Origin of the sequence: Pseudomonas sp. ok266, from assembly GCF_900110195.1 — a bacterium.
Classification (GTDB): Bacteria; Pseudomonadota; Gammaproteobacteria; order Pseudomonadales; family Pseudomonadaceae; genus Aquipseudomonas; species Aquipseudomonas neuropathica.
In genome coordinates, this window is record NZ_FOCU01000009.1 from 113500 (window position 1) to 171170 (window position 57671).

Here is a 57671-nt window from a genome sequence, read left to right on the forward strand (position 1 = left end):
GGCCATCAACGCCTGGATCTGCATGCGGCTGTCGGCGTCCGCCATCAGCGGCGTGGTGCTGGCGCCGAGCAGTACCGAGAGTCCATTGTAGGGGATGTTCCACACCAGTTTCTGCCAGCGCGCCTGGTGCAGATTGGGCATCGCCTGGGAATCGATTCCGGCGGCGCGGAACAACCCGGCTCCCTCCTCGACGATCGCCATGCGTGCAGCGTCAGCGCTGAACGGACCACTGTGGTAACCGACGTTCACCGCGCCCAAGGCTTGGTGGGTAACTTGTCCAGGCCCCTCGCGATGCACGCAGATCAGGCACAAGCCGCCCAACAGGTGCAGGGAATCGGGAAGCAGCTCACGCAAGCCATCTTCGACGTCGAGACCGTTTTGCAGCACCAGCACTTTCGCATCCGGTTTGGCCGCTTGAATGATCGACGGAGCCAGGCCGGCGTTGCTGGTAGTCTTCGCCCCCACTAACAGCCAGTCGCACTTGGGCATGTCTTCGGCGGACGAATAGGCCTGCGCCGGATGCAACGTCAGCGGGCCATGCACCGCGCTGTTGATTTGCAAACCGCGCTCAGCCACCGCCGAAAACTCGCTGCGCAACAAAAAGTGCACATCGAAACCGGCGCGCGCCAGCATCACACCGTAAAAACCACCAATTGCGCCGGTGCCGATGATCCCTACGACCGGTTTATTCACTGCCCCCATCATGGCAACTCCTCTGCAATTCGCCCCAGTGCCTGCGCCAGCGCCGCGTTCAACGCATCGGTCGTCAGGCGCGTGTGCAATGCCCCAAAGAACTCGCCGTCGCGCACCACGAACAACGCCGGCAAATGAAAGACCTGATAGCGCTCGACCAACCCGCCGTTGTCGCCGGCATCGATCCAGCACAGACGATCAATCCCCAGCGCCATAGCCGGCAACACTTCGCGGGCATATCGGCAACTGGCGCAGCCGACGCTGGTGAAAATCACCAGCGAAACGCCGCTCATCGCCAATAGCCGTTGGTCGGCGTCGAAATCGGTCAGTTCGGATTCGACCACTATACTGGGGGAAACAATGTCAAATGGCTGACACAGGGAGTCTGTGCTCATGGGACGTTTCATTCCTCATCCGGACGAGGTGCCGGTTGAATTAACCTTGCTCAAGCCTGAGTGTATTTCCAGGCAACAGCTGCACACTATCAGCCTCGGCGGCATCGCTTGCAATTACCACCGTGCCTGGCGCCATGGCACGGCGCTGCAAGTGCGCATGCCGTCACTGCATGCCGACATTTGTTACCCGGGCTACGTGGCGTGGTGCCTGCGGCGCAAAAAAGGCTATCTGGTGGGCATCGCGTTTACCGATGAGCAGACGCTGTTCAGTGCGCGAATGGGTGAGCAAGTGTGTCAGATCGAGCGCTACTGCCGCATGCACGACACCCACGATGACCTGCAAGAAATTCAGGCGGTGGCCCTGCAATGGGTCGAGCAACACGCCGACGAGTTCTCCCACGACAGCGTGCGCAAGGCTTTTGCGCAGCCAGCGCTGGACTAAAGCACCTTTTGCCCATTGTCGAGCAGGCGCTTTACGCGCTAAGGTTCCGCTCCCCGACGCGCTTAAATCTGCTGTGCTCCGCCGCGCGGGGATCGCTGGCGGCCGGCACCCGTGACCTGACGAGTAAACGATGGCTGATTTACCGATCAACGACCTAAACGTCGCCTCTAACGAGACCCTGATCACTCCCGATCAGCTCAAGCGTGATATTCCTCTGAGCGACGCTGCCCTGCGCACCGTCACCAAGGGCCGCGAAGTCATTCGCAACATTCTTGATGGCACCGACCACCGTCTGTTCGTAGTGATCGGCCCGTGCTCGATCCACGATATCAAGGCTGCCCACGAATACGCCGATCGCCTCAAGGTGCTGGCTGCGGAAGTCTCCGACACCCTGTACCTGGTCATGCGCGTGTATTTCGAGAAGCCACGGACCACCGTGGGCTGGAAAGGCCTGATCAACGATCCGTACCTGGACGACTCGTTCAAGATTCAAGACGGTCTGCACATCGGTCGTCAGTTGCTGCTGGATCTGGCCGAAAAAGGCCTGCCGACCGCCACCGAAGCCCTCGACCCGATCTCCCCGCAGTATCTGCAGGACCTGATCAGTTGGTCGGCCATTGGCGCGCGTACCACCGAATCGCAAACCCACCGGGAAATGGCGTCCGGCCTGTCCTCGGCAGTCGGCTTCAAGAACGGCACCGACGGCGGTCTGACTGTGGCGATCAACGCCTTGCAGTCGGTGTCCAGCCCGCACCGCTTCCTCGGCATCAACCAGGAAGGTGGCGTGTCGATCGTCACCACCAAAGGCAATGCCTACGGTCACGTGGTGCTGCGCGGTGGTAACGGCAAGCCGAACTATGATTCGGTCAGCGTTGCCCTGTGCGAGCAGGCGCTGAACAAAGCGAAGATCAAGCCGAACATCATGGTCGACTGCAGCCACGCCAACTCCAACAAGGATCCGGCCCTGCAACCGCTGGTGATGGAGAACGTCGCCAACCAGATCCTCGAAGGCAACCAGTCGATCATCGGCCTGATGGTCGAAAGTCACCTGAACTGGGGCTGCCAGGCGATTCCGAAAGACCTCGCCGACCTGCAATACGGCGTGTCGATCACCGATGCCTGCATCGACTGGTCCGCTACCGAGAACACCCTGCGCAGCATGCACGCCAAGCTCAAGGATGTTCTGCCAAAACGCCAGCGCAGCTGATACGCGTTTTACAGGCATAAAAAAACGCCGGGCAATGCCCGGCGTTTTTGTGTGTGCGATTCAGATCTTGGCGGCGCGGCGCTGATGACGCTCCATGTAGCGCTCGACGTAGGAGCACGACGGGATCACCGTGTAGCCCATTTCTTCGGCGTACTGCAGCGCGCTTTCGGTCAGCGCTGCGGCAATGCCACGGCCACGCAGGGCATTGGGCACGAAGGTGCGATAGATATCCAGGGTCTGTTTCCCCAGATCCATATAGGTCAGGTAGGCACGATGACCGTCCACATTGGTCTCGAACTGATGACCAGCCTGGTCATGGTGGATGGACAACGCCTCGCTCATCACTACTCCTCGCGGGTCTTGAATTCTGACCCCTACCTTACCGATGTTTTTCCGGCGAAGGAACATCTACGCCACCCCGTGCCTGATGGACACCGAGAAGAGCCACACCGATCTCGCGCAACCTGGCACCTGATAAATAGTAGGCACCATTGGCAAAAATGCTCAAGGTACGCTCGTCATCAAGCGGGTTGACGGGGGTTGCTCCGATGGACGCAGGGTGGGCCTGGAAGAAGATCTTGCCAAACCGGTCACCTGAACATTGCCGGATGTTGAGACTTAAGACGTGCAGCCTTTTTTAAAGTCACCTCAACATGGACAAAGATAAGCGAAGCAGCACGCAAATTCGGAACAAAAGTGTCGACGTATTCATCTAGAAAGACTTTAGCCAAGACTGCAAAAACAGCACGTGGCAACGGGAACTTTTTCTCATTAACTCGCTCAGCTCGGGGCTTGTAGCTGTATATTTTTTAAACAGCGCAGTTAAAAGTTGCTCGAAAAAGAATCAACGCCTACAATTTTTTTTGCTTCTTGCCTTACGTCAGTTTACTTACTACAAGTAATGGGTAGTATGTACGCCGGCTATTTCCTCAATCGTGAGGAGACAGCCACTTAATTGAAAGTCCTTGAAGGGGAACACGATGAACAACGTTCTGAAATTCTCTGCTCTGGCTCTGGCCGCAGTTCTGGCTACCGGTTGCAGCAGCGCATCGAAAGAAACCGAAGCACGTCTGACCGCTACTGAAGACGCAGCTGCTCGCTCCCAGGCTCGTGCAGACGAAGCTTACCGTAAAGCTGATGAAGCTCTGGCTGCTGCTCAAAAAGCACAACAGACTGCTGACGAAGCTAACGAGCGTGCTCTGCGCATGCTGGACAAAGCTAGCCGCAAGTAATAATCCTTCGGGGTTGTTATCGAGCCGACCCGATTTTTCGGGTCGGCTTTTTTGTGCCCGATGCTTTTGCCCGGGCAATAAAAAACCCGCCGGCGCTGTACGCATCGGCGGGCCTTTAACCTCGACTTACTGCTGCAAGTCGATCGGTGTACTCGAAACCATCGGGGCCGAGGCACTCGGCGTGCCGATTTCCGTTGGCAGGCCATCTTCGGCCGCGACCACATCACGCACCACATCCCAGTTCACGCGCAGGTTGCTGGTGACGTCTTCACGCTTGAGCATCGCGTTGATCACCGCAGTGTGCTTGTCGACCACCGACGGGTTGCCCTTGTCGTCGATCGGCGTGTGCGCTTCCAGATAAACCTTGCCGCCACTGCTGCCGAACTTGTAGGCATCGTTGAGGATACGCACCGACGTGCCTACCGGCACCATGCCGGCCATTTCCAGCACGTTATTGTTGAACATGCGGAAGCAGCCGTGACTGGTGCGCATGCCGATACCGAATTTCTTGTTCGAACCGTGGATCAGGTAACCCGGCGTACCCAGGGTGAACTTGAAAGGGCCCAACGGGTTGTCTGGGCCGGCCGGCACTACGTTTGGCAGCGGATCACCGTCTGCGGCGTGTTCAGCCTTGATCGACGCTGGAGGCGTCCAGGTCGGGTTTGGCGTTTTGGCGATGATCGAGGTGTGTGCGATTGGTGAGCCCCAACCCTCACGACCGATACCCAGCGGGAACGTGTACACCACGTTGCGGCCTTTCGGGAAGTAGTAGAGGCGGTATTCGGCAAGGTTGATAACGATGCCTTCGCGCGGGCCCGGCGGCAGAATGAAGCGGGTCGGCAAGACGATTTCAGTGCCGGCACCCGGCAACCAGGCATCGACGCCCGGGTTGGCCGCGACCATCTCCGAGTAGCCCAGATCGTACTTCGTGCCCAGATCGGCGAAGGTATCTTCGTACTTGGCTTTGATCACCTGCACCTGACCGATGATGTCTTCACCGGGTGGTGGCAGGGGAAACTCCAATGCAGCAACGGGACCGGCCACACACAGGGCGGCAAGTGACAGGCAGCGGGTGACGGCAGGAAAGCGCGGCAACATCCGGAAAATCCTTCGCATGATCAACAAGGGTATAAGAGTGCGATTGTACACCGCACTTTGAATATTCGGGGAGATCACCCCATTGCAGGCGACAAGGTGTTCCAGGTGGGAGCGAGCTTGCTCGCGAAAGCGGTGGGTCAGTCGCCAAAAATGTTAACTGACTTGGCCTCTTCGCGAGCAAGCTCGGCTCCCACAGAATCAGAGCTCGAAACGCAGCTCCGGCCAGATCGGCGAGGTGCCGCGCTTCTGCGATTCCAGAATCGCCCGGCACAGCGAGCACAGGCGCTGATCCTGAAACACCCGGCGATCAACGCTCGACCAGCGCGGTTGCGCCGGCAGCAAGCTGCCGCACAGGGTGCGATCAGCCGAACCACCGAGTTCGAGTTGACGGGTCACCAGATGCACCCGCACTTCCTGGCAGGCGAACAGATCCAGCTGTTCGTCAGGCTCGATCAGTTGGTAGGCAAACAGGGACCAGGCAGAACGCGACATCGGGGGCTCCAGATAAGGGGGCGCCACATTAGCCGAAAGCCTGTCCTTAGAAAAGCCTCATAACAGCGGTTTTAGCGTCGGCCAGACATTTTCCAGCAACTTGCCCTGAGCCCCGGCTGCCGGGTGCAGACCATCGGCCTGCATCAGGTCCGGATGGCCACCGACGCCGTCGAGGAAAAACGGTACCAGGGGGATCTTTTTATCGTTGGCGAGTTTGCCGTAGACCTCGGCGAAGGCATCGGTGTAACGCTTGCCGTAATTGGGCGGCAGTTGCATGCCGAGCAGCAGCACCTTGGCGCCGCTCTGACGCGTGCTGTCGATCATCGAGGCAAGATTTTGTTGCAATTGAGTTGGCGGCATTCCGCGCAAGCCATCGTTGCCGCCGAGTTCGAGGATCACCAGCTCAGGCTTATGCTCTGCAAGCAGCGCCGGCAGCCGTGCCTGGCCTCCGGCGCTGGTGTCGCCGCTGATGGAAGCATTGACCACTTTGTCGTCGAAACCCTCCTGTTTGAGCCGTTGTTCGAGCAACGACACCCATCCCAAGCGGGTATCCAGTCCGAAACCGGCGCTGATACTATCGCCAACGATCAGGACAGTACCCGCCGCTGCGTTCTGGGCCATGCACATCAAGGCCAGGCCAGCACTCAAAAACCACACACGCATCGGATTCTCCATGGGCGCAAGCATTCTCACCGCGAAGAACCTCAGCAAAGTGGTTCCCAGCGCGGAAGGTGAACTGACTATCCTGCACGAACTCAGCCTGGAACTGAACAAGGGCGACAGCCTCGCCATCGTCGGCGCGTCCGGTTCGGGCAAATCCACCCTCCTCGGCCTGCTCGCCGGCCTCGACTTGCCGAGCAGCGGCGAAGTCATCCTCGCCGGCCAGGGCCTGAGCAATCTCGACGAAGACCAGCGTGCACGCATTCGTGCCGAGCATGTCGGCTTCGTCTTCCAGTCCTTTCAGTTGCTCGATAGCCTCAACGCACTGGAAAACGTCATGCTGCCGCTGGAACTCGACGGCCGCAAAGATGCGCGTGAACGGGCCACCGAATTGCTCCAGCGCGTCGGTCTCGGCCAGCGCCTGACGCACTCGCCGCGCCAGCTCTCCGGTGGCGAGCAGCAACGTGTGGCCATTGCCCGCGCCTTCGCAGCCGAGCCTGACGTGCTGTTCGCCGATGAACCGACCGGCAACCTCGACAGCCACACCGGTGAGCGCATCAGCGATTTGCTCTTCGAATTGAACAAGGAACGCGGCACCACCCTGGTGCTGGTGACACACGACGAACGCCTGGCCCATCGCTGCCGGCGCCTGATCCGTCTTGAAGCCGGGCTGTTGGTCGCCCCTCTGGAGCCTTGATGGCACGTTTGCCGCTGTTGCGTCTGTTCAGTCTCGCCATACGCCAACTCATGCGCGATGCCCGCGCCGGGGAATTGCGCGTGTTGTTCTTCGCGCTGGTGGTGGCGGTGGCGGCGAGTACCGCCATCGGTTATTTCGGCGCCCGCCTCAACGGCGCCATGATGCTGCGCGCGACCGAATTTCTCGGTGCCGATCTGGTGCTGGAGGGCAGCTCGCCAGCCCGTGAAGAACAGATCAGGAGTGGCACCGAGCTGCGTCTGAAGCATGCGCAAGTGGTGGAATTCTCCAGCGTCATCGCCACCGACAATGGCATTCAGTTGTCGAGTATCAAAGCCGTCGACCGTGCCTATCCGTTGCGCGGCGAACTGAAGAGCGCACCCGCGCCGTTCGCCACCGAAGAATCTGGCGGCGAACCGCAACCCGGCGAAGCCTGGGTCGAGGCACGCCTGCTGACTGCACTGGATCTGAAAATCGGCGACAGCATCGATGTCGGTATGAAGACGTTGAAACTGGCCCGCGTGCTGACGTATGAACCGGATCGCGCCGGCAACTTCTATAGCCTCACTCCGCGGGTCATGATCAACCTCGACGACCTCGCGGCCACCGGCGTGGTGCAGCCCGGTAGCCGCGTGAGTTACCGCGAGCTGTGGCGCGGTGAACCGCAGGCACTGGAGACTTATCGGCAACTGATCAAACCCGGGCTCGCCGCGAACCAGCGGATTCAGGACGCCCGCGATGGCAACCGGCAGATTGGCGGTGCACTCGGTAAGGCCGAGCGCTATTTGAATATGGCCAGTCTGGTCGCCGTCTTGTTGGCCGGAGTGGCGGTGGCATTGTCGGCCAACCGTTTCGCCAGTCGCCGTTTCGACGCCAGTGCCTTGCTGCGCTGCCTCGGTCTGTCGCGGCGGGAAACCATGGTGCTGTTCAGTCTGCAGTTGACTGTACTCGGGCTGTTCGCCGCACTCAGCGGTGCGCTGCTCGGCTGGCTGGCGCAACTGGGCCTGTTCGCACTGCTGCATGATTTGTTGCCAAGCGACGTTCCACCGGGCGGTGTGTTTCCCGCCATTGCCGGGATCGGCACCGGGCTGGTCGCCTTGGCCGGGTTCGCCTTGCCGCCACTGGCCGCATTGGGTCGTGTGCCGCCGCTGCGTGTATTGCGCCGCGACATGCTGCCGATTCCGTCGAGCACCTGGATGGTTTACGGCGCAGCATTAGGCGCCCTCGGCCTGATCATGTGGCGCCTGAGCCTCGATCTGCTGCTGACATTCGCCTTGCTCGGCGGTGGCGTGGTCGCCGCGTTGGTATTGGGCGGTTTGCTGTTGTTGCTGCTGCAAAGCCTGCGGCGGATGCTCGCCCGTGCTTCGCTGCCATGGCGCTTGGGCCTGGGCCAGTTGCTGCGGCATCCGTTGGCAGCGGCCGGTCAGTCGCTGGCCTTCGGCCTGATTCTGCTGTCGATGGCCTTGATCGCCCTGCTGCGCGGCGAATTGCTCGACACCTGGCAAAACCAGTTGCCGAAAAACGCGCCGAACTACTTCGCCCTGAATATTCTGCCGGCAGATAAACAGGCTTTCACCGATCACCTGATAAAAGTGTCCGCGCAAGCCGCACCTCTTTATCCGGTCGTACCCGGCCGATTGATCAGCATCAACGGCGAAGCTGTGCAGCAAATCGTCAGCAAGGATTCGGCAGGCGATCGCGCTGTGCAGCGCGACTTGAGCCTGACCTGGGCGGCGGATTTGCCGGCGGGCAACAAGCTCACTGCCGGTGAGTGGTGGAAAGATCAGCCAACCGACGGTGTTCCCGGCGTATCGGTGGAAGGCAAAGTCGCCGAAAGCCTCAAGCTCAAACTCGGCGATCACATGGTGTTCAGTGTCGGCGGGGTCAACCGTGAAGCGAAGGTCACCAGCCTGCGCGAGATCAACTGGGACAACTTCCAGCCGAACTTCTTCATGATCTTCCAGCCCGGCACCTTGAAGGATCTGCCGGCGACTTACCTGACCAGCTTCTATCTGGCCCCCGGCCATGATCAGCAGATCGTCGAACTGTCGCGCGCATTCCCGGCGGTGACCATTCTTCAGGTCGAGGCCCTGCTGGAACAACTGCGCAGCATCCTCGCCCAAGTCACTTTGGCGGTCGAATATGTGTTGTTGTTTGTGTTGGCGGCGGGTATGGCCGTGCTGTTTTCCGGTTTGCAGGCAACGCTGGATGAACGTATCCGCCAAGGTGCACTGTTGCGTGCATTGGGCGCGGAGCGGCAGTTGCTGATCAAGGCGCGGCGCATCGAATTCGGCCTGCTCGGTGCAGTCAGCGGATTACTCGCCGCGATCGGCTCGGAAGTGGTGAGTCTGGTGTTGTATCGCTACGCGTTCGATCTGCCGTGGCATCCGCATCCGTGGTTGCTGGTGCTGCCGTTGATTGGCGCGGCGTTGATTGGTGGTGCCGGTGTATTCGGTACGCGTCGGGCACTCAACGCAAGTCCACTGACAGTGTTGCGTGAGGGTTGATAGACTCAAGCGGTCTTAATCAAAAGAAGTTGCCATGAGCCGTTATCGCCCTCCCCGCACCGCCGGCACCGCGCTGATCACCCCTGAAGGTGAAGCGCGGATGCGCGCCGAATTCCATGAGTTGTGGCATGTGCGCCGCCCGCAAGTGACGCAATCGGTCAGCGAGGCCGCGGCTCAGGGCGATCGTTCGGAGAACGCCGAGTACACCTATGGCAAGAAGATGCTGCGCGAGATCGACAGTCGCGTACGCTTTCTCACCAAACGCCTGGAAGCGTTGAAAGTCGTCAGTGAAAAACCCAGCGATCCGAACAAAGTCTACTTCGGCGCCTGGGTGACCATCGAGGACGAAGACGGCAAGCAATCGCGCTACCGCATCGTCGGCCCCGATGAACTGGATCTGAAACTGGGCCTGATCAGCATCGACTCGCCACTGGCCCGCGCCTTGATCGGCAAGGCGCTGGATGCTGAAGTCCGGGTGCAGACGCCGACCGGCGAGCAGTTCGTTTACATCGTCGCCATCGACTATCCGTAAAGCGAATCAGCGGCGGGTGATCAGGCCCTGCCGCGCAACGCGCACCAGTTGCTTGATCATCTCCGGCGCATCTTCAGCGCTCGGCGTCTGAATCACCGCCAGATCAAAACTGTCACTGGCAAAACGTGACAGCGACTCGCCGTCTTCAACGAACTGGATCAGGAACGCGGCAGGACCGCCACTGCGCCGTGGCCAGCCATCGAGATAACGCAGCAGCGTTGGCTGATGTTTGCCGCCAAGGAGAATTTTCGGGTTGCGTTGAGTGATATGCGCAGTGATCGGCGCGGGACGTGCTGGAGGGCGTAGTGCATTCATCGTGTCGTGTCTCTGCCTCAAAAGTCTGCATGGCAGGTGAGAGGCAACACCGAACCAGCGCTTTAGCGGTATTTCGAAGCCCTGTTCCGGCTTCTGACGGCAACTGTTGAAGTCACCTGGCGCCCCGCAAGTAGCTGTTTAAATCGGCGCATGGGCAACATCCTAGAGAACGTGACCGATCAGTGTCAAGAATCAGCCGCAACAAAAAAGGCCCGCACAATGCGGGCCTGTTCCTTGAGCCAGAGTGCTTAACCGGCGATGGCGCGGTCCACCGAGAGCTTGCCGGCGCCTTCGATCAGGACGGCGAGGCTGCCACCGAGCAGAGCCAGGGCGAACTCGTAACCGTTGTTGGCCATAAACAGACCGTTGCTGATGTGAACGGTGAAGATCGCCACCAGCGACAGAAAGGTCAGACCCAATGCTGCCGGACGCACCAGCAGGCCAATGATCAACGCCAGGCCAGCGAAGAACTCAGTACCGCCCGCCAGCGTCGCCATCAGGTAGCCCGGGTGCAGACCGATGCTGTCCATGTACTGCGCGGTGCCCGCCAAACCGTAACCACCAAACAGACCGAAAAGTTTTTGCGAACCGTGAGCCGCAAAGATTACGCCGACAGCAATGCGCAGGATGGTCAGACCGTAGCCAGCGCGGGTGAACAGTACTTTGTTGATCAGAGAGCTCATGGGGCGTTCCTTGTTTTTGCGAGAAGTTATGTGTGTTGGTTGGCCGCTATATTAATCAATAAATTTCATGTTAAAAGCGCAAATATTCCGCCATAACAATCAGTTTATTAGATCATTTCCGTGAGACGACTTTTTGCGCCCCGGGCTCCAACGACTCCCGCTCCCGGTCGAACGCCAAGTAATACTTGTTCACGCTATTAACATAGCTGACCGGCCCCATTCCTACCTGCTCCATGGCAATGCGTTCGACCTGGAAGAACCACTGATTGGGGTTCAGTCCACGCCGCCGGGCTTCAGCGCGCATGCCCTGCACGCGCTCGGGGCCGATGTTGTAGGCCGCCAACGTGAAAGCCATGCGTTCACGTTCATTGAGCTTGGGACTGTTGAAGAACTTGCGGCGGATCATCGCCAGGTACTTGGCCCCGGCCTGCACATTCGCATCGAGATTTTGAATGTTGTTCACGCCGACTCGCTGAGCGGCAGAAGGCGTGATCTGCATCAGCCCGGTCGGACCACTGCCGCTGCGGGCATTGGGTTGCAGGCGTGACTCCTTAAACGCCAGTGCGGCCAGATTCAGCCAGTCCATGTTCTGCGCGTCGGCATGCTTTTGCAGGGTCGGGCGCAGTTTTTCCAGGCGCTGGCGATCAGCCTTGGCCAAGGGATAGTGGACTTGATAGAGACGCCGATAGATGCGCAAAAACGCCGCATCTTCATTGGATGGCTTCTTGTAACCGCCGAGAAAGCGATCGATGCTCGCGCGCAACATCGAGGCATCGCGGCGTACGAACCAGTACTCCTCGCCCGGCTCGCTGATTATCAGTTGCCGGTCAAAACGCAGCTTCGGCAGGATCTTGCCCCAGCGCTCGGCGATAGGTTGCTCGACGATGGTCAGGTGGAAAATGCCACCCTGAACCATCTCCAGCACGTCTTCGACCGCCAGGGTCGGATCAACCCATTCGATCTTGATCGGCGCCAGTTTGTGCAACGCCAGTTTCTGATTGAGCTGACTGACCGCCTCCCCCGCCGCACTGCCGGTCGGCAACGCCAGGGTTTTGCCGGAAAGCTGCTCGACCTTGGTGTAGCGCCGCTCGCCCTTGATTCCTACCAACACCAGCGGCACATTGCTGGCAATCGGTTCGCTGCTGGCTACGGCATAGCCCGGTTGCAGATCGAGCAATTCGCCCGGCGCGACCAGATCACCCTCGCCCCGCTGCAAGGCGCCGAGCAGTTGATCCTTGGCTTTGGGAATGATCTTGAGGGTGATTTCCTGACCATCGCGGGCATGGCCGTTGAGGTATTGCTCGAAGGCGCGCAGGCGATGGTATTCGACGCCGATGGCCTGACCCTGGACTTCGCCGGAGCTGTTGCGGCTCTGATTGACCAGCACCCGCAACACGCGGCTGCTGCGAATCTCGGACAAGTCGCGCACCTTGGCCGCCGGCACGGCTTGCAGCGGCCCGGGCAGGCGCGCAACCGCCGTCATCGGCAGTAGCAGCGAGCCACACAACAGGAGCAAAACCGAGGGACGAACCATCCACTCTCCGGAAAGAATACGGGGCGATTTCATCGTTAAAACGTCGAAATCACCGACGAAAACAGAGCGCCATGAGCGCTGGCAACGTGCGAGAGACTGGCACAGTAATGGCACTTCTACCAAACCGGTCTGCGTCGCGGCATCAACAGACAGCTATAACTCGTTGTAGTTCTTGGCTTTTCTTATGAATCTACAGCTCTGGTATGCTTTCCGGCCTTCGGCCCGAGGTAGCAACCATGCAACTCATCGATATCGGCGTCAACCTGACCAATCCCAGTTTCGCCGACAAACATCAGGCCGTACTTGATCGCGCCTATGCCGCGGGCGTGTGCCAACTAGTGCTGACCGGCACCAGCGTCGAGGGCAGCGAGCAAGCCCTGGAGCTGTGCCAGCAACTCGATGAAAGCGGCCAGCGCCTGTTCGCCACCGCCGGTATTCATCCGCATTCGGCCAGTGACTGGAACGTTGATAGCGCACGCCATTTGCGCAGTCTGCTGCAGGAGAAAAACGTGGTAGCCGTGGGTGAATGCGGGCTGGATTTCAACCGTGATTTCTCGCCGCGCCCACAGCAGGAAAAAGTCCTTGAGGAACACTTGGCGCTAGCCGTTGAACTGCAAATGCCAGTGTTCCTGCACGAGCGTGATGCCAGCCAGCGCCTGCTGGAAATCCTCAGAGACTTCCGCGATCAATTACCCGCCGCTGTGGTGCATTGCTTCACCGGCGAGCAAAAAGCCTTGTTCAGCTATCTCGACCTGGATCTGCACATCGGCATCACCGGCTGGATCTGTGATGAGCGCCGAGGCACGCATTTGCATCCGCTGGTGAAAGAGATCAAACGCGGGCGCTTGATGCTGGAAAGTGACGCGCCTTATTTGCTGCCGCGCACGCTGCGCCCGAAGCCGAAAAACGGTCGCAATGAGCCGGCGTATCTGACTGAAGTGCTGCGTGAAGTAGCGTTGCATCGTGGCGAAACCGAGGAAGATCTGGCGGCGCACACCACCGCGTGCGCCCGCGCGTTCTACAACCTCCCCACCCTTTCCTGACACACCCCAATTTCCTCTGTAGGAGTGAGCCTGCTCGCGATGGCGGCAGCTCATTCAACATTGAGGTGACTGACACACCGTCATCGCGAGCAGGCTCACTCCTACAAGGGCGGGACCGTGCGGTCTGTTGACTCATATCAAGATCCGCAAATCTGCATAGCGGCACAATAATGGCACCTTGCCAAAACTGTTTCCGCTATCAGAGAAGACCTCCATGGGTGCCTGGCTTAGCAATATCTCGCTGAAATACAAATTCTGGGCGGTCAATGCGGTCGCCTTCGTCACCACCTTGCTGCTGGTGCTGTACGCCGTGCAGCTCGAACAACAGGCGCGCAGTCACGCATCACAGGCATCGGCGCAAGCTCAGGCGCAATTGCTCAAGGCCTGGCCGGCCGGGCAGCCATTGCCGAAAGCTGATCAAGTGCTGACCTTTAAACGCGGCGAAGCACCGCGCCTGAACGATCAACCCTTGCTGGAAATCACGGAAAGCAACGGCTGGAACGACATCAATCATATGCCGCTGTTCGGCGACAATCCGTTAATGGGCGCCGAAGTGTTCAGCCGCGCCGATGGTCAGCAGGTCGCGGTGATTGCCTATGGTCCGAGCCTGAGCCAAGTGTTCAGCGAACGTTTCGCCAACTATGCGGTGGCAGTGTTCATCCTGATGTTCGCCATGCTGTGCGCCTCGCAACTTTTAATCCGCTTCCTGCTCAGCCAGCTCAACACCTTGAAAGACGTGATGCTCCACGTCGAGAAAAGCGGCGATCTCTCGGCCCGTGTGCCGCTGGCCGGCAAAGACGAAGTCGGGCAGATGGCCAATGCGTTTAACGCGATGCAGGCCGGTTACCAGCGCGTTGTGACGACCGTCGCCAACACCGCGCGGCAACTGGATGTCGGCGCGGCACGGCTGGCGTCGAGCATGAACGAAGTGCGCCACGGCATGCTCGGCCAGCAGAGCGAAACCGATCAGGCCGCCACCGCGATCAACGAAATGACCGCCACCGTTTACCACATCGCCCAGCACGCCGGCGCCACACGCGACCTGTCGCAGGCCGCCGATGGCCTCGCCGGCAGCGGTCAGCAAGTGGTCGCGCGGGTGCAGCAGTCGATTGCCGGACTCTCCAGCGGAGTGCAGCAGACGGCCGAGATGATTCAACGGCTGGCCGAGGACAGTCAGAAGATCAACGGCGTGGTCAGCGTGATTCACAGCATTGCCGAGCAAACCAACCTGTTGGCACTGAACGCCGCCATCGAGGCGGCCCGCGCCGGTGAGATGGGCCGCGGCTTTGCGGTGGTGGCCGATGAGGTGCGCAACCTGGCCAAACGTGTGCAGACCTCGACCGACGAGATCACCACGATGGTCTCGGCCTTGCAGGCCGGCACTCGCGATGCGGTGGATTTCATGCAGGAGAGTTCGTACAAGGCCGACGACTGCGTGCAGCAAGCGCAAGAGGCCGGTGCGGCGCTGGCGGAAATCACCGGCGCGGTGGCGCAGATGCGTGAAAGCAATACGCAGATTGCCGTGGCGGCGGAGCAGCAGAGCCAGGTCGCCGAGGAGATGAACCGAGCGGTGGTGAGCATTCGTGATGTGACCGAGAACACGGTGCAGCAGACTGTGGATTCGGCGACCACGAGTAATGAACTGGCGACGTTGGCCGGGGAATTGAGCAAGGCGATCGGTCAACTGAAACTCTGACGGCCCCTTCGCGAGCAAGCTCGCTCCCACAAGGGGATTTGTGTGCGCACCGATCCAATGTGGGAGCGAGCCTGTTCGCGAAAGCGTCAGCCCCGGCAACATCGAATCTTGCGATGACGCCTATCACTTCAATAGCCAACCTTGATTCGCCGCCCTCCGTGTCCAGGCCTATTCTTCAACCATGTGTTCAACAAGGATCGAGGAGTAGAAAACATGGGCAAACGTCATCCCAACCTTCCCGCGTGGCAATGGCGCGCGTACCCGGGCAATCATCAGCACCCGACCAATCTGGTGCTGCACCTGATTGCCGTGCCGTTGTTTATCGTCGCGTTTCTGCTGATCGTCTCCGGGGTGTTCAGCCTGAGTCTGGCCAGCGTGGCCATCGGCGTGATCGGCATCATCGCGGCGCTGGGTTTGCAGCGCCACGGCCACAGCCTGGAGGCGCAAGCCTCCGAGCCGTTCAGTGATCGTAAAGATGCCGTCTCGCGTTTACTGGTCGAGCAGTTTCTGACCTTTCCGCGCTACTTTCTCAGTGGCGGCTGGTGGCGCGCCTGGCGTGAACGCCACCGTCGGCATTGAGTCAGGCGAAAATCGTAACGGTCTGGCGACTCATCGCAATCAACTCTCCTTCCGCGCTCCACAGCTTAGCGGCGACATGGCCGTAGCCGTCGGCGGCGTATTCGATATCGGCCAGATATTGGCACCAGTCCAGCGTGCTCAAATCGTGTAGCGGCTGCACGAATTCGATGGTCCAGGTCAGCGTGCTACCCGGTGCCGGCCTCTTCAGATATGGCAACAGCGCGGGCGGCCACGCGTCCACCAGGGCCAGCAGATGCGCCTCGTTGACCGGTTCTTCTTTAACATCTCCGCGCAAACGCACCCAGCCGCCCATCAGCCGCGATTGCGTGCCGGTGAACGGCATCCCACCGACGCTCCAGCGCATCGCCAAATGACGCATGAATTCTGGGGTCACGCCTTTGATGTAAGGCAACTCCTGGCATTCGTCCCAGTGTTTCATTGACGGCGCCGGATAGGCTTCGACAGCCACCTCCGACGGCCGCGAAGCACCGAAGCTGCCTTGAACGATCGTTACCACCTGACCATTCTGCATCGCCCGGCCCATGACCTGGCTGACGGCCTTGCCCTCGCGCAGTACATCGACTTCGAAACTCACCGGGACTTCAGGTTCGACAGGGCCGACAAAGGTGATCGCCAGCGAACGCACCGGGCGATCCGCCGGTACTTTTGCGCGCATGGCTTCGTATTGCAGCGCGGCCACCAGACCACCGAAACTGGCACGGCCCTGGCCCCATTCGGCAGGGATCGTCAGTTCCGGTTGGCGGCGGACCGCCTCGAGCAGATCGCTAAAGCGCATGGCAACCTCAGAAAACAAGAAAGGAATGCAGGGATCTTAACCAGAGCTGCAGAGCGCCGCAGCGTCTATTCCGGTCAAATGGGCTGACAGAAAGGCCTTACCGGGCTAACCGACACACACAACACCCTGTGGGAGCGAGCTTGCTCGCGAAAGTGGTGTGTCAGGTAAGAATGTACCGCCTGACAGAACGCATTCGCGAGCAAGCTCGCTCCCACAAGGGGATGTGATGATTTCAGGATTATTTGAAACAGGCTGAACTGAGTTTTTCCAGCACGCGATCTGCCTTGCTTTCGGCTTTGATCATGGTCGCCTGCCAAGTGGCGACACAGGGCTGCAGATCCGCCTCAAGCTCAGCCTTCGCCAGCCACTGCCAGCAATCGTGCCAGTCGCCCAGCGCGCCTTGGGCAGACTTGAGGCGAGCCAGCGCCGCCTCGGGCAAGCGGTCGAGTTCGGGATAGGCTTCGATGCCGTAGCGCACGCGTTTGATCAGCAAACGCAGGCGATGACGGTCGTGAGCGGGATCGTGCAGCGCCTCGTCGAGTTTCTGCCATTGCTTGCCCAAGCGTTTTTCGATGCGTTTGTCCAAGCCCTTGAGCAAGCCCTGACGCTGAGACGCACGCAGAAATCGCGGGAAAGCGTCGAGAATCATCAGCAGCGAAGCCACCTCGGCGCTCGCCGCCAGCGCCGGATAAGCCTCGGCCATTTGCGCCATGCGCCGTTGCGCCGCTGCCGGTTGATCATGCGCAAGCAGATAAGCCGCCAGCACCTCGCGATCACGCCACGGCGTGGTCAATTGGCCGACCGCCGAAGCGGCATCTTCCAGTTGTTCGACACCGGGCAGACCGCGCAATGGCCGCAACAGACTGCGCAAGCGCCGCACCGTGGTGCGCAGATCATGTAGCGCCTCGGGGTCGGTCCGTGCAGTGAGCCGTGCCTGACAGGCCAGCAGGCGCACTTCCAGACTCAGGACATGAGCCACCAACCGGTCAACCAACGCAGACATCACTTGCTCCTGATTCAAATGGCTTCAAGGTTCATTTAGCCGCTCAGTCAAAGCAGCGTCCTTGCTTCACGTCAGCAGCTTAGCGGCCAGCGCGGGATTCGCGAATGTAGAAACGCGCTTTCTCGGCTTTGTTGCTGCAGCCTTCAAACCCTTCGAATTGCTGCTGGGTCTTCGCGGCGGTCAGCAGCGACAACGCTTTGGAGTAGCTGACAGTGCCGGCAAAGCCTTCGGCCTTGGCCAGATCCAGCTCATGCCAGGCCGCGTCGAGCTGGCTGCCGCAGCTGTCGCGGTAAGCGGTTTTACCGGCGCAACCGGCCAATGCCAGAGCCATCAACGGCACACAGATCCAGGCTTTCATCACTCACACCTCAAATAGGTCAACAGTCGTGCAGGTAAGACGGCCGGGCTACGAAAAAGTGCCTTGCCGGCGGGTGAAACCGCGCAACTGAGAAGGATAGCGCTGAAGGGCCATGCAGTAGCGAAAAAACGACGTCACTGGCGCACTCAACGACTTCGGCGATTGAGCCTGCCCGGCGATGGGTGCATTGTGGAACCTTGTCGGAGGACGCTGGATGAAAAAAAAACGTGTCGCGCTGGTACTGGGCTCCGGTGGCGCCCGGGGCTATGCCCATATCGGGGTCATTGAAGAGATCGAGAAACGCGGTTACGAAATCGCCTGCATTGCCGGGTGTTCGATGGGCGCCGTGGTCGGTGGGATCTATGCCGCCGGCAAACTCGACGTCTACAAGAACTGGATCGAAAGTCTCGACTATCTGGATGTACTGCGCTTGGTCGACGTGAGTTTTCGCCTTGGCGCGATTCGCGGCGAAAAGGTCTTCGGGCAGATCCGCAAGATCGTCGGTGAGGTCAACATCGAAGATTTGCGCATCCCCTACACCGCCGTCGCCGCCGACCTCACCAACCAGCAGGAGATCTGGTTTCAGGAAGGCTGCCTGCATCAGGCGATGCGCGCCTCGGCGGCGATTCCCAGCCTGTTCACCCCGGTGATGCAAGGCAATCGCATGCTGGTCGACGGTGGCATTCTCAACCCGTTGCCGATCGTGCCCGTGGTGTCGAGTCACTGCGATCTGATCATTGCGGTCAATCTCAATTCGACCAATCAGCGTCACTACAAATTGCCGGTGATCCAGCGCCCTGCCGCTTTTCGCTCACGCTTCGACAGCCTGATCAGTTCGCTGGGATCGAAGATGCCATTCCGCCGTACACAGGCCGAGCAATTGTTGCGGCTCGAACAGGAAGCGCTGCGCGCCGAAGCGGCGGACATCAATCCCTGGCTGGACGGCGCCGAGCCGGAGAGCCAGCAACCAGCGGCTGCGCCCGAGCGTGAAGGCGCACCGAAATCGGCGACCGGTTCATTCATCATCGATAACGTCGGACCGGCCTCGTTGCTGGACTTGATCAACCAGAGTTTCGAGGTCATGCAGACCTCGCTGGCGCAGTACAAGATCGCCGGATATCCGCCGGATATCCTGATCAATGTACCGAAGCGGGTGTGCCGGTTTTTCGAGTTTTACAAGGCGCCGGAGTTGATCGCATTGGGACGCGAGATTGCCCGGGATACGCTGGATCGGTATGACAGTGAGCAGGGATGACTGGCTAAAATTCTTCATTGAATTTGAGGACCTCTTCGCGAGCAAGCTCGCTCCCACATTTGGAATGCATGCCCCTGTGGGAGCGAGCTTGCTCGCGAAAGCGCCAGATCGGCCAATACAAAACTACAGGCTGTTCTCACTCAACAGCCGATAGCCAACCCCGGCCTCGGTCACGATAAACCGCGGCCGCGTCGGATCATCCGCCAGTTTCTGGCGCAAATGCCCCACCACAATCCGCAGATAATGGCTGTCCTCGGTGTGCGTCGGCCCCCAGATATCCTTGAGCAATTGTTGCTGGGTAATCACCCGCCCCGGATGCCGTGCCAGTTGCGCCAGCACCGCGTATTCCTTGCGGGTCAGCGCCACTTCGACACCGTCGAGCAACACCCGCCGATAAGCCAGATCCACGGTCAGCGGGCCGAAGCTCAGCGCCGCCTGCTGCGCCTCCCCCGCCGGCGCCTGACGCAACAAGGCGCGAACCCGCGCGAGAAACTCCTGAATGCCAAACGGCTTGGTCACGTAGTCATTGGCGCCGCCATCCAGCGCCTGGACTTTCTGCCCTTCGCTGGCGCGCACCGACAGCACCAGCACCGGCGCCGTCGCCCACTCGCGAAACTCGCGCAGCACTTGCTGGCCATCCATGTCCGGCAGGCCTAAATCGAGCACCAGCAGGTCCGGTTTGTTCAGCGCCGCTTGCGCCAAACCCTCGGCACCGTTGCCGGCCTCAAGCACTTTATAGCCCTGTGAGGTAAGGCTGATGCGCAGGAACTTACGGATCTGCGGTTCGTCGTCGATGACCAAAATGGTCGTGGTCTGGCTCATGAATTCACATCAACACAAATAATTGGCAAGAGAGTAGCGCAGTCGGCTTCAGCCTTCATCGTCCATCCCCGGTTGCGTCTGCAACGGCAAGTGCAAAGTGATGCAGGTGCCGTGTCCCTCGATGCCGTCGGCGACGCTGATGCGCCCGCCGTGCGCGCCAACCATGCCCTGACAGATCGCCAGGCCGAGGCCCGTGCCCTGGCCGCCACGATCACCCCGGGCAGCGGTGTAGAACATGTCGAAAATCTTCGCCCGCTCATCCTCCGGAATCCCCGGCCCTTCGTCGCTGACCGAGAAGAAAATCTCTTGGTCATCCGCGCCTGCGCTCAGTTGCAAGCGACCGTGAGCGGGTGAGAAACGCGCTGCGTTTTCCAGCACATTGACCAGCGCCTGCTCGATCAGCGCCGCATGCACGAAAAACAGCGGCAATTCACTAGGCACATCAGTGCTGACCTGCAACGGCGCGAGCACCGCACGCAGGCGATTGAGCGAACTGCCGACGATATCGGCCGGCGACACCCAGTCCCGCGCCAGCTTCAGCGCGCCGTGGCCGAGGCGGGTCATGTCGAGCAGATTCTGGATGTAGCGATCAAGGCGCTCGGCTTCATCGCGGGTGCCTTCGAGCAGTTCACGACGATCTTCCAGCGGGATCGCTTCGCCGAGGGCCAACAGGCTGTCGATGCTGCCGCGCATGGCCGTCAGCGGCGTGCGCAAATCGTGGGACACGGAGGCCAGCAAGGCACTGCGCAGTTGTTCGGTTTCACCGTGCAGGCGCGCAGCTTCCAGGTCATCAGCCAACTGCGCGCGCGCCAACGCTTGGGCGAGCGGTTGACTCAATGCGGTGAGCAAGCGGCGACGCTGGCCACTCAAGGTCTGGCCTTCTTTGGCGCAGACACCGAGCAGCGCCAGCGGCCCGTCCTCGACCGAAAGCGGCCACCACCACCAACGTCCGAACGGCAGCGTGCCAGTGCCCATGCCTGCCGGTTGATCGTGTTGCCAGGCCCAGTCAGCGGCGGCGCGTTCGGACTCGGTAAACTCCAACGGCCCGCCGGTCTCGACCTTCCAGCCGCCCTGCCCGTCCCGGTTGAGCAGGCATAACTGCAGATCGCTCCAGCCATTGAGGTGTTGCGCGGCAGCGCTGACCACCGCTTGGCGATCGGTCGCAGCGGTGAGTTTGCGCGACAGGTCGAGCAGTTCAGTGGTCTCTTCCTGGGTGTCGCGCAGGGCTTGCAATTGCCGACGCTGACGCGCCGCGAGGTTGCCGGTGAGCGCTGCCATCAACAGGAAGAACAGCAAGGTCAGCACGTCTTCTTCGCGCTGAATGCTGAAGGAAAAATTCGGCGGGATGAACAGAAAGTCGTAGGTCAGAAACGACAGCGCGGCACAGGCCAGCGCCGGACCGAGACTGCTGCGCACCGCCACCAGCAGCACCGCCGCAAGGAACACCAGCGAGATGTTCGGCAGCGGCAGCACGCTCGACACTGCCCACGCCAGGGCGGTGGCCAATACGGTGGCGACCAGCGCCAAGGCATAGTCGAACCACACCAGGGTCAGCGCGTTGCGCGGGCGCGGTTGATGCTGTTGCTGATCGCTGTCGAGGACGTTGATCTCCAGCCCGTGAGCCTGACGCAGCAGGCGCGCCGCGAGTCCGCCGCCGAACAGACGCCGGCGTAAATGTGGCCGGGACTGGCCGACCAACACCAGGCTCGCACGGCGTTCGGCAGCATGCTGGATCAGGGTTTTCGCCACCTCACCGGCGCGCAGCAACACCACTTCACCGCCCAGGCGCTCGGCCAGTTGCTGAGCGCTTTGCAGGCGCAGGCGCGATTGCTCGTCGCGTACGCTGCCGTTATCGACATGCACCAGACTCCACGGTAAATGCCGGCGCTGGGCAACGCGACTGGCGTGGCGCACCAGGCGTTCGGCCTGCGCATCACCATCGACGCCGACCAGCAAGCGCCCGCGCACCGCCGGGGCCGCCTGACCGAGTTGGCGATAGCCTTGGGCGAGATCGTTATCGACCTGTGCGGCAGCGGTTTGCATCGCCAGTTCGCGCAATGCGGTGAGGTTGGTCTGGGTGAAAAACGCATCGATCGCCGCACGCGCCTGTTCCGGCACGTAGACCTTGCCTTCACGCAAGCGCTCGAGCAATTCGCGCGGCGGCAGGTCGATCAGCAGCAGTTCGTAAGCTTCTTGCAGCACCCAGTCCGGCAGGGTTTCGCGCACTTGCACGCCGGTGATGCCGCGCACCTGATCATTGAGACTTTCCAGGTGCTGGACGTTGACCGTGGTGAACACGTCGATGCCGGCGGCGAGCAGTTCCTGAATGTCTTGCCAGCGTTTCGTGTGGCGACTGCCGGGGGCGTTGCTGTGGGCCAGCTCATCGACCAGCACCAGTTTCGGTTTGGCCGCGAGAATGCCGTCGAGGTCCATTTCTTCGAGCATCACGCCACGGTATTCCGAGCGCACCAACGCTTGCTGCGGCAAGCCGCCGAGCAGCGCTTCGGTTTCGGCGCGACCATGGGTTTCGACGACGCCAGCGATGACTTTCACGCCTTGGCGCAATTGCGTGTGGGCGGCCTGGAGCATGGCGTAGGTCTTGCCGACACCGGGAGCGGCGCCGAGGAAAACCTTGAGCCGGCCACGGCCGTCACGGGGCAGGTCTGCTAACAGCGCGTCGGCGCGGCCGGAGTCGCTCATGCTGGGAGTTCTCTCTTGCTGATGTTGATTCGGTGTTCGTTATGGCCCCTTCGCGAGCAAGCTCGCTCCCACATTTGGAACGTGTCCTCCTGTGGGAGCGAGCTTGCTCGCGAATGGCAACATCACAGAACTACAGTTTTTCCAGTGCCATGTTCAGCGCTAGCACATTCACCACTGGCGGTCCCACCAGCGGCTGTTCGGTATGCGCATCGAGCAGTTGCTGAAGAGTCGATACCGGCAAGTTTCGCGCTGCCGCAACTCGCGCCAGTTGATAGGCAATTGCCGCCGGTGGCAAGTGCGGATCGAGACCACTGCCGGAGGTGGTCAGCAGGGCCAATGGCACTGGGCCTTGGCCGGGAACCTGGAGTTTGTTGGCGTCGTCGATCACGCGGGTTGCCAGTGCCGGATTGCTCGGGGCCAGGTTGCTCGCGCTGCTGGAAACGGTCGCAAACGCACCGGCGGAGGGACGTGGATGAAACCACGCATCGCCGACAAAATCCTGCGCGATCAGCGACGAGCCGCGGACCTTGCCGTCGGCGTCTCGCACCAGGCTGCCATTGGCTTGGGCGGGGAATGCGACTTGCGCAACACCGGTCACCACCAGTGGATAGGCGACACCGGTGACCAGGGTCATCAGCACCAGCAGGCTCAGGGCCGGACGTATCATTGTGGACATTTCAAGATCCTCGAATTCGTTGGGCAAACTTTTGCGGGGTGTCAGGGAGATCTTTTCCCCCTCACCCCAGCCCTCTCCCCCAAGGGGGCGAGGGGGAAAGGGAGCCGATTTCCATGCTTTTCAAAACTTGCGTTCGGCTCGGTATTTCAAGTCGGTGTAGCTCCCGTAAACACCTCGGTCAGTCCCCTCTCCCTTAAGTTCGCGAAGGGAAAGGGAGCCGATCTTTGTGCTTTTCAAGACCTGAATTCGGCTCGGTATTTCAGGTCGATGTACCTCTGTTGAGCCACTCGGTCAGTCCCCTCTCCCTCTGGGAGAGGGTTAGGGTGAGGGGCTTTTTCCGGCCTCACACCAGATGCAGCGCCGTGAGCAACATGTCGATCGCCTTGATCCCCACGAACGGCACCAGAATCCCGCCCAGTCCGTAGATCAGCAGATTGCGTCGCAGCAGCGCTGCCGCACTCGCCGCCTGCACGCGCACACCGCGCAGCGCCAGCGGAATCAGCACGACGATGATCAACGCGTTGAAGACGATGGCCGAGAGAATCGCGCTCTGCGGACTGGTCAGTTGCATGATGTTCAGCACGCCCAGTTGCGGATAGATCGAAGCGAACAGCGCCGGCAGAATCGCGAAGTATTTGGCCACGTCGTTGGCGATGGAAAACGTCGTCAGCGCACCGCGCGTCACCAGCAATTCCTTGCCGATCTGCACCACGTCGAGCAGCTTGGTCGGGTCGCTGTCGAGGTCGACCATGTTCGCCGCTTCGCGGGCAGCCTGGGTGCCGTCGTTCATCGCCATACCAACGTCCGCCTGAGCCAGCGCCGGCGCGTCGTTGGCACCGTCACCGCACATCGCGACCAGACGACCATCGTTCTGCTCGTGACGGATACGTGCGAGTTTTTTCTCCGGGGTGGCTTCGGCGAGGACGTCATCAACGCCTGCTTCAGCGGCGATGGCGGCAGCGGTCAACGGGTTGTCGCCAGTGACCATCACGGTACGAATGCCCAGTTTGCGCAGCTCGGCAAAACGCTCGCGAATGCCCGGTTTGACCACGTCCTTGAGGTGGATCGCGCCAAGCAGTTTGCCGTCAGCGCAGACCAGCAACGGCGTGCCGCCGCTCTGGGCGATCTTGTCGATTTCCCGCGACAGTGCCGGAGCCAGATCCGAGCGTTTTTGGCCGAGGAAACTCAGCAGCGAATCCACCGCACCTTTGCGGTAGACACGACCCTGATAGTCGACGCCGGACAAACGGGTTTCAGCGCTGAAAGGCACAGCGGTCAGGGTTTCCAGCGCCGGCTCAGGCTGCGGGTGCAGACCACGCAGGTACTCGACGATGGATTTACCTTCAGCGGTTTCGTCAGCCAAAGAAGCGAACAGCGCACCTTCGGCCAGCTCGCGACCACTCACACCCGGCGCGGCATACACCGCACTGCAACGACGGTTACCGAAGGTGATGGTGCCGGTCTTGTCGAGCAGCAACACATGCACGTCGCCCGCCGCTTCCACCGCACGACCGGACTTGGCGATCACATTGAGGCGCACCAGACGATCCATCCCGGCGATACCGATCGCCGAGAGCAAACCACCGATGGTGGTCGGGATCAGCGTAACCAGCAGCGCCACCAGAAACACCAGCGGCAGGCTGCCGTTGGCGAAACGGGCGAACGGTTGCAGGGTCACGACCACCAGCAGGAAGATCAGGGTCAGGCCGATCAGCAGGATATCCAGCGCCACTTCGTTCGGGGTTTTCTGGCGTTTGGCGCCTTCGACCAGCGCGATCATGCGATCGAGGGTCGACTCGCCCGGATTGGCGGTGATCTGCACCAGCAACCAGTCGGAGACCAGACGCGTGTTGCCGGTGACGGCCGAGCGGTCGCCGCCGGACTCACGAATCACCGGCGCCGATTCACCGGTGATCGCCGCTTCGTTGACCGCCGCGATACCTTCAATGACTTCGCCATCACCGGGGATCATTTCCCCTGCTTCGACGCGCACCACATCACCCTTGCGCAGACTCGCCGCCGGCACTACCTGAAAGCTGCCGTTGGCCAGTTTGCGCCGTGCGCTGAGGCCTTCGCTGCCCGCCTTGAGGCTGTCGGCGCGGGCCTTGCCGCGACCTTCGGCCAAGGCTTCGGCGAAGTTGGCAAACAGCACGGTGAACCACAGCCACAGGGCAATTTGCGCCGCCACGAAAGTCGGTACATCGGCGTCAGGAATGAAGCACAGCACGGTGGTGAAAATCGCCGTCAGCTCAACCACCAGCATCACCGGCGAACGTTTCAGTTGCCGTGGGTCGAGCTTGACGAAAGCTTGCACCAGCGCCGGCCGCCACAGGGCCGAGATCGCGGTTTTCGCTTGTTCCGGCGCCTTGACGGCAGCGGGTTTGATTGCGGGCATATTCATCATTCAGTCCTCAGAAGCCCATGCTCAGGTGTTCGGCAATCGGGCCAAGCGCCAGAGTCGGCAAGAAGGTCAGGCCGCCCACCAGCAAAATGGTCACGGTCAACAGGGTCACGAACAGCGGGCCATGAGTCGGGAAGCTGTTCTGGCCGATCGGTGCGGTTTTCTTCATCGCCAGGCTGCCGGCCAGTGCCAGTACCGGGAGGATGTAACCGAAGCGACCGATCAACATGCCCAGGCCCAACATCAGGTTGTGGAACGGTGTGTTGGCACCCAGGCCACCGAATGCCGAGCCGTTGTTGGCACTCGCCGAGGTGTAGGCGTAGAGCAATTGGCTGAAACCGTGCGGGCCGGGGTTACTGATGGTCGCCGCAGCACTGGGAACCGCTGCGGCAATCGCACCGAGCACCAGCACGCCAACCGGCATGACCAGCAGGGTCACCACCAGCAATTGCACTTCGCGCGCCTGAAGTTTCTTGCCGAGGTATTCCGGCGTGCGCCCGATCATCAGACCGGCGAGGAACACCGCGATCAGCACGTTGAGCAACATGCCGTAGAGCCCGGCACCGACGCCGCCGAAGATCACTTCGCCGACCATCATGTTGACCAGCGCGACCATGCCGCTGAGCGGATTGAGGCTGTCGTGCATGCCGTTGACCGAACCGTTCGAGGCGGCCGTGGTGGTCACCGACCACAGCACGGTAGCGGTGGTGCCGAAGCGCGTTTCTTTACCTTCCAGCGGCGCGGTCTGTTCGACGGCAGCGTTGTTCAGGGTCGGGTTCGGTTGATATTCGGCCCACAGCGAGGTCGCGCCGCCGATCAGGAACAGCGCCAGCATGCAGGCGATGATCGCGCGGCTCTGACGCAGGTCTTTGACGTAGTGGCCGAAAGTGAACACCAGCGCCACCGGGATCAGAATAATTGACGACACTTCAAACAGGTTGCTCCACGCGCTCGGGTTCTCGAACGGGTGCGCCGAGTTGACGCCGAAGAAGCCACCACCGTTGGTGCCCAGTTGCTTGATCGCAATCTGACTGGCCGCCGGGCCGAGCGGGATCACTTGATCAACGCCCTGCATCGTCACCGCATTCACATACTGCGCGAAGGTTTGCGGCACGCCCTGCCAGACCAGATACAGTGCCAGCAACAGGCACAGCGGCAGCAGACCGTAGAGGGTGGCGCGAGTCATGTCGACCCAGAAGTTGCCGAGGGTTTTCGTCGATTTGCGGCCGATGCCACGGCACAGTGCGACCAGAACGGCGAGGCCGGTAGCGGCGCTGACAAAGTTCTGCACGGTGAGGCCGATCATCTGGCTCAGGTAGCTCAGAGACGCTTCACCGCTGTAGGACTGCCAGTTGGTGTTGGTCATGAAGCTGACGGCCGTGTTGAACGCTTGCGTCCATTCCATGCCCGGCAGATTTTGTGGATTCAGCGGCAAGTGATCCTGGAACAACAGAATCGCGAACAGCAGGAGGAAACCGGCGAGGTTGAACGCCAGCAGCGCCAGCGTGTACTTCTGCCAGCTCTGCTCGGCGTTAGGATCAACCCCGGCGACGCGATAACAGCCGCGCTCGACCGGACCGAGAACCGGCGTCAGCCAAGTCCGCTGACCTTCCATTACCTTGTAGTAGAAGCGCCCGAGGAACGGCGCCGGCAGCAAGACCACCGCAAAAAACGCGAGGATCAGCCAATAGTCATAACTGTGCATAGCCGCTCCTAGTTCCGATCCGCGCGCAACAGCGCAACCAACAGATAAATGAACAGCCCCACTGCCAACAGCAGTGACACCCCGTCCAGAACGCTCATGGAAGATCTCCGTGTTACGGCGTATTGCCGTGTGTGCAGGCATTGTCGGAAAGGAGGCTGTAAAGGAACGAGAGCGAGGGGTCTGACTGGGCATAAAGAAAGCGTAAAGAGTGGGTTTATGCCGGCGTTACAGGTGGGTTTTGCGCCTTATGGGCGGGCCTCTTCGCGAGCAGGCTCGCTCCCACAATTTGAAATGCATTCCCCTGTGGGAGCGACTTGCTCGCGAAGACGGCATAACAAGCACCATCGCACCCAACTGGCGCACAAAAAGCAGCTATCCCACCGCGAACATCCCCGATACGACAGCTTTCAACTCATTACGACTTGTTTCAGCGCGCTGGCACGCCCACTGCACACGTCCTCCCCGAGCTTTCCAAACCGTTCAGGGAGCAAACGCATGAACACACAACTCAAACCCACACTGGGCACCTTGCACCTGTGGGGCATTGCCGTAGGGCTGGTGATTTCCGGAGAATATTTCGGCTGGAGTTACGGCTGGGGCGTCGCCGGAACACTGGGCTTCCTGGTGACCTCGTTCATGGTCGCGACCATGTACACCTGCTTCATTTTCAGCTTCACCGAACTGACGACCGCGATTCCTCATGCGGGCGGGCCGTTTGCCTATAGTCGTCGAGCGTTTGGTGAAAAAGGCGGATTGATCGCCGGGCTGGCGACGCTAATCGAATTCGTCTTCGCTCCACCGGCCATCGCGCTGGCGATTGGCGCCTACCTGAATGTGCAGTTTCCGGCGCTCGATCCGAAGCATGCGGCGGTCGGCGCTTACATCGTGTTCATGGGGCTGAACATTCTCGGGGTGAAACTGGCGGCGACCTTCGAGCTGGTGGTCTGCGTACTGGCGGTGGCCGAGTTGCTGGTGTTCATGGGCGTGGTCGCGCCGGCCTTCAGCTTCAGCAACTTCGCACTGAATGGTTGGGCCGGTTCGGATGTGTTCGGTGCGCCAGCGATTGCCGGGATGTTCGCGGCCATTCCGTTTGCGATCTGGTTTTTCCTGGCGATTGAAGGCGCAGCGATGGCTGCCGAAGAAGCCAAGGATCCGAAACGCACGATTCCCAAGGCCTACATCAGCGGCATTTTGACTTTGGTAGTGCTGGCAATGGGCGTGATGTTCTTTGCCGGCGGCGTCGGCGACTGGCGCACCCTGGCCAACATCAACGACCCGCTACCGCAAGCGATGAAAACCGTGGTCGGCGACAACTCTGGCTGGTTGCATATGCTGGTGTGGATCGGCCTGTTCGGTCTGGTTGCCAGTTTCCACGGGATCATTCTCGGCTACTCACGTCAGTTCTTCGCCCTCGCCCGCGCCGGTTACCTGCCAGCCTCGCTGGCGAAACTCTCGCGCTTCCAGACACCGCACCGCGCCATTATTGTCGGCGGCATCATCGGCATCGCGGCGATTTACAGCGACGGCCTGATCAACCTCGGTGGCATGACCCTTACCGCCGCGATGATCACTATGGCCGTATTCGGCGCCATCGTGATGTACATCATGAGCATGCTCAGCCTGTTCAAACTGCGTAAATCGGAGCCGAATCTGGAACGCACCTTTCGCGCGCCGTGCTATCCGCTGATTCCGCTGATTGCATTGGTGCTGGCGGTGGTGTGTCTGGTGGCGATGGCCTGGTTCAACACGTTGATCGGCTTGATCTTCCTCGGCTTCATGGCGGTCGGTTTCGGCTACTTCCTGCTGACCGGGCAACTGCGTGCCGACGCACCAGCCGATGCGATGCTGACAGGTCATTGAGGGATTTCGGGTGTACCGGGTGCAAGCGGCCTAGAATGGAACCACTGCGAAGTCATTTCGCTCAAAAGTGGTATGCAGCGTTGCACGGCGAAATCCTCGCCCGTCGACCTGCCCTTAAGGAGAGCCGTTATGCCTTGGTATGCCTGGTTGATTCTGGTCGTTGCAATCGGCTCGATCGTGGGTGGATTAATGATGTTGCGCGACACCGCCAACAAGGTCGATCTGACCGATGAAGAACGCCGACGCGTTGCCCAACGCAATGCCGAAGCGGACGCCAAAGACGCCCAAGACCGCTGAACACAACCCCGCCTGATCGGCGGGGTTTGTGCTTTTTATAGCCATTGGAGCTATCTGCACGCTTTTAAGAAGTAGAAGTACAGTCACCATCTAATTTTCCTTGGTTAAGATGGGGACATTGTTGCGGAGAGTTCCAGATGCGTTATTCGCAGGACCATAAAGCCCAGACCCATCAGCGCATCATCAAGGAGGCTTCGGCACGTTTTCGCAAGGACGGAATCGGCGCTACCGGCCTGCAACCCCTGATGAAAGCGCTGGGTCTGACCCATGGCGGTTTCTACTCACATTTCAAGTCCAAGGACGAGTTGGTCGAGAAGGCCTTGCAAGAGGCCGGCAACCAGGTAGATGGGTTATGTGCCGAGATTTTTGCCCAGGACAACGCGCTTGATGTGTTCATCGAGACGTATCTGTCCGAATGGCACCAGACATCACCAGACGAAGGCTGCCCGTTGCTGACCATTTCTTCCGAACTGGGCCTGCGTGGACAACCGAGTCCTACCAGCGACGTGGTACTCAACGCACGGCTGGAGCAGATCGAAAACAGCCTCGAAGGCGAGAACAGCGCTGACCGCGCCATCGTCATCATGTCGACCCTGGTCGGTGCACTGCTGCTGTCGCGCAGTGTCGCGGATGCCGGGTTTGCGCAACGCATCCTCGATATCACCCGCGATCACCTCAAGAACCGCGACTAAGCCTGCCAGCGCTTGAACAATACGCTGGCATTGACTCCGCCAAACCCGAAACCGTTGGACAGTGCATATTCGATCGAAATCGGCCGCGCCTGGCCGTGGACAATGTCGACCCCTGCGCTCGCCGGATCGGGGTTGTCGAAATTCAGCGTCGGCGGCACCACCTGATCACGAATCGCCAGCAGCGTGAAGATCGCTTCAAGCCCTCCGGCAGCGCCGAGCAAATGCCCCGTGGCGGACTTGGTCGAGGTCACGGCGATTTTATTTTGCGTGCCGAACAAAGCTTTGATCGCCGCCAACTCGCCGAGATCGCCCACTGGGGTCGACGTCGCGTGAGCATTGAGGTGCTGCACCTGATCCGGCTCGATACCCGCCTGCGCCAGTGCCAGCGTCATCGCCCGCCGCGCCCCGCTGCCATCTTCAGGCCCGGCCGTCAGGTGATAGGCGTCGGCGCTGGTGCCATAGCCGACCAGCTCCGCCAGCGGCGTCGCGCCACGCGCCAACGCATGCTCCAGGGATTCGATCACCAACAACCCCGCGCCCTCGCCCATGACGAAACCGTCGCGCCCGCTGTCGAACGGCCGAGACGCGCGCTGCGGGGTGTCGTTGTAACCGCTCGACAGTGCCCGCGCTGCCGCGAAACCGGCCAGACTGACGCGGTCGATGCAGGCTTCCGCACCGCCACACACGGCAATATCCGCTTCACCGGCGCGGATCAACCGCGCCGCATCACCAATCGCTTGAACACCCGCAGCGCACGCCGTCACCGGCGCACCCAAAGGCCCCTTGAGGCCGTGTTGAATGGATACGTGACCTGCCGCGAGATTGACCAGAAACGACGGAATGGTAAACGGTGACAAACGCCGAGGACCGCGACTGTCGGTGGTGCGCACGGCGTCGGCAATCGCGCCAAAACCGCCGACACCGGAACCGATGATCGTTGCGCTACGCTCCTGGCTTTTGTTTTCTGAAGGATGCCAGTCGGCCTGCTCTAGCGCCTGTCGGGCAGCCTCCATGGCGAACAGAATGAAGCGATCCATCTTCTTCTGCTCTTTGGGCGGCGTGGCGCGATCCGGATCGAAACCTGCTTCAGCGTCCTCTTCCAGCGTCGGCACCGCACCGCCGACTCGCGTGGGTAAATCAGCGACCGTTGCCTCAGGCAAGTTACGCAAACCAGAGCGACCGGCCAGCAAACGCTGCCATACGACTTCGAGATCGCTGCCCAAGGGTGAAACCAGGCCCATGCCCGTGACGACTATTCGACGCGAATCCATACTGTGGTGACCTCTGATCAATTCAATTGCCGGACTTATAGCGTTGCGCTGCAGCACTGCGGGAAAGGTTCGGCGCCATGACATGGCGAGCCGCAACAAAGGCGTGCCATTCGCCTGCGTCAGGCAGCGAAGGAATGGTGATCAACTCGCCCTGATCCAGACCGGCCAGCGCCGCATCAACCATCTCGCCCGCCTCCATGACCATTTCTGCCGGAATGCCACTGGCATCGATACCGGAACGCTCCCAGATTTCGGTGCGGGTCACACCCGGCAGCACGGCCTGGATCTGCACGCCGGTGCCTTCGAGTTCAGTGTTCAGCGACTGGGTCAGGCTCAGTACATAAGCTTTGCTGGCGCTGTAGGTAGCGTTGAAGCGCTCCGGAAACAACGCCACCACCGAGGCGATATTGATGATCGTGCCACGACCGGCCTTGGCGAAACTGGCGGCTGCCGCCGAGGCCAGGCGGGTGACGGCGGTGATGTTCAGCTGGATCAACCGCTCCAACTGGTCCATATCAGCGTTGGCCAGCAAACCGTCCGCCGCCACACCGGCGTTATTCACCAGCAGACTGATGCTGGAATCGCTGCGCAGACGTTGTTCGAGTTTGAGCACGTCATCCTTCTGCGTCAGATCGGCCTTGAGCACTTCAACCTGGACGCCATGGGCATCACGCAACTGGCTCGCAGCACTTTCCAGACGATCCTTGTCACGGGCAACCAGCAGCAGATCAAAACCACGCGCCGCCAGGCGCTGAGCGTAAATCGCACCGATACCGGACGATGCGCCGGTAACCAGAGCAGTACCTTGGGATTGTGCGGAATTCATGAGAATGCTCCTGGAATGCTTGATGACGGGAGTTGCCGATGAAACCTGCTGGCTCGACGCATCGGCGAATTATTATAGGCATAATCCAAACGCAATATGATAGCCGTAATTTTAAATCGTCGGACGACTGCCCTCTCTTCCACTACCCGCAGCCATGCGCTGCGCAAGTAAAAAAGGCCGGTCAATGACCGGCCTCTTGGCTTTGAACACTCAGCTTAGTTGACTTCCAGCTTGTCGCGATTGCGATCCAGAATCGCCTTACCGATACCCTTCACTTCCAGCAACTCATCCACCGACGCAAACGGCCCGTTTGTTTCACGATAGGCAACAATCGCTTTGGCCTTGGCCTCTCCGACTCCCGCCAGCTCCTTTTGCAGCGTTGCCGCATCGGCATCGTTGAGGTCGACTTTTGCGCTTTGGGAAGGTGCAGTTGTCTCCATCACCAACGGCGCCTTGGGTGACTCCGCTGGCGCAACAGGCGCGGCAATAGCGGCGATCGAGGCGCTGGTGAGGAAAGCAAAGATCAGAGAATAGAAGTAACCGGTACGCATTAGTGACGCTCCATCATCGTTTGAGAAAGCAGCTTTTCCGAAGCTGCTCTCCAAACTTAGGTCATGGTGGAGGGATGTCAAAAATGCGTGCGTTACAGAATGTGAAACAATCAGGGTTCGAGACGACGCTGCTGGTAGATCCAGTCGACGATCTCGCCATCGGGGGTATAGCCGCTGACGGTTTCGCGCAATAACTGGCGAACGCGCGAGTAATCATCCTCATCAACCGCCGCCAACAAACTGGCCAACCTAACCTTTAACACTTCCCAAGGTAGATGATCCTCATTGGCCGTCATGATCATCGGATGTGGTGTTGCAGCAACGTTGTCTCCGATCAACAGCTCTTCATAGAGCTTTTCACCTGGACGCAACCCCGTGAACTCGATGGAGATGTCGCCCTGCGGATTGCGATCGGAACGAATACTCAAACCGGACAAGTGGATCATCTTCTCTGCCAGTTCGACGATTTTCACCGGCTCGCCCATGTCCAGCACAAACACATCGCCACCCTGGCCCATCGAACCGGCCTGAATAACCAGTTGCGCGGCTTCGGGGATGGTCATGAAGTAGCGCGTGATTTTCGGATGGGTGACCGTCAGCGGGCCACCGGACTTGATCTGGCTGTGAAACAACGGAATGACCGAGCCTGACGAGCCCAGCACATTGCCGAACCGCACCATGGTGAAACGGGTTTTGTTGACGCGTGAGACATTGGCCTTGTCACCGAACATCACAGGGGCGACCTCACGGCTGAGCGCCTGAAGGGTCAGTTCGGCCAGGCGTTTGGTACTGCCCATGATGTTGGTCGGGCGAACCGCCTTGTCCGTCGAAATCAAGACGAAATTGGACACGCCGGACTGCAAGGCAGCCTGAGCAGTGTTGAGTGTTCCGATTACGTTATTGAGCACACCTTCGGCAATATTGTGCTCGACCATCGGCACATGTTTATAGGCCGCAGCGTGATAAACGGTATCGACCTGCCAGGTTTTCATCACATCCAGGAGCTTTTCCTGATGGCGAATGGACCCCAGAATCGGCAACAACCGCACTGGCACCGACTCGCGGCTGCCGCGTTGTTCCAGCTCGGACAAAATACTGTAGAGATTGAATTCACTGTGTTCGAACAGAATCAGCGTGGTCGGGCCCAAGGCAAAAATCTGCCGACACAATTCCGAGCCGATGGAGCCGCCAGCCCCCGTGACCATGACGACCTTTCCTTTGATGCAATGCGCCAGCAGATCAGGTTGCGCCGGCACGGCATCGCGCCCCAGCAAATCGGCAATATCGACTTCCTGAATGTCTTCAACCCTGACACGGCCGCTGGCCAGATCAGTGAAGTTCGGAACACTGCGTACATGGAGCGGGAAGCCTTCCAGCAGATTCAGAATCTCGCGGCGACGCGCGCGGGTCGATGACGGCAGCGCCAGAAGAATCTCCTGCGCACCGGTCACATCGATCATTTGCTGGATGTGTTGGGGTTTGTAAACCTGCAGGCCGGAAATCGAACGATCGGCGATACTCGCGTCATCATCAATGAACGCGACCGGGCGCATTACTCGCCCCATTCGCAACGCTGCGACGAGCTGATTGCCAGCAACACCCGCACCGTAAATGGCGACTTTGGTCAGCCCGTCTTCACGGTTGGTGAAGGGCACATGCTGAGCCGCCGTGAACCAGTCGCCCATGAAGTACTGGCGCATGCACAGGCGCAAGCCGCCGATAATGACGAGACTGAGCCACCAATAGTTGAAAATGATCGATCGCGGAACAACTGCTTCATGATTGCTGTACCAATAGACCACCAGCGCCAGGATCAGCGAAGAGAGACTGACAGCTTTGACAATCGCAATCAGCGCATCGTTGCCGAAGTAGCGCATGACGGCACGGTACATGCCGAAACGAACAAACAGAGGAATAGCGATAATTGGAGCGCTGACAAACAGCCAGAAATGCGCCCTCAGCGGGTTATACATATCGTCGATGCCGAGTCGGACGATAAAGGCGAGCCAGAGCGCGCCCCAGACCAGAAAAACATCTGTGGCTACTTGAATCAGTCGTTTCTGCCTGCGTGGCAAGCCCAGCAAAAAGGCGCGTAATTTATCCATAAACCTCAACCGACCCGGCGCGTTAACCCACTTAATCCGCCTGCATTGTACGTAAAAATTACAACCCACACAGAACTTGTCTGACGATCAACGTCCTGAGCCTTTAACCTCTAGTTCTCCAGCATGGAACTTTACCGCCAGCACCAATAAGGGAATATACGCGATTACCAGCCCCACCCCTCCGTCCAGCCCCCAGACGACTACGCAAAGTGCTATCGGCAGCAACCACAACACATTGATCAGAGCGACCGCAGACGTCACCGGCAAATGGCGCCCATATCGACGCGACGCATACTGATAAGCATGACTTCTATGGGCTTCGTACACCTTGTCGCCCCGCAACAACCGGCGAAGTAAAGTGAACGTGGCGTCAACGATGAACACGCCTAGCAAGATAAGCCAGCCCCAAAGGAAATCCGGATTTATTGCCGTCGCCTGCAACGACAGTACACCCAGGATCACGCCGAGAAACCCGCTTCCCGCATCCCCCATGAAGATTTTCGCCGGGGGAAAATTCCACAGTAGAAATCCCAGGACTGCCATGCTCAGCAGCAAAGGAGCCCAGACAAGGCTTTGCTGACCGCTCAACCAGTAAAGAAGACAGACCGAGCCGCAGACACTGATCGCCTCGACACTTGCCAGGCCGTCGATTCCGTCCATGAAGTTGTACAGATTCAACATCCATACCAGATAGAACAGCGCGAAAATGTGCCCAATCCATCCCAGATCAAAGCTCGATCCAAACAAGGTGACAGGCGCTAGCCCTCCGGTCCAGACCAGTACCCAGACGGCCGCACCAAAATGCCCGAGCAGACGCCAGCGAGCGGCAATATGACCATGGTCATCCATGAACCCGATCAGAGCCACCAACCCGCCCGCACCGGCAGCGCCGAGAAAAAAATCAACACCGATTACGCCCGTTGACCAAAGCGCCAACAAAGCACATAAAAACGTCAGTACGATCGAAACGCCACCACCCCGTGGTGTAGGCATAGTGTGTGAGCTGCGATCATTGGGTACGTCGAGCATGCTGCGTGCCAGCGCATATCGGCGAAGGCCTGCGGTCATTGCGAACGAAAGAACGCAGATTGCGGGCATGAGCCACCAGAAAATCATTAAGTACATCACTCCGAAGTAAAAAGCGGTCAAACGCACTACCGACCCACCGTCCAAGTCTGATGGTGAGGCAATAAAAATTTCTTCCGACGCGTCGCCGCTATCGCCAATTGATGCGTATAAAGCGGACCCAGCCGGTAAAAATAGCTAAGGATACACGACGAATTGCTCGCTGAACGAACGGCAGCGGTTCGATGCAAGACGCAGCCAGCGGGCTTTCTTATAGATTTTCCTGCGAAATGCCAGCCACGAAAAGGGTGACGCCACCTACCGTGCAGATTAAGATTACGCGCTTTTTTTTGAAATTATGGGCGACAGCCTGCGGCTGACGTCTCGAGGAACTCTAAATGGTATTTTTTCCGGTATTTCTTTCGGTTGTTTTCGTCGTTCGCAACCAATCAAACCATCTTGGAAGTATCCTGGCAGACGCAGTCGAACGGATGTCGACACTGGTAAGTGACTATGAACTCATTGTTGTCGACAATGCGTCTGACGATGACAGCATATCCATATTAAAAAGCCTGACTGCTGAAAATGGCCTGCCAAACTTGCAAGTTTATGCCTTGACTAAAGAAGTCGATGCCGACACCGCATCGTGGGCAGGTCTGGAGAATGCCTTGGGTGATTTCGTCGCGGTGATCGACCCACTCGTTGATGACATCGCTTTTCTACCTGAAATGCTCGACAAAGCGGTCAGCGGTGCAGACGTGGTTTTTGCTAAAAACAAACAGAACCCCCCTCAAAGCTTCGCTTATGAGGTCGCTTACTCCGTTTTCAACAAAGTCTACAAATCGTTCAACGGCATTCATCTCGCCACCGATGCGCCTCAGTACCGGGTGCTCAGCAAACGGGTGGTCAATTTTATTCTTCAACATCCGCAGCCGTCGGTTACTTACCGCCACCTGCCTGCTACAGGCGGCTTTGCCCGCGCCAATCTGAACTACAGTTCCAGCCCCCGCGTCACGCAAAGAAAACGACTTCGCGAAAGTATTGATCGCGGCATGTTGTTATTGGTGTCGACTACGCGTGCTCCGATGCGCCTGGTTACTTCACTTTCACTCTTCGGGGCTGTAGCGAATCTCATCTACTGTTTTTATGTGGTCGCCAGCGGTTTCCTGAAAGCGGATATTGCGCCCGGCTGGATCAGTCTTTCCTTACAACAGTCCGGGATGTTCTTCCTGATTTCGCTGGTGCTGTTGGTATTGGGTGAGTACATCCTGCACATGACCAGTCTTTCCAATGAAGGACCGCTCTACCATATTGCCCAGGAATTCACCAGTGCACGGATTACCCGTCGAGAAAAACTGAACATCGAGGAAGTAGCGTCGCCTGAAGCACCGTTGCCTACTTCTGGCCGAGTTGTGTGATGCCGACGACCAACATGCAGGACGCGGTGATTATCGGAGGAGGGTTTTACGGCGCGGCGATCGCAGTCTACCTGGCGAAGCAACGCGGCATGAAGCGAGTCACTCTTATAGAGCGTGAGTCGTCATTGCTGAGCCGTGCCTCCTATAATAACCAGGCACGTGTTCACAACGGCTATCACTATCCGCGCAGCTTCACCACCGCTTATCGCAGTCGCATCAACCTGCCGAAATTCGTTCAAGACTGGCCCGATGCGGTGAAACAGGATTTCACCAAACTGTACGCCATCGCCCGACGTAACTCGAAAGTCACGGCGAATCAGTTCGAGCGCTTTTATCGAGAAATCGGCGCAAAAATAGAACTCGCCAGCCCAGCGCTTCGAGCCTTGTTTGAACCTCGCCTGATCGAAGAGGTTTATCTGGTTGAAGAGTATGCGTTCGATTCAACTCAACTGGCCAAGTGGGCGTTGCGTGAACTGCTGGAAAGCGGCGTCAATATCCGTCTGAACACCCAGGCGGTGGCCATCAGCAACAGCCCGAATCAGTCGCTGAATGTAACACTCACTGGCGACGGCAAAGAACCGGAACAACTCAGTGCTCGATACGTGTTCAACTGCACCTACAGTGGCCTGAATCAGTTTGGCGGCGACTTTCCCGGCACGCGCACTGCACTCAAGCAAGAAATCACTGAAATGGCGCTGATGCAGATGCCACCCGCACTTTGCGATCTGGGTATTACCGTGATGGATGGCCCCTTCTTCTCAGTCATGCCCTTCCCAGCGCGCGGCTTGCATACCGTATCGCATGTTCGCTACACCCCGCATATGCACTGGTCCGACGAACCTGGCTCCAACCCTTATCAAAAACTGGACAACTATAAAAGGGACACTCGCGTAGATCGAATGATCCGCGACATTGGTCGCTACCTGCCTTCAGTCATGGACTCCAAATACGTCGATTCGCTTTTCGAAGTCAAAACAATCCTCACCAAAAACGAGGGCGACGATGGTCGACCCATTTTGTTCGAGAAACACGAAACGCTTCCAGGTTGTTACTCCATCCTGGGCGGAAAGATCGACAATATTTATGACGTGCTGGAAAAGCTCGATACTGAAAACCTCTCCTGCACGCCCTCCTCTTCTTCTGAGCAACTACCATGAATTCGTTGATTGAAATCACCATCCCCATTTTGAACGAAGAGTCGACGCTGGCGGAACAAGTCCTCAAAACACACAACTATATTCAAAGTAACTTGAGCGACATTGGTACTGTTCGTATCGTCTTGGCGGACAACGGTTCCACCGATCGTACCCAAGAGATTGCCCTGGAACTGGAAAAAACCCTCCCGGATGTTCGTTACCTTCGCCTTGAGCAGCGTGGCGTTGGCCGGGCACTTAAAGCATCCTGGTCGCAATCGAGCGCCGAAATCGTCGGCTACATGGACCTGGACCTAGCTACCGACCTGAGCCACCTGCGCCCGGCACTGGAGGCACTGAAAGCAAACAAGGCCGATATCGTGACCGGATCGCGGCTTGCGAAGGGCGCTAAAGTCATTGGCAGAAAGCCCCTCAGAAACGTCACAAGTTTCGGCTTCAACCTCATCGTCAAACTTATTTTCCGCACCTCCTTCAGCGATGGCATGTGCGGATTCAAGTTTCTTCAGCGAAAGGTCCTGGCGCCGCTGATGCACACAGGCGCCAATAGCGACGGATGGTTCTTTGCAACCGAAGTGCTGATCACCGGCGAACACTTGAAATACCGTGTGATGGATCTGCCAGTCACCTGGACCGACGATCCGAACTCGAAAGTGAAGGTTCTCAAACTGACCATCGAGTATCTCAAGGCCATGGCCTCTCTACGCCAACGCCTCAAAAACTCACAACGTGAAGCCTGAACATGCCAATACTCACGCCAAGCGAAAAGCAGTTGGTACTCGGCACCGCGCTATGGGGCTGGGGGATAGAACGCGATCACGCTTACCATTTGCTTGAGCAGTTTTTGCTCAGTGGCGGCACAATGGTCGACACCGCAACGAACTACCCTATCAACAAGCGCTCGGAGGACTTCGGTCTGGCTGTTCGCTGGCTCGCTGACTGGGCTGAGCACAACGCTGACTCAAACCTCGCACTGACGGTAAAAATCGGCTCGAGAGACAATATGGGGTCGCCAGACGTCCATCTGGCGCCCGATGACATTGCTCGTGCATCCGATATTCTGATGGGGCAGTTTGGCTCGGCACTTTCGTGCGTCTCAATCCACTGGGACAACCGCTCGGATGATGATGTGCACGGCGCAACAGTCGCACAGACGGTCGAGGCCATGTACAAGCTTGAACAGCAGGGTCTTGCTATCGGGCTTTCCGGCATCAGGCATCCAGAGGCGTATTACAAGGCCAATCCGTCGCTGTCGCAAAAATGGATTATCCAGGTCAAGGAAAACTTCAAGACCCATGCCGCTCGCTCTTCCTACGAAGCGTGGTTTCCTGATGCAAAATACCTGGCCTATGGCATTAATCTGGGCGGCCTGAAAACTGAAGTGTCCAAAACAAACAGCTCGATGGAATTGCGCAACATCAACATTCCCCAAGCGTTTACAGAAAAGCTTGTCGACTTCATCAACGCACCGCACGAATTCGAACCCAGGCCGACAACCCTCAACGAACTCGCCCTCGCCGCCTCATTTGTGAACCCCGCCCTGTCGGGAATCGTCATTGGCCCGAGAAACACAGATCAATTGGACAGCACCCTCACCTATTGGAAATCATTACAAGCGCTAGCAGAGAAAAGCAAAGGACAGAAAATCTTCACTCAACTGTTCGAAGAACTACCGTCCGACTAGGAAGACTCGCTGACAATGCAAGCGCTTAAATACATATTTGCAGGAGTCGCCAACACGGCTATCGGCTACGGCGTCTTCCTGCTGCTGGTCACGTTCTTTGACATGAATCCGTCCTATGCCAACGCCATTGGCTACGTGATAGCCCTGATCGCAGCATTCGTACTCAATAAAACATTTGTGTTCAATCAATCGACCACTGATCGAAGTACTATTCCGAAGTTCATTGTGGCGTTCAGCATCTCGTTCGCAATCAACCAATTGGTACTTCTGGCGGGCTATCGGTGGTTGGGCATCGATGCAGAAATTGCACAAATATTTGCGATGATTTCTTACACGATTGCGTTTTATTTATTAAATAAAAAATTTGTTTTCAACAAATAATATGCCGGCCATATTGACGAGGATCCGAAGTGCCAAAGTATCTTTCATTCAAAATCAATAAGCCGATCAATCGGTGGGGGCTAGCTTATGGCCTCGCCTTGATTTCCTCTGTACTTGCAGGCGTCATATTATTCTCCGCCAACAACACTACGAAAACTACAAAACTACCCCTTCAAGAAAACTACATACCCGAACTCAAAGCAAACTTCGACACCTGCGAAATAGGTGCATTCTGGATTTCCGCCAGCGGATGGGCGCTCCTCGACCTTCCCGATAACACAATCAAAATCCATCTGTACGCCCGCGGAGATGGTGGAGCAATAAAGCTGCTCACGCGTCGCATCTACAGAAAAGATGTCAGTGACTTCCTCAAAATAAAGAGCGACTTCCACTTGCATGGCTTTCACGCCACAGGCATTCGCCGCAACCTTCAGGCGTATTATGGAAAGTCACTGGAATTATATGTCGAAGACTCTAAAGGCGTAATGCATTACGGAGGCGCAAATGTCTGCACCGGAAAATGATCCATCGAACAACAAAACAATTCTGTTTGGTTTGTTTCTATTAGCACTCTACGTGAGTTTTTACCTCACACTGAGCATCAACACCTTCTCCGACGACTCCAAGTTCCTGACAGCCGCAACATCTGGAGCATCTTCGCTCAGCTATTTGCTGGAGCGCTACTACACTTGGACAGGCCGAATAGCAATTGAAGGCATCATGTACGAAACCATTGCCACCCCAGCATTCTGGAAGCTGGCGATTCCTTCTTTTCTACTCCTTAGCGCCTACTCCATATGGAAATCGTTTTTTTCGGACAAGATCGACTTCGCCTATGGGATACCGTTGTGCATGTTCGGAGTTTTAATAATCAGCCACCCCATTCTAGACACGACGGTCTTTTACGTAACCGGTTTTTATAATTATTTACTACCAGTTGCTTGCGGGCTTTTTGCATCCGCATTATTCGTAAAACCATCATCTTTTTCGACACCTGAGAAAATACTCGCGATCCCATTGGCGTTCATTGCATCGCAATCTGAACAAGTCGGAATTTCGATGATTGCAGTGTTTGCAACGTCGCTCATTTGGGATCGGAGAAACCAGGCAACCTTCAGAGCTCTCTTGGCCTTGATCGTTATTGCGGGCTTTGCACTTCTAATCACTGCCCCAGGTAACTATTTACGCTTGACAACGGAAGCAGTGTACATGCCGGAATTCACCGAATATTCTTTTATCAGAAAGGCTTTGAATGGATTCGATATATTCAACGCCCACTACATTGACCCGATGAACCTGTACCCGAAGATCATCGCACTGCTACTTGTTTTGTTAACCATGGGAAAGACTTTCGAATTAAAACGCACTGCGCTGATATTGACCATTGGCGGAATTTTCCAAGGCAGCATCCTTTCCTTTTTATTCACAACCGGCAACGATGATTACTATTCAATAAGAAACTTGAACTCCGGATTTGGTCTGACTTATTTCTTTTCGTACGCACTTTCGATCAGCTCATTGATCAGTGCTACTTACCTGATGAAAAGAAGCTTGGCGACAAACAGCAGTTTTTATATAGGAACACTTCTACTTCTATTGCATACCGGCGTAACTGCTGTCGTAGGTCTCTCACCAACAGCTTATGAGTCTGGATACAGGGTTCTGCTCGTTGGCGATATCATCAGCCTCATGCTTATTTGCTTGTTACTCAGAAATGTAACATGGCCAAATCAGCACAAGCCTTTGACTTGCAAAGTGCTATCCAACTAGATCTTCAGAGTACCCGAAGGCGAGCGTCCCCTGATTGCCACGCTCGCCTGCCAGGTCAACTTCCCGTACTTGCCAGCGCCGTCTTCCTCAAGTGAAATCCTGCTAATTGAGCGGTAATCAATACGATACCGAGCACACTCATCGTGTTTGTATAAAACAGTAAACGAGCGTCAGCCGCATTTCCAAATAGAGCAAGACCTGCAAAATAGAAGCCTGCGGACAAATACACTACTACAATTTCTACGCTGACTTTTTTCAAGGCTACTAACAACATGAACAGCAGGATCGAAATCAAATACAGGCACCAGGGTTTAAATATGAAAAGCTTCGAGGCCGTCAGCACATACTGCACAACTTCTTCACGCACACTCGAACTCGGGAGACTATAACCGTATTTATTGGAATCAACCTGCGGCGTCACTACGAGGAATGGCTCCCCTGAGTTCCCCCCCACGAGAAACTTTGCAAGCATTAACTTATTATAGCCAATACAGACCGGATACTCCTTGACTACGGAAAACCAGAGGGTATCAACACTTTCATCGAAGGGTAATTTTGAGAATAGACCTGGTGATAAATTGGAATGCCTTGGGTCATAGCCAGCCTTGATCTCAGACAACGCAAGCGTCGGCGCAATACTTTCAAACAAGTTCTTCTCAGCACATATACTTGCGCCTGCAATGTCCATCACCCTAGTAATACGAATGAGTTTGGTCGCACCCTTTATTTCTCGAAACTCGGGTACCGAATACCTGTCAAATTGTATTTTTACAGTATAAACCGCTCCACTCAATATCAGGCCCGATACAATCACGAAGGCCAAAGAGCTTGGTCCTGAGGGAGAACGCTTGCTGAAAATCCATACTGAGTAGAACAGCAAAGGCACAGCAGCGGTGATTGCATTATGCCGAGTACAGACAGCTAAAAACACAAGAAATATAGAGACCCCAAATAGAAAAAATAAACTTGGACGCGACCTGGGCTCTTTCATTGCAAGCATGACTGCAAAAGCCGCCACAAAGAAAGAAGCCATCAGCACATCTTTCCATATCGCAGCAATGGTACCAATCACAACTGGAACAATCAGATAAAGCAGGAAGAATGCCGTCGAAAGCGTATGCCTTCTCAGAAAATAGTACATCACATAGTAAACCGCCCCCAGTAAAAGCAGCAATTGTGAAAACAACATTGCTACAGGGCCACGCGAAACAATATCAACAACACGCCAGACATAACTTACAACGGGAGGCCAGGTCGAATCCACTACGCCACTTCTAGCTCCTTCAAGCGCATGAAATGTATCAAATGTCATAAACCCTGGATAAAACATCCAGCTTATCAGTAACGTGACACTGACGGGCACGAAGAAACCCGGAGCTATCTTCAGTAAACCTTGAACAACACCTTTTGCCAGTGCAAAAAACAGTCCGGCAAAGACCAACGAACTGGCAAAACTAAGCAACAGCAACCTTTTATAATTGACCTCTCGGCCAGGCTTAAATATTGATAGCTCAAACTGTGGATCTGGAGCCGTGGCGCTTATCACAAGTACGTCGCCTACAACTTCAACTTTGTCGACGCCTTGCAACGGGATAATTCGCGCCAGCAACTCTGTCGGAGTTAACGTCACAGTGGAAAAAAGATAGTTGAGCTGAACACTTTTTATCGTCATATTGACTAAACTGTCGGCAGGATCAACCCTGAGTGACTTGATTGCGCCATCCGGCAACGTCAAGCCTATGCCGAGCCCCGGTTTCCCCTCGTATGCAACCCGCTCACTATTCTCAGCCGAATAGGATGGATAAATCGAATCATCCTTGAAGACGGGAAAATACAGCTGCATGAATTCAGGCTTATTGGTTTCTGCAAAAAAAACAATAGTGTCTTTATGAACTGCGCCCAAGCCAAAAACCAGCATCAAAGAAAAAATCAGTGCCGCACAATAAAAAAGTAATGCCCTTGCCAGGCACTTTAAAGTTGGAAATCTCATAAACCCTCTGCCCAGCATTTATTTTTCGATTCAAGCCAGCCTAATGGCGAAACTCAAATGACGATCTGAAAAGTTCTTCAAGGACGACTGTTCGGAACCGCCCGCCAAGGGCGGTTCCGACGACATCACTCGCCAATATTCCCGACCAGATCGACCGCGAGTTTTTTAGAATACTGACGCAATTCCGGAACAGCGGTTGCTTCCCAATAATCGGCTTTCAACATTGGGCCTACGTAATACAGCCATGAGGAACAAACACCTGAAGTATTTTTGACTGCCAGTTGCTCGTTGACACACAAACCCAAGCCAAGTACATCAACCTGTATGACACCGTCGGCGCACAGCTGTTGAATCAGGGGATCCTTGACACGATGCAAGTTGGTAGTCGGGCCTGTGCAATTAATAACCTGCTCGACGTCTAGCTGTTCGAAGGCTTGTTCGTTGCGTCGTTGAATTCCTATACGCAAATGATCGAAACCCGTCTCAACGCTTTTGATACGGCCTGCAAGGAATCGGACTTGTCCGGCGCTCAACGCTTCTTCAAAACGCTGATAGGCCGCTGGCGCGACCCGATGACGGTGAACATCCCAATACGGCTGGAGATGACGCAAGAAGCGTCGGCGCTCGGTGAGCGGCAATCGAAGCCACAGGTCAGAAGTTATCGGGCGCAGGGCCGCCACCCAGTCACGCCAATCCAGCCCATCATTACGCTTGGCGCTGATCTCACGTCGAATCAATTGCAAGTAGCCACGTACCGAAGGCGGTGCTTGCAGAAGTCGCTCGACGAAATCGGCGGGGACTTCATCAGTCGTTCGCTTCGGGCGATGAGGCAAGGGCCGAAGCCCTCGCCGGGAAACCATATAGATAGGGCCTTTATGTCCGTTTTGCAGCAGACCCAGTGACACATCCAGTGCCGTGAGCCCGGTGCCCACTAGCAACACAGCCCGATTCGGGTCTTTGGATTGCGTTGCACCCGCTGCCCACGGATCAGACTGATAACGGTCACCCCTCATCGACGAGCAGAATCCAGGAGGATCGAGCGGTGAGAAATTACCGAAGGCCAGTACCACCTGATCTGCATCGATGTACTGCCCGTTAGCCAGTTCGACAACCGCGCCCGTCTTTCGAGGTTGCAGACTGCGAACCTCCGCCACGATACGTTCCAGCGTTACTCCACTTGCACAACGCCTCTCTGCATCGTCCAGAACTGAAGTCAGGTATTCCCCATAGATCTTGCGCGGAACAAATGACGACGCCGTATAAGCGGGGTCTTTTGCCTGACAGTAGCGTAGAAAATGTTCCGGATCATCGACATCCGCACTCATATTGCCGGCCGGCACATTGAGCAGGTGCAGCGAACTGTTCGTACCGTAAGCCAATCCTCGCGCCATGGTTCCAGAGCGATTGATCAACACGACTCGCACATCGGCCGGGCTGCGCCGTAAAAACTGCGTGGCCGTGACTGCGCCACTGAAACCAGCGCCAATGATGACGAGGGTTTTCATTGACCGAACCTTTTATCCAGGTAATCCAGCACTCTGGCGATGGACTCGGACAAGTCCTCGGTCACGGTGTTGATCCGGATATGCGGATCCGTGGGCGCCTCATAGGCGGAATCGATCCCGGTGAAGTTCTTTATCTGTCCGGCTCTGGCCTTGCCGTAGAGCCCCTTGGGGTCGCGGCGCTCACACTCTTCCAAAGAGGTGTCGATAAACACTTCGACAAACGCGTCATTTCCGATCACATCGCGCGCCATCGCGCGATCACGGTGAAAGGGGGAAATAAATGCCGTGATCACGATCAGTCCAGCATCAATGAGCAATTTCGAAACTTCCGCGACGCGGCGAATGTTCTCAACGCGATCAGCATCGGTAAAACCAAGGTCCTTGCACAAGCCCATGCGCAAGTTGTCGCCATCCAGCAAAAAGGTATGCCTGGCCTTGGCAACCAGTGCTTGCTCCAACGCGTTGGCGATCGTGGATTTGCCCGCCCCACTCAAACCCGTAAGCCAGATCACTGCCGGTTTTTGCCCTTTCACCTGAGCTCTCGCCGAGGCACTGATGGCCGTGGTGTGAAAAACCAGATCCTTACTCATTCGATTAACCTTATTCCAATCAGACGATCAAGGCCCGCCAGCGAACTGGCGGGCCTCCTGCACTACACGTGGGGCAGTAGACGATCACGCAAGGCCTTGATGCGGGCCTCGCAAATGCGATAAGACTCACTACTGAGCAAGTCGAGACGCTGTTGCTCGTCAGTCAGTGCAAGCGTATGCGTGTCGCAGCCAATTCGGTGAATGTAATCACCGATAAAGTCACACGTGCGCAGCGACGCCCAATCGGTGCCGTCGCGAGTGAACAACTGCATCGTCAGATAGTAGTCTTCCATGTACTTCATATCATCGAAGTAAGTGATGGCTTGCAGATCGCACTGATCAAGATCCAGCAGGAAACTGTGCAGCGGTGCATGGTTATGCTCGATGAAATCGCGATAGGTTTCACCGTAGTCATAAATTTTATCGCGCTTGATAATACAACCGGTCACCGAATCCACCATTGTGGAGTAAACCCGCGCAAAGGTTGCGTTCTTGCCGCTGGACTTGAGTTGCTCGATCTGTGAGCTGTAAGCCCACGGAAACAACATGTCGTCGTAATCAAGAAATGCCGCATAACCACTGCCAACAGCTTTCAGTGCATCGTTCAGCATCAGCGAACGCAGATCCGGGGCTTGCTCTGTAGAGAAGTAACGACGAATCAGCGGCGCGCAATGCTCGCTCCACGGCAGTTGATCAAGTTGCGCCTGCAGCAGCGCAATTTCTTCGTCATCCATATCCTGAATAGCCAGCACCGGCAGCACTCGGCAACCGGACTGGGCAATCAACGACAGCAGCGCATTGATCAGCGAAGCGCGGTCGCCACGACGGTGGTAACGCACGATAGTCGATACCGTATCGAGCGCTGCGCCCTGGATGCCGCTCTCCGGCAGAAGACTGAAACAGGCGGCCTCACAACATACTTTGTACCCGACTGCCGGAGCCGTCAGTTGCAATTCCATGCAAGCCACCTGACTTGCATCGATGCTGAGATTGACAGTCCCCTCCCCCTGCACGAACAGCGGATCATTTCGCACACTGGCCGACACCGAATAGCCCTTGTGTCGTTTCGCCATTTTCAGCAACGACTCGATGGCTGTCGCAGGAAACAGGCAGATGTCACTGAACACCAACGTGAACTCGGCATCAGCGGGCTGGTGGCCGTGAGTATTCACGCCTTGCGCCTGCAATACCTGCTGGAGCTGGGGATTGTCGGCGGTGACGGAGCAGTTGTGCAGCACGCTCGAACTGGCCAGGCAAGCAAGGAACTTGCGAGCCGATTCCGGCTCGGCGTCCAGACGAGCCAGGGCCTCGGGTGTCAAAGCCACGTTGAGCTTCAAATCGGTGGCAGGAACACAATGGCTGATCGCTGCAAACGGCTGACCGGACAACGCGCGACCGATGGAATTGAGGTAGCCGTAACCGAAGCGCGTATCCGGTTCAAGGTGTGCGCCTTCGGCCCATTCATTCCATGCGTTGACGACGACATATCGACGATCTTCCGCCAGGTTTTGCTCGGAATAGTCGACCAAAAACTCCATCCACCTCTGGAATTTTTCCGTAGTGAAATTGTTCAGCACATAGGCTCTGTTGCCGTAACGAGCGGTGTTATCCCACGTAGGAACCAAAGACCGGAACAGGGTGAAATTCTTGCCCAGATCTTGTGCCATGTAATGGTCGGCAACTTCACCGTAGTTAATGACGTTACCTTCCAGAGGCCAGTACGGACGCAACTGGTTGCGAGTATCTGGTACAGCGTCAGCTGTCCAGTCGTGCAGCACCCGCTCAACCGCAGCATCCATCCCGTGATCTTGAGGCTGCGTCGCACCACGCGTCAATGTCGCCACCATGTAAGGCGCCTTCAGGCCGGCGCTCTCACACTCTTCGCGCCAGACTTCCAGGTATTCTTCGATATGCTCGATCGACGACGGACGATACACATGCAGCATCGGACGCCCGTCTACTTTGATGTAGCGCTCGTCTTTGAAGAACGGAATGAGATAGCGAATGAAGCCACGCGCATCTTCTTTCGAGTAAACCTGACCGAGCAGAATTTCCTGCTCGTTGCCATCCCAACGGCGAGTCCAGTTTTCATTCGCCCAGCAAAAGGCAAACGGCATGTTGATCTCGGGATTGGCCACCAGCATCTGTGCCGGCTTCTCAAGGATCATTCGGCCGGTGAACCAATAATGATAGAAAATCAGGCCATGAACACCGGACTTTTGCATCATTTCAGCCTGTTGCTGCAACTGCGCCGGGCCATCGAGGTGGTAGTACCCGATGTCCTCGTGCGGAACGTGTTGCTGATAATGCCCAAAGAACAGCGGATTGGCCGAACGAACTTTGTGCCACTCGGTAAACCCGGTTCCGTGCCATTCGTCATTTTCAGGCGTTGGGTGGAACTGAGGCAGGTAATACGCCAGTACTTTGACCGTGTCGTGTTTGATGCTGGCCGAGTAATCAACCTGCGGCTCGTAGTAGTCGCGCGGCTCGTGAGAAATCTGCGGCGCTTCCAGCTGATAATTACGCCCTTCACTGGTTGTTGTATTAACCAGCACCAAGCGCTGCAGCGTACGGCTCAACATGTCCGGCGCAACAGCGTCGCCGGCATTTACGAAATGCTCAAACTGTAACGGCAGTTGTAACAGATCAATGATCGTGCCGACCCGCGCCCAGAACAGACCCGCACGTGGGAATTGCGCGCCAGGGAAACTCTTGGCGTCCACTTCCGTGCACTTTTCCAGAACCGTGGCAATCATGTTTCCGGCATCACTCCAGCCAGCCTGATGGTAGTCCGCAGACTCAGCTCGGATGTCGACGGGATAAACCACTTTCGCGTCGCCACCGAGCAATTGCAGAATCTGGCCGACATTGGCAGGCGAGCCGCAGAGGAGATCAAGACGCTCTTTGACACCCGAACCGTCGTCGTTGCCGGTTTCGTCATGCAAGTGCGCGACAACGTCGTAGTCCTTGAGGCGATCACCGAACTGGGCAATCAGCGATGCAATAGCGCCAGCATGCTCAGGGACGACATCAACAACCAATTGGCGCAACAGAGGCACGGCAGTGCGCAGCGGTTTATCATCAAACCTAGAATTGTCACTGCCAATCCGCGAAACATACAAATCGAACTCGACAGGGATATTCTTGAGGTATCCCAGCCAGTCTCCGGACATTTGCTCACTGCTCAAATGAAGGTGAACGGCAACCATTGCGGAAGCAGTTTTTGGAGCCTCGGGAAGATAAGGGTCCAGATAGTAAGGCACGACTTTCAGTACTTCGTACTCAGTCAATGCAGCATCGTCAAGTTGTTTGGAGACCTGGCTCAGGGCAAGTCGCTTCTGACTGCGCTTGAGCTTGCGGGCAGCAATCGCCAAGGCATGACGCAATCCACCACGTCGTGCTTCACGGACAAAGCGCCCCAGCAACTCCGGCTGTTGCGAAACCAGATTCAACAACTGCACGACAACGCGGTGGCGGCTGACCGTACGGGAAAGGTGGTAGTTACGACCTTTGACATCGTAAATCGACCGCCCCTCATAATATCCGTGGCGCAAGTAATGGATCAGCGGATTGACACGCCGCAGTCGCACATCCGAATAATGTTTCAGGTACGCGTTGGTGGAAAAACCTGCCGAAGGATCACGACCTTCGCGCCAACCTTGCTCCAGATAGTGCTGCAACGGATTGACACCGGCGGCGCGAACGTCTTCGTAGGTACTCAGATAATATTCGGCATCAAACAGCTCGCTCTCGGCGGGATGATCACCTCGATACCGCAAGCCGAATCGCTCGGCAATATGCGAAACCAGTGACTTGAGCAAAAACCGCCCGGACGCATACCGACGCAAGTCAGCCTCAAGGCTCTGAACCGATCCCTCAGACTCGGAAAGCATCGATTTGGAAGAATCGTGTTGAGTCTCAAGCCAGAGACGATAATCGCTCAGTTTTGAATAATCAGCCTTCAGCTCAGCGTGGCTCGTCTCAAGCTTTCCGAGATCAATGGCAAGTGCGCTGTGATCAGCTTCCAGTGCTTCGAGGCTTTTGCCTTGCAGGCTCAGTTGCGCATTCAGTTCCGTATTGCTTACATCGAAATGACGCATGAGGCGATACGCCGGCAAGCGCTCGATCATTGCTTGATAGAGTTCGTTGACTGTATCGACAACGGCTTGATCATCTGCACGCTCATCACGCGACAGTTGCAAAAGCACAAGGCTCAGGCTCAGAACATCGGCAGGAACGCTGGCATCCTTGCTGAGCTCATTCAGCGTAAAGCTGTTGTGTTGCAGCGAGTGCTGGAGAAACTTGTTCTGATATTCCTGGAACTCCGGCCCTTGCGGGTCGAACGGCAAATCCAGCGACTCGGAAATACGGCGCAACTGCTGCTCAGGTGCCTGAAGCATCAGCTCGTAGTTGACAAAAACCCGCGAAGCACCCTGGCTGTACTTCAAGCTGAACAGCATGTGCTCGAGCCAGAGAAAGTAGCCCTTCTCCACTTCGAACTCATTGCGCTTGACCAACGAGTAAGCCACATTCTTGGGATTACGGAAGGCGACCACGTAGCTGACCTTCAGACCCAGCTCGGCAAAGATTTCCTGCCAGAACGGCAGTAGTCTCGCCATGCGCGGGTCTTTTACGCCGAAACACTTGATGTGGGCGACTTTCTCACGCAGATGCTCGATGGCGCGAATCTTGTGGCTTTGGGTGATCGGCAAGTTCAGCTCTTCAGGGCTGATCGGCACCAGACTATCCCAAGCGTGGCCCAAAGCGGCCAGCAACTCTTCGTTGTACGCAGTGATCGTTGCGTCTTCAAAGAAGCCTTTTTCGTTATTGCCCGATTCTGCAGGCAACAGGTTATCGCCCAGGTCGACGCCAAGGACTTTTAAACCACGCGTAATGGCACTCGTACCGCTTCGGTGCATGCCCAGAACGACGACTATTTGTTTATGGTCCATAAGATTAATTATGCTCAACGCTTGAAATGGTAAAAGCTGAAATACATTTGAAATCGACCGTACCGGTGGCGGTACTCGCGGTTTCCGGCAGAACACGAAACAGGCATGCGTCGGTCAATCGGTGAAGGTATGTTTCGCCCTCGCCCACGACGCCTACTACTCCACAGTTGAGGAAGTAGGTTCCCGGATTCAAGTTACACTGGAACGCAATCTCGGCCTGAACTTCGCTGCCGGCGGCGACATACGTAATAGAGTCCTGGGCGCCAGCCGCACTCGCAGCACCACCAATTTCGATGCCCGCCAATGTCTTGATCATCATGCCGAAACGAACCGCTACGGCACCTGTCGCAAATGCCACTCGATATGTATATCGATAGGTGTCGCCACGCTTGAGGCAATTGACCTGCTGTCCGGCAGCATTGAGGATGCGTGAATCGCTGATCAGAACGCCGTGCGATTCATAGGACATCATGCTCTTGGAAACGATATGCGGGTCGTAGTACTCCTCCAACCCGTTGTCCGAGGCCTGTGATGCCTCGACGGCGACCGCCGAGCGTTTCGCCTCAGCCTCAAGTTCACGTCGCTCCAGGGCGCCGGACTTGATCTCTTCACGTATGACACTGACCTTGTCGGCCGGCGCGTACAGCAACTTCTGATACTGACCGACGATGACCTTGGGCACACCTTCAGCAAGCTTCTCGCCTTTATCCAGAAGAATGGCGCGGGTACACAGTTCAATGACCGCACTGCCAGAGTGCGATACGAACAGAATCGTTGCGCCACTGGCCTTGATCGCTTCGATGCGGGCAAAACACTTGCGCTGGAACAACTCGTCGCCGACAGACAATGCCTCATCGACAATCAGAATTTGTGGGTCAACGTTAATCGCTACCGCAAATGCCAGTCGAACCATCATGCCGCTGGAATAGGTCTTGACTGGCTGATCGATAAACTCGCCAATCTCGGCAAACGCTTCGATTTCGGAAAACCGCGCATCGGTTTCTTCACGCGTAAGACCGAGCACCGCAGCGTTCATGTAAACGTTTTCACGTCCGCTGAATTCCGGGTTGAAGCCAGAACCCAACTCTAGCAAGGCGGCCACACGGCCGTGCGTGAGGATGTCACCATGCGTCTGATTGAGCGTGCCGCAAATCATCTGCAGCAGCGTCGACTTACCACTGCCATTGCGCCCAAGAATACCGACCGTCTCACCCTTGTTGATGGTGAAGGAGACATCCTGCAACGCCCAGAACTCTCGAAAGTATTGCCGACGGTCGCGCGCGAACATTTGCAGCAGCCGATCTCTCGGTTTGTCGTAGATATGAAAACACTTGCTCAGACCGTTAACGGCAATCGCTGTATTAGAGGACATCGGCAAATCCTTTACGCGTTTTTTGGAACCACGCAAATCCTAGCCAGAAGACAAGAGCTGCAGCGATATAGTAGAAACCGAGGTGAATGAAGCTGGGCAGTTCACCGCGGAAAAGCAACGCTCGCGTATCTTCGATCGCGGGTGTCAGAGGATTCAGAAACAGCAAGTGCCGGTATTGTTCCGGCAGCGCGGTGATGGGGTAGAAAATCGGCGATAGGAACATCAGAACCGAGGTACATACCCCAATGATCTGACTGACGTCTCGCAGATATACGCCCATCGAGGCGAGGAACCAGACGAGGCCTATGACAAAAATCAGCAGCGGCGCCAGAAACACCGGCAGCAGCAGAATTGTCAGGTGCAACTTGCCGAAAAAAATCAGGTAGGCAACCAACCAGACGCTCAGGCTGACAAGGAAGTGGAACATCGCAGCGCCCAAGGTTACCCAAGGGAGAATTTCCAGCGGAAACACTACTTTCTTCACATAGTTGACGTTGCCGACGATCAGTCCTGGCGCTCTATTGATGCACTCGGAAAACAGGTTGAACACAATCAACCCGGCAAACAGCATCAGGGCAAATTCGGTTTTGGAGCTACTGTCTACACTCCACCTGGCTTTGAACACGACGCTGAAAACGAATGTATAGATCACTAGCATGACGATCGGATTGAACAGCGACCACAGCATGCCCATGATGGATCCGCGATAGCGCCCGACAATTTCCCGCTGCACCAGCGCCCGGATCAGGCCTCTGTTGCGCCAGATGCCGCCTACCATCTCCTTCGGCGATGTTGAAAAATTCAGCATTGTGCACAAACCTCAAAAAAACCGAGGGAGTCCAGCTTCCCCAGCAAACGCTCTTGTTTGATGACTACTTGAGTGACCACAGAATTATTCCTGAAAGGGGCCAAAGCAACGTGAGTGTCAAATTCCATTGAACAGCGTCGCCAGCATCAGCCCCAGATTGCCCCATAAGGATTGCCGGTACACTCCGGATCGTCGTAACCAGATGATCCGGGACAAGCCACGTGAGCGACGCGCCCGCTGGAAACAATCCAGCCTCATCCTGCTTTCTTCATTGAGCTGCAGTCGATTCGACTCCAGCGCAGTAACATTCTTTTGATTCCAGCCGCGAAAACGACCACGAAACAACATGCGCAAACGACCGATCTGGGCGCTCAACCCCGAAGCCGCGCCAATCAGATTGGCGTCATGCTGGCGATAAAGAACGGTCGGTGAAAAATCGTAAAGAACCCGTCCACCGCTTCCGCTCACCAGCAGGTACGCCCACCAGTCGTGCGACACGATATCCACCCCGCTCCCCGCTCGCTGAAACAACTGACGAGCGACGTCATTGAAGACCATCGTGTTGCCGCCCCCGACGCTCTCCACCAATGCATTGGAAAATCCCATGGGCCGGCTGAACAAGGGTGAAAGGCCAATGTGATTACCGCGCTCGTCGATCAGCTCGGTTCTGCCGCAGTAAAGCGCGGGCACATCGACCGGCGCCTGCGCCAATCGCTTCAAAGCCACTTCCAGCTTTGTTTGCTGCCAGATATCGTCCTGATCCGCCCACGCATAAAAGTCGGCATCAATTGACTCATCACAGGTAACAGTGAGGAAATTGGCTGCATAACCACGCCCCGGGCCGTGCTGAATCAATAGTTTGTCATGCCCCCAACGATCACCGAACTCGCGAAGCAATGCCAATGTCGAGTCAGATGAACCATCGTCCGAGACCACTACAAACCAGTGGGGGTAAGTTTGACGAGCGATGGATTCCAGTTGTTGAGCCAAAAAGCGCTCACCATTGAACGTACAGACAAGAATCGCAACACATCCCAAATGCGCCACCGAATCTTGCTGACTATCGTCTATACAGCGGCGATCCAAACTGTTGTTTTGGACAACCGGGGAAAGGGGGGCTACCACCGAGCACTCCGTTGCTGAAATGATAAAACTTTGCCTGCGCAAGTTCGTTCAATAGATACGAAAACCTGGACAGTCGAACAAGCCACATAAAACAGGCTCACACGCTGCTCCAAGCTGCGCAAAATTTGCAATTATAACGATGAAGCAACGCCATTTGATAACCCCGTGACATTACGCCTACCCTATCGCCGACTCAGACCCGGAGATTTTAACATTGATAATAATGAGCGCATGGCTCCAATATTTCTGATGCCCCCCCCTTGCGCTGCGAGCTTAGGGTAGCAAGCGGCCTTTGAGCAAAATAGGGTGGCAGTTTGCCAAGTTCTCCACGTAGCGAGAGCCATTATCAGCTTCAACACTGCTTCGCACGGTAGTGCCCTGCCGTATTACGCAATGCTTGATCCACGCTAGTCGCCGGCAACCACCCAAGGATGGCCTGGGTTTTGTCAATATCGACTTGCAGAGAGCCACACAAACGCTGCGCCAGATCCTGTCGCCCGATCAGCGCTGCCCCCACCGTCATCAACGAGGACGGCAACGGCAACAAGCGAGGCTTGACGCCCAGCGCGCCCGCCATTCGCCGAAGCAATTGTGTTGTAGAAAGGTCCTCCGCGTCGCTGACCAGAAACACATGGCCGCCAGCAGCGGGATGCTTGATACACACAGTGATCAGATCAATGAGATTGCCGATAGCCACCAGACTGCGACGATTGTTGATCGCACCAAAAGGCAGCGGTATGCCGCGCTCAAGCCAACGCATCATATTGAGAAAGTTGGCTTTGACGCCCGGGCCATAGATCAGGGGCGGTCGGATAATCACGACTTCCATCCCTGTGTCCTGACTGATCTGCCTTAATGCGCCCTCCGCTTCACGCTTGGATATACCGTAAGGATCGACCGGCGCCGGCGCATCATCAGCAGAAAACGGCGCACCCGGTAATGTTGCCTCGCCGTTGACCTTGATCGAGCTGATGAAAATGAAGCGTTTGACTCCGGATCTCGCCGCATGACGGGCAAGTCGCGCGGTGCCTTCGACGTTGACCTGTCGAAACGCCGCGAGCGGATCTGCAGCCACTTCATTCATGACATGCACGCGCGCCGCGCAATGGACGACTACATCAACATCTTCCAAAGGCGGTAGCGGGGAGTTTTCGTCCAACCCGAACGCCACGACCGGACAAAGACCGGCTAACCTCGTTTCGCCACGAACGGCGGCGACAGGCGTAAATACCTTATCGCGCAACAAACGAAATACGAGCGCTTCACCGACGAACCCGGTAGCACCTGTCACTAAAACACGAGGAGCGCTCATTTGGCTTTGTTTCCAATTACCGCTGTAGCCCAGCAAACACAGAAGAAAAATATCTTGTCGCGCACTCGACGACGACACTTCCAGGCACTCAGTGAAAGGGTCAGCATCTGCCACCGCCCCAATGGCAGCCAGCGTCGGACAAACCGATCATTTTCAAGTCCGACCAAACGGACGATCCTTCTGACCTGGGAAAACCACCATCCGTCGTGAATAGTCTTGTAGCGCGCAATCAGTGGATTAAGACCGGTATTGGCACCGACCTGATTTCGTTCATGCTGGCGATAACTCATGGACGGTCGATGGTCGATAAACCATTTGAAGCCCCGACTTCGGGCAAACGCATAGCAATACCAATCATGCAGACTGACGTGCTGTAATTCCTGCCAGTCAGCCAGCATCGCAGTGCGCAGGGCGCTGACGAATGTGCGACTCAGCACATACGTGCAGCCCGGGCCAGCAGCTTCAAACAGAAAATCCCAGGGTGTCTGGCGCTGCGCCTTATCAAGCAGATGGGTGCGGCCGTCCGGCCAGAATGCGACGACATTGCTCGAATAGGCATCCACCGCGCGTGACCGAATCTCGCGCACCGCCCGCTCAAGCTTGTCCGGATACCAGATGTCATCCTGATCAGCAAATGCGACGAAATCGTAGCTCTCGATAGCCACATCACGGATCAGCCTGAAAAAATTCCGCGAAGCGCCCCCAAACGAACCGGCGGGCGGCAACACGAAAACGCCGGGATGTCGAGACGCGTATGCCGCGCACCACGCCTCGGTTCCATCGGTAGAAGTATCAATACTGATATAAATACTTACATCAACACCAGTTTGGCTGAGAATCGAGGCGAGTTGCTCTTCAATCCACTGCATTCCATTGAAGGCTGCCAGCAAAACCGCAACATTGAGACGTTTTACTGGCATAACTTTCCTGCTCGGACTGGTTAAACTTTCTCACTCGAACAACTTCGTTTTTACGAATCAGTGAGAAGGCGAATCCAGCAACTTCTGCAAGTATTGGCCGTAACCAGTCTTCCTCAAGGCTTCAGCTTGAACACCCAACTGCTCGGCAGTGATCCAGCCGTTGTGGTAGGCAATTTCTTCCAGGCAAGCGACTTTCAGGCCTTGGCGCTGTTCGATGGTGTGCACGAAATGGCTAGCCTCAAGCAGAGAGTCGTGAGTGCCGGTATCTAGCCAAGCGAAACCACGCCCGAGCATTTCGACATTCAGTGCCTGCTGCTCGAGGTAAGCGCGGTTGACGTCGGTGATTTCCAGCTCGCCACGCTCGGAAGGCTTGATCTTCTTGGCAATGTCGACGACTTGGTTGTCGTAGAAATAGAGACCGGTTATTGCGTAGCTGGATTTTGGCTTCAGCGGCTTTTCTTCGATGCTCAGGGCGCGGCCGGATGCATCGAACTCCACCACACCAAAG

Annotated in this window: 53 protein-coding genes (2 of these 53 only partly in view); 20 read left to right on the forward strand and 33 right to left on the reverse strand. The window is 57.1% G+C overall.

The window, feature by feature from the left end:
* Together BMY54_RS18020 and BMY54_RS18025 are read right to left on the reverse strand one after the other, a co-directional pair.
* Positions 1–705, reverse strand: partial view of a putative 2-dehydropantoate 2-reductase gene (locus BMY54_RS18020; RefSeq protein WP_093435177.1) — the 5' portion only. Its footprint begins 252 nt before the window's first position; the window shows 705 of its 957 coding nt (coding positions 1–705); it begins with the start codon at positions 703–705; its stop codon lies off the left edge, out of view.
* Positions 702–1088 carry a thioredoxin family protein gene (locus BMY54_RS18025; protein WP_093435180.1) on the reverse strand — a complete coding sequence of 129 codons (387 nt, stop codon included), beginning with the start codon at positions 1086–1088 and terminating at the stop codon, positions 702–704. Before BMY54_RS18025 ends, BMY54_RS18020 begins: the two co-directional genes overlap by 4 nt.
* Here BMY54_RS18025 and BMY54_RS18030 point away from each other — a divergent pair.
* A complete protein-coding gene (locus BMY54_RS18030) occupies positions 1087–1530 on the forward strand; it encodes a PilZ domain-containing protein (protein ID WP_093435182.1) in 444 nt (147 codons plus the stop codon). The genes BMY54_RS18025 and BMY54_RS18030 overlap by 2 nt on opposite strands.
* A 130-nt stretch (positions 1531–1660) precedes the next feature.
* Positions 1661–2737 (forward strand): 3-deoxy-7-phosphoheptulonate synthase, encoded by a 1077-nt coding sequence (locus BMY54_RS18035; protein ID WP_007908583.1) that lies wholly within the window; start codon positions 1661–1663, stop codon positions 2735–2737.
* Between the two features lie 60 nt (positions 2738–2797).
* On the opposite strand, the gene BMY54_RS18040 is transcribed toward BMY54_RS18035, so the two are convergent.
* On the reverse strand, positions 2798–3079 hold the full coding sequence (locus BMY54_RS18040) for a GNAT family N-acetyltransferase (RefSeq protein WP_003226804.1): 282 nt from the start codon (positions 3077–3079) through the stop codon (positions 2798–2800).
* Positions 3080–3717: 638 nt separating this feature from the next.
* Between BMY54_RS18040 and oprI the strand changes: the two genes are divergently transcribed.
* A complete protein-coding gene (oprI, locus tag BMY54_RS18045; protein ID WP_003199355.1) occupies positions 3718–3969 on the forward strand; it encodes an outer membrane lipoprotei OprI in 252 nt (83 codons plus the stop codon).
* Between the two features lie 126 nt (positions 3970–4095).
* On the opposite strand, the gene BMY54_RS18050 is transcribed toward oprI, so the two are convergent.
* The 3 genes from BMY54_RS18050 to BMY54_RS18060 form a co-directional block, all read right to left on the reverse strand.
* Positions 4096–5067 (reverse strand): L,D-transpeptidase family protein, encoded by a 972-nt coding sequence (locus tag BMY54_RS18050; RefSeq protein ID WP_093435185.1) that lies wholly within the window; start codon positions 5065–5067, stop codon positions 4096–4098.
* 198 nt (positions 5068–5265) lie between these two features.
* The gene (locus tag BMY54_RS18055; protein WP_007908575.1) at positions 5266–5559 is read right to left on the reverse strand and encodes a hypothetical protein; all 294 of its coding nucleotides are present in this window, start codon (positions 5557–5559) and stop codon (positions 5266–5268) included.
* A gap of 57 nt (positions 5560–5616) precedes the next feature.
* The gene (locus tag BMY54_RS18060) at positions 5617–6222 is read right to left on the reverse strand and encodes an arylesterase (protein WP_093435187.1); all 606 of its coding nucleotides are present in this window, start codon (positions 6220–6222) and stop codon (positions 5617–5619) included.
* A 10-nt stretch (positions 6223–6232) separates the two neighbouring features.
* Between BMY54_RS18060 and BMY54_RS18065 the strand changes: the two genes are divergently transcribed.
* Genes BMY54_RS18065 through greB form a run of 3 tightly spaced genes read left to right on the forward strand, consistent with a single transcriptional unit; the run spans position 6233 to position 9952 of the window.
* Entirely contained in the window at positions 6233–6916 is a 684-nt protein-coding gene (locus BMY54_RS18065; protein ID WP_007908572.1) for an ABC transporter ATP-binding protein, read from the forward strand.
* Entirely contained in the window at positions 6916–9420 is a 2505-nt protein-coding gene (locus tag BMY54_RS18070) for an ABC transporter permease (RefSeq protein ID WP_093435189.1), read from the forward strand. Before BMY54_RS18065 ends, BMY54_RS18070 begins: the two co-directional genes overlap by 1 nt.
* A gap of 34 nt (positions 9421–9454) precedes the next feature.
* The gene (gene greB / locus BMY54_RS18075) at positions 9455–9952 is read left to right on the forward strand and encodes a transcription elongation factor GreB (protein WP_003226818.1); all 498 of its coding nucleotides are present in this window, start codon (positions 9455–9457) and stop codon (positions 9950–9952) included.
* Positions 9953–9958: 6 nt separating this feature from the next.
* On the opposite strand, the gene BMY54_RS18080 is transcribed toward greB, so the two are convergent.
* From BMY54_RS18080 to BMY54_RS18090, 3 genes are all read right to left on the reverse strand, one after another.
* On the reverse strand, positions 9959–10267 hold the full coding sequence (locus tag BMY54_RS18080) for a hypothetical protein (RefSeq protein ID WP_093435191.1): 309 nt from the start codon (positions 10265–10267) through the stop codon (positions 9959–9961).
* A gap of 248 nt (positions 10268–10515) precedes the next feature.
* Complete coding sequence (locus BMY54_RS18085; RefSeq protein ID WP_007908568.1) at positions 10516–10950, reverse strand: DoxX family protein; 435 nt, start codon at positions 10948–10950, stop codon at positions 10516–10518.
* 112 nt (positions 10951–11062) lie between these two features.
* Positions 11063–12484: an MltF family protein gene (locus tag BMY54_RS18090; RefSeq protein ID WP_093435193.1), complete on the reverse strand. Its 1422-nt coding sequence runs from the start codon at positions 12482–12484 to the stop codon at positions 11063–11065.
* Between the two features lie 236 nt (positions 12485–12720).
* Here BMY54_RS18090 and BMY54_RS18095 point away from each other — a divergent pair, with 236 nt between their 5' ends.
* From BMY54_RS18095 to BMY54_RS18105, 3 genes are all read left to right on the forward strand, one after another.
* The gene (locus tag BMY54_RS18095; protein WP_093435195.1) at positions 12721–13527 is read left to right on the forward strand and encodes a TatD family hydrolase; all 807 of its coding nucleotides are present in this window, start codon (positions 12721–12723) and stop codon (positions 13525–13527) included.
* Between the two features lie 214 nt (positions 13528–13741).
* Complete coding sequence (locus BMY54_RS18100; RefSeq protein WP_093435197.1) at positions 13742–15223, forward strand: methyl-accepting chemotaxis protein; 1482 nt, start codon at positions 13742–13744, stop codon at positions 15221–15223.
* 213 nt (positions 15224–15436) lie between these two features.
* Positions 15437–15802 carry a DUF962 domain-containing protein gene (locus BMY54_RS18105; protein ID WP_093435199.1) on the forward strand — a complete coding sequence of 122 codons (366 nt, stop codon included), beginning with the start codon at positions 15437–15439 and terminating at the stop codon, positions 15800–15802.
* Between the two features lies 1 nt (position 15803).
* On the opposite strand, the gene BMY54_RS18110 is transcribed toward BMY54_RS18105, so the two are convergent.
* From BMY54_RS18110 to BMY54_RS18120, 3 genes are all read right to left on the reverse strand, one after another.
* Complete coding sequence (locus tag BMY54_RS18110; protein ID WP_093435202.1) at positions 15804–16598, reverse strand: acyl-CoA thioesterase; 795 nt, start codon at positions 16596–16598, stop codon at positions 15804–15806.
* A gap of 238 nt (positions 16599–16836) precedes the next feature.
* Positions 16837–17601 carry a CHAD domain-containing protein gene (locus BMY54_RS18115; protein ID WP_093435205.1) on the reverse strand — a complete coding sequence of 255 codons (765 nt, stop codon included), beginning with the start codon at positions 17599–17601 and terminating at the stop codon, positions 16837–16839.
* 79 nt (positions 17602–17680) lie between these two features.
* Entirely contained in the window at positions 17681–17959 is a 279-nt protein-coding gene (locus BMY54_RS18120) for a hypothetical protein (RefSeq protein ID WP_064120270.1), read from the reverse strand.
* Positions 17960–18173: 214 nt separating this feature from the next.
* On the opposite strand from BMY54_RS18120, the gene BMY54_RS18125 reads away from it, so the two are divergent.
* Positions 18174–19214, forward strand: a complete 1041-nt coding sequence (locus BMY54_RS18125) for a patatin-like phospholipase family protein (RefSeq protein ID WP_093435209.1) — start codon at positions 18174–18176, stop codon at positions 19212–19214.
* Between the two features lie 123 nt (positions 19215–19337).
* Here the strand turns inward: BMY54_RS18125 and BMY54_RS18130 are convergent, their stop codons facing one another.
* From BMY54_RS18130 to kdpF, 6 genes are all read right to left on the reverse strand, one after another.
* On the reverse strand, positions 19338–20036 hold the full coding sequence (locus BMY54_RS18130; protein ID WP_093435212.1) for a response regulator: 699 nt from the start codon (positions 20034–20036) through the stop codon (positions 19338–19340).
* 48 nt (positions 20037–20084) lie between these two features.
* Positions 20085–22736 carry a sensor histidine kinase gene (locus BMY54_RS18135; protein WP_093435215.1) on the reverse strand — a complete coding sequence of 884 codons (2652 nt, stop codon included), beginning with the start codon at positions 22734–22736 and terminating at the stop codon, positions 20085–20087.
* 130 nt (positions 22737–22866) lie between these two features.
* On the reverse strand, positions 22867–23412 hold the full coding sequence (kdpC, locus tag BMY54_RS18140) for a potassium-transporting ATPase subunit KdpC (protein ID WP_093435218.1): 546 nt from the start codon (positions 23410–23412) through the stop codon (positions 22867–22869).
* Between the two features lie 343 nt (positions 23413–23755).
* The gene (kdpB, locus tag BMY54_RS18145) at positions 23756–25813 is read right to left on the reverse strand and encodes a potassium-transporting ATPase subunit KdpB (RefSeq protein ID WP_093435221.1); all 2058 of its coding nucleotides are present in this window, start codon (positions 25811–25813) and stop codon (positions 23756–23758) included.
* Positions 25814–25823: 10 nt separating this feature from the next.
* Positions 25824–27518, reverse strand: coding sequence for a potassium-transporting ATPase subunit KdpA (gene kdpA / locus BMY54_RS18150; RefSeq protein WP_093435224.1), 1695 nt, complete (start codon positions 27516–27518; stop codon positions 25824–25826).
* Positions 27519–27526: 8 nt separating this feature from the next.
* Positions 27527–27616 (reverse strand): K(+)-transporting ATPase subunit F, encoded by a 90-nt coding sequence (kdpF, locus tag BMY54_RS18155; protein ID WP_007899818.1) that lies wholly within the window; start codon positions 27614–27616, stop codon positions 27527–27529.
* A 397-nt stretch (positions 27617–28013) separates the two neighbouring features.
* Between kdpF and eat the strand changes: the two genes are divergently transcribed.
* From eat to BMY54_RS18170, 3 genes are all read left to right on the forward strand, one after another.
* Positions 28014–29378 (forward strand): ethanolamine permease, encoded by a 1365-nt coding sequence (gene eat, locus BMY54_RS18160; protein WP_093435227.1) that lies wholly within the window; start codon positions 28014–28016, stop codon positions 29376–29378.
* 129 nt (positions 29379–29507) lie between these two features.
* Positions 29508–29675 carry a DUF2897 family protein gene (locus BMY54_RS18165; RefSeq protein WP_007908505.1) on the forward strand — a complete coding sequence of 56 codons (168 nt, stop codon included), beginning with the start codon at positions 29508–29510 and terminating at the stop codon, positions 29673–29675.
* Positions 29676–29812: 137 nt separating this feature from the next.
* On the forward strand, positions 29813–30367 hold the full coding sequence (locus BMY54_RS18170; RefSeq protein WP_093435230.1) for a TetR/AcrR family transcriptional regulator: 555 nt from the start codon (positions 29813–29815) through the stop codon (positions 30365–30367).
* Here BMY54_RS18170 and fabF read toward each other — a convergent pair.
* The 5 genes from fabF to BMY54_RS18195 all read right to left on the reverse strand — a co-directional run bounded on the left by fabF (position 30364) and on the right by BMY54_RS18195 (position 36236).
* Complete coding sequence (fabF, locus tag BMY54_RS18175) at positions 30364–31638, reverse strand: beta-ketoacyl-ACP synthase II (protein WP_093435233.1); 1275 nt, start codon at positions 31636–31638, stop codon at positions 30364–30366. The genes BMY54_RS18170 and fabF overlap by 4 nt on opposite strands.
* Before the next feature lie 22 nt (positions 31639–31660).
* A complete protein-coding gene (locus tag BMY54_RS18180) occupies positions 31661–32464 on the reverse strand; it encodes an SDR family NAD(P)-dependent oxidoreductase (protein WP_093435235.1) in 804 nt (267 codons plus the stop codon).
* 215 nt (positions 32465–32679) lie between these two features.
* Positions 32680–33015: a ComEA family DNA-binding protein gene (locus BMY54_RS18185; protein ID WP_093435238.1), complete on the reverse strand. Its 336-nt coding sequence runs from the start codon at positions 33013–33015 to the stop codon at positions 32680–32682.
* 110 nt (positions 33016–33125) lie between these two features.
* Complete coding sequence (locus BMY54_RS18190) at positions 33126–35120, reverse strand: polysaccharide biosynthesis protein (protein ID WP_093435241.1); 1995 nt, start codon at positions 35118–35120, stop codon at positions 33126–33128.
* 87 nt (positions 35121–35207) lie between these two features.
* Positions 35208–36236 carry an MraY family glycosyltransferase gene (locus BMY54_RS18195; RefSeq protein WP_093435244.1) on the reverse strand — a complete coding sequence of 343 codons (1029 nt, stop codon included), beginning with the start codon at positions 36234–36236 and terminating at the stop codon, positions 35208–35210.
* A 347-nt stretch (positions 36237–36583) separates the two neighbouring features.
* On the opposite strand from BMY54_RS18195, the gene BMY54_RS18200 reads away from it, so the two are divergent.
* From BMY54_RS18200 to BMY54_RS18230, 7 genes are read left to right on the forward strand one after another with little or no spacing between them, the layout of a single operon-like run.
* On the forward strand, positions 36584–37603 hold the full coding sequence (locus BMY54_RS18200; RefSeq protein ID WP_093435247.1) for a glycosyltransferase: 1020 nt from the start codon (positions 36584–36586) through the stop codon (positions 37601–37603).
* Positions 37603–38760 (forward strand): NAD(P)/FAD-dependent oxidoreductase, encoded by a 1158-nt coding sequence (locus BMY54_RS18205; RefSeq protein WP_175559625.1) that lies wholly within the window; start codon positions 37603–37605, stop codon positions 38758–38760. Before BMY54_RS18200 ends, BMY54_RS18205 begins: the two co-directional genes overlap by 1 nt.
* Positions 38757–39494 carry a glycosyltransferase gene (locus BMY54_RS18210; RefSeq protein WP_093435252.1) on the forward strand — a complete coding sequence of 246 codons (738 nt, stop codon included), beginning with the start codon at positions 38757–38759 and terminating at the stop codon, positions 39492–39494. The genes BMY54_RS18205 and BMY54_RS18210 overlap by 4 nt, the downstream gene beginning before the upstream one ends.
* A 2-nt stretch (positions 39495–39496) precedes the next feature.
* Positions 39497–40438 (forward strand): aldo/keto reductase, encoded by a 942-nt coding sequence (locus tag BMY54_RS18215; RefSeq protein ID WP_218189347.1) that lies wholly within the window; start codon positions 39497–39499, stop codon positions 40436–40438.
* 15 nt (positions 40439–40453) lie between these two features.
* The gene (locus BMY54_RS18220) at positions 40454–40819 is read left to right on the forward strand and encodes a GtrA family protein (protein ID WP_093435255.1); all 366 of its coding nucleotides are present in this window, start codon (positions 40454–40456) and stop codon (positions 40817–40819) included.
* A 29-nt stretch (positions 40820–40848) separates the two neighbouring features.
* The gene (locus BMY54_RS18225; protein WP_093435258.1) at positions 40849–41343 is read left to right on the forward strand and encodes a hypothetical protein; all 495 of its coding nucleotides are present in this window, start codon (positions 40849–40851) and stop codon (positions 41341–41343) included.
* Positions 41324–42589, forward strand: a complete 1266-nt coding sequence (locus BMY54_RS18230; RefSeq protein ID WP_093435261.1) for a hypothetical protein — start codon at positions 41324–41326, stop codon at positions 42587–42589. Before BMY54_RS18225 ends, BMY54_RS18230 begins: the two co-directional genes overlap by 20 nt.
* A 55-nt stretch (positions 42590–42644) precedes the next feature.
* Here BMY54_RS18230 and BMY54_RS18235 read toward each other — a convergent pair whose 3' ends face one another.
* The 10 genes from BMY54_RS18235 to rfbA form a co-directional block, all read right to left on the reverse strand.
* Positions 42645–44579 carry a hypothetical protein gene (locus BMY54_RS18235; RefSeq protein WP_139213415.1) on the reverse strand — a complete coding sequence of 645 codons (1935 nt, stop codon included), beginning with the start codon at positions 44577–44579 and terminating at the stop codon, positions 42645–42647.
* Between the two features lie 125 nt (positions 44580–44704).
* Entirely contained in the window at positions 44705–46084 is a 1380-nt protein-coding gene (locus BMY54_RS18240) for an FAD/NAD(P)-binding protein (protein ID WP_093435266.1), read from the reverse strand.
* Positions 46081–46674, reverse strand: coding sequence for an adenylyl-sulfate kinase (gene cysC, locus BMY54_RS18245; RefSeq protein WP_093435268.1), 594 nt, complete (start codon positions 46672–46674; stop codon positions 46081–46083). The genes BMY54_RS18240 and cysC overlap by 4 nt, the downstream gene beginning before the upstream one ends.
* Positions 46675–46736: 62 nt before the next feature.
* Positions 46737–51626, reverse strand: a complete 4890-nt coding sequence (locus BMY54_RS18250) for a glycoside hydrolase family 99-like domain-containing protein (RefSeq protein ID WP_093435270.1) — start codon at positions 51624–51626, stop codon at positions 46737–46739.
* Positions 51627–51630: 4 nt separating this feature from the next.
* On the reverse strand, positions 51631–52998 hold the full coding sequence (locus BMY54_RS18255; RefSeq protein WP_093435273.1) for an ABC transporter ATP-binding protein: 1368 nt from the start codon (positions 52996–52998) through the stop codon (positions 51631–51633).
* Positions 52988–53806 carry an ABC transporter permease gene (locus tag BMY54_RS18260; RefSeq protein ID WP_008079795.1) on the reverse strand — a complete coding sequence of 273 codons (819 nt, stop codon included), beginning with the start codon at positions 53804–53806 and terminating at the stop codon, positions 52988–52990. Before BMY54_RS18260 ends, BMY54_RS18255 begins: the two co-directional genes overlap by 11 nt.
* A gap of 117 nt (positions 53807–53923) precedes the next feature.
* Complete coding sequence (locus BMY54_RS18265; protein ID WP_093435275.1) at positions 53924–54931, reverse strand: glycosyltransferase family 2 protein; 1008 nt, start codon at positions 54929–54931, stop codon at positions 53924–53926.
* A gap of 352 nt (positions 54932–55283) precedes the next feature.
* Positions 55284–56243: a UDP-glucose 4-epimerase family protein gene (locus BMY54_RS18270; RefSeq protein ID WP_093435277.1), complete on the reverse strand. Its 960-nt coding sequence runs from the start codon at positions 56241–56243 to the stop codon at positions 55284–55286.
* Positions 56240–57163, reverse strand: a complete 924-nt coding sequence (locus tag BMY54_RS18275) for a glycosyltransferase (protein WP_093435279.1) — start codon at positions 57161–57163, stop codon at positions 56240–56242. The genes BMY54_RS18270 and BMY54_RS18275 overlap by 4 nt, the downstream gene beginning before the upstream one ends.
* A 57-nt stretch (positions 57164–57220) precedes the next feature.
* A protein-coding gene (gene rfbA, locus BMY54_RS18280) for a glucose-1-phosphate thymidylyltransferase RfbA (protein WP_093435282.1) crosses the window boundary here: on the reverse strand, positions 57221–57671 show its 3' portion. The gene runs 440 nt beyond the window's last position; only the last 451 of its 891 coding nucleotides appear in the window; its start codon lies off the right edge, out of view; its stop codon occupies positions 57221–57223.

What these genes read in the sequence shown, in the direction of transcription:
- BMY54_RS18030 (WP_093435182.1), top strand. Translation starts at nt 1,087, where the DNA reads ATGGGACGTTTCATTCCTCATCCGGACGAGGTGCCGGTTGAATTAACC.
- BMY54_RS18025 (WP_093435180.1), bottom strand. Translation starts at nt 1,088, where the DNA reads ATGAGCACAGACTCCCTGTGTCAGCCATTTGACATTGTTTCCCCCAGT.
- BMY54_RS18035 (WP_007908583.1), top strand. Translation starts at nt 1,661, where the DNA reads ATGGCTGATTTACCGATCAACGACCTAAACGTCGCCTCTAACGAGACC.
- BMY54_RS18040 (WP_003226804.1), bottom strand. Translation starts at nt 3,079, where the DNA reads ATGAGCGAGGCGTTGTCCATCCACCATGACCAGGCTGGTCATCAGTTC.
- oprI (WP_003199355.1), top strand. Translation starts at nt 3,718, where the DNA reads ATGAACAACGTTCTGAAATTCTCTGCTCTGGCTCTGGCCGCAGTTCTG.
- BMY54_RS18050 (WP_093435185.1), bottom strand. Translation starts at nt 5,067, where the DNA reads ATGTTGCCGCGCTTTCCTGCCGTCACCCGCTGCCTGTCACTTGCCGCC.
- BMY54_RS18055 (WP_007908575.1), bottom strand. Translation starts at nt 5,559, where the DNA reads ATGTCGCGTTCTGCCTGGTCCCTGTTTGCCTACCAACTGATCGAGCCT.
- BMY54_RS18060 (WP_093435187.1), bottom strand. Translation starts at nt 6,222, where the DNA reads ATGCGTGTGTGGTTTTTGAGTGCTGGCCTGGCCTTGATGTGCATGGCC.
- BMY54_RS18065 (WP_007908572.1), top strand. Translation starts at nt 6,233, where the DNA reads ATGGGCGCAAGCATTCTCACCGCGAAGAACCTCAGCAAAGTGGTTCCC.
- BMY54_RS18070 (WP_093435189.1), top strand. Translation starts at nt 6,916, where the DNA reads ATGGCACGTTTGCCGCTGTTGCGTCTGTTCAGTCTCGCCATACGCCAA.
- greB (WP_003226818.1), top strand. Translation starts at nt 9,455, where the DNA reads ATGAGCCGTTATCGCCCTCCCCGCACCGCCGGCACCGCGCTGATCACC.
- BMY54_RS18080 (WP_093435191.1), bottom strand. Translation starts at nt 10,267, where the DNA reads ATGAATGCACTACGCCCTCCAGCACGTCCCGCGCCGATCACTGCGCAT.
- BMY54_RS18085 (WP_007908568.1), bottom strand. Translation starts at nt 10,950, where the DNA reads ATGAGCTCTCTGATCAACAAAGTACTGTTCACCCGCGCTGGCTACGGT.
- BMY54_RS18090 (WP_093435193.1), bottom strand. Translation starts at nt 12,484, where the DNA reads ATGGTTCGTCCCTCGGTTTTGCTCCTGTTGTGTGGCTCGCTGCTACTG.
- BMY54_RS18095 (WP_093435195.1), top strand. Translation starts at nt 12,721, where the DNA reads ATGCAACTCATCGATATCGGCGTCAACCTGACCAATCCCAGTTTCGCC.
- BMY54_RS18100 (WP_093435197.1), top strand. Translation starts at nt 13,742, where the DNA reads ATGGGTGCCTGGCTTAGCAATATCTCGCTGAAATACAAATTCTGGGCG.
- BMY54_RS18105 (WP_093435199.1), top strand. Translation starts at nt 15,437, where the DNA reads ATGGGCAAACGTCATCCCAACCTTCCCGCGTGGCAATGGCGCGCGTAC.
- BMY54_RS18110 (WP_093435202.1), bottom strand. Translation starts at nt 16,598, where the DNA reads ATGCGCTTTAGCGATCTGCTCGAGGCGGTCCGCCGCCAACCGGAACTG.
- BMY54_RS18115 (WP_093435205.1), bottom strand. Translation starts at nt 17,601, where the DNA reads ATGTCTGCGTTGGTTGACCGGTTGGTGGCTCATGTCCTGAGTCTGGAA.
- BMY54_RS18120 (WP_064120270.1), bottom strand. Translation starts at nt 17,959, where the DNA reads ATGAAAGCCTGGATCTGTGTGCCGTTGATGGCTCTGGCATTGGCCGGT.
- BMY54_RS18125 (WP_093435209.1), top strand. Translation starts at nt 18,174, where the DNA reads ATGAAAAAAAAACGTGTCGCGCTGGTACTGGGCTCCGGTGGCGCCCGG.
- BMY54_RS18130 (WP_093435212.1), bottom strand. Translation starts at nt 20,036, where the DNA reads ATGAGCCAGACCACGACCATTTTGGTCATCGACGACGAACCGCAGATC.
- BMY54_RS18135 (WP_093435215.1), bottom strand. Translation starts at nt 22,736, where the DNA reads ATGAGCGACTCCGGCCGCGCCGACGCGCTGTTAGCAGACCTGCCCCGT.
- kdpC (WP_093435218.1), bottom strand. Translation starts at nt 23,412, where the DNA reads ATGTCCACAATGATACGTCCGGCCCTGAGCCTGCTGGTGCTGATGACC.
- kdpB (WP_093435221.1), bottom strand. Translation starts at nt 25,813, where the DNA reads ATGAATATGCCCGCAATCAAACCCGCTGCCGTCAAGGCGCCGGAACAA.
- kdpA (WP_093435224.1), bottom strand. Translation starts at nt 27,518, where the DNA reads ATGCACAGTTATGACTATTGGCTGATCCTCGCGTTTTTTGCGGTGGTC.
- kdpF (WP_007899818.1), bottom strand. Translation starts at nt 27,616, where the DNA reads ATGAGCGTTCTGGACGGGGTGTCACTGCTGTTGGCAGTGGGGCTGTTC.
- eat (WP_093435227.1), top strand. Translation starts at nt 28,014, where the DNA reads ATGAACACACAACTCAAACCCACACTGGGCACCTTGCACCTGTGGGGC.
- BMY54_RS18165 (WP_007908505.1), top strand. Translation starts at nt 29,508, where the DNA reads ATGCCTTGGTATGCCTGGTTGATTCTGGTCGTTGCAATCGGCTCGATC.
- BMY54_RS18170 (WP_093435230.1), top strand. Translation starts at nt 29,813, where the DNA reads ATGCGTTATTCGCAGGACCATAAAGCCCAGACCCATCAGCGCATCATC.
- fabF (WP_093435233.1), bottom strand. Translation starts at nt 31,638, where the DNA reads ATGGATTCGCGTCGAATAGTCGTCACGGGCATGGGCCTGGTTTCACCC.
- BMY54_RS18180 (WP_093435235.1), bottom strand. Translation starts at nt 32,464, where the DNA reads ATGAATTCCGCACAATCCCAAGGTACTGCTCTGGTTACCGGCGCATCG.
- BMY54_RS18185 (WP_093435238.1), bottom strand. Translation starts at nt 33,015, where the DNA reads ATGCGTACCGGTTACTTCTATTCTCTGATCTTTGCTTTCCTCACCAGC.
- BMY54_RS18190 (WP_093435241.1), bottom strand. Translation starts at nt 35,120, where the DNA reads ATGGATAAATTACGCGCCTTTTTGCTGGGCTTGCCACGCAGGCAGAAA.
- BMY54_RS18195 (WP_093435244.1), bottom strand. Translation starts at nt 36,236, where the DNA reads ATGATTTTCTGGTGGCTCATGCCCGCAATCTGCGTTCTTTCGTTCGCA.
- BMY54_RS18200 (WP_093435247.1), top strand. Translation starts at nt 36,584, where the DNA reads ATGGTATTTTTTCCGGTATTTCTTTCGGTTGTTTTCGTCGTTCGCAAC.
- BMY54_RS18205 (WP_175559625.1), top strand. Translation starts at nt 37,603, where the DNA reads ATGCCGACGACCAACATGCAGGACGCGGTGATTATCGGAGGAGGGTTT.
- BMY54_RS18210 (WP_093435252.1), top strand. Translation starts at nt 38,757, where the DNA reads ATGAATTCGTTGATTGAAATCACCATCCCCATTTTGAACGAAGAGTCG.
- BMY54_RS18215 (WP_218189347.1), top strand. Translation starts at nt 39,497, where the DNA reads ATGCCAATACTCACGCCAAGCGAAAAGCAGTTGGTACTCGGCACCGCG.
- BMY54_RS18220 (WP_093435255.1), top strand. Translation starts at nt 40,454, where the DNA reads ATGCAAGCGCTTAAATACATATTTGCAGGAGTCGCCAACACGGCTATC.
- BMY54_RS18230 (WP_093435261.1), top strand. Translation starts at nt 41,324, where the DNA reads ATGTCTGCACCGGAAAATGATCCATCGAACAACAAAACAATTCTGTTT.
- BMY54_RS18235 (WP_139213415.1), bottom strand. Translation starts at nt 44,579, where the DNA reads ATGAGATTTCCAACTTTAAAGTGCCTGGCAAGGGCATTACTTTTTTAT.
- BMY54_RS18240 (WP_093435266.1), bottom strand. Translation starts at nt 46,084, where the DNA reads ATGAAAACCCTCGTCATCATTGGCGCTGGTTTCAGTGGCGCAGTCACG.
- cysC (WP_093435268.1), bottom strand. Translation starts at nt 46,674, where the DNA reads ATGAGTAAGGATCTGGTTTTTCACACCACGGCCATCAGTGCCTCGGCG.
- BMY54_RS18250 (WP_093435270.1), bottom strand. Translation starts at nt 51,626, where the DNA reads ATGGACCATAAACAAATAGTCGTCGTTCTGGGCATGCACCGAAGCGGT.
- BMY54_RS18255 (WP_093435273.1), bottom strand. Translation starts at nt 52,998, where the DNA reads ATGTCCTCTAATACAGCGATTGCCGTTAACGGTCTGAGCAAGTGTTTT.
- BMY54_RS18260 (WP_008079795.1), bottom strand. Translation starts at nt 53,806, where the DNA reads ATGCTGAATTTTTCAACATCGCCGAAGGAGATGGTAGGCGGCATCTGG.
- BMY54_RS18270 (WP_093435277.1), bottom strand. Translation starts at nt 56,243, where the DNA reads ATGAGCGCTCCTCGTGTTTTAGTGACAGGTGCTACCGGGTTCGTCGGT.
- BMY54_RS18275 (WP_093435279.1), bottom strand. Translation starts at nt 57,163, where the DNA reads ATGCCAGTAAAACGTCTCAATGTTGCGGTTTTGCTGGCAGCCTTCAAT.